Origin of the sequence: Ochrobactrum sp. CGA5 (assembly GCF_006345815.1) — a bacterium.
In the GTDB taxonomy this organism is placed as follows: Bacteria; Pseudomonadota; Alphaproteobacteria; order Rhizobiales; family Rhizobiaceae; genus Brucella.
Genome location: NZ_VCIG01000002.1, coordinates 57,672 through 113,381 on the forward strand (window position 1 = coordinate 57,672; position 55,710 = coordinate 113,381).

The window sequence follows — 55,710 nt, forward strand, 5'->3', positions numbered from 1 at the left end:
TTTCTGCCCTTCGAAGCCAGCACGCACGATGCGGTAACGGCCGATATCCTCAATCTTGTCGATGCGGATGGGCAGACCTTCGCGACCGAGCCTTACAAATTCCGGTCGGATGCCAAGTTCAATGCTTTTAGCATCGCCAATCTGTGGTTTGCCGGCCAGTGGAATGGTCTGCGTGCCTACCGTCGCAGTGCTCCCATCTATTCGGGCTGGCATTAGGTTCATACCCGGTGAGCCGATGAAATAGCCGACGAATGTGTGCTTCGGGCGCTCGAACAGTTCGGCGGGCGTACCGATCTGCACGATCTCTCCATTATGCATCACCACGACTTTGTCGGCGAACGTCAGCGCTTCCGTTTGGTCGTGCGTGACATAAACCAATGTGAACCCAGACTGGTGGTGCAGGCGCTTCAACTGCGAACGCAATACCCATTTCATGTGCGGATCGATAACCGTCAGCGGTTCGTCGAACAGGATCGCGTTCACGTTCGCGCGTACTAATCCGCGCCCCAGTGAAATCTTCTGCTTTTGATCTGCTGTCAGTCCGCGCGCGCGACGTTCGGCAATACTGCCGAGGTCCGTCATTTCCAGAATGTCCTTGACGCGACGTTCCACTTCCACTTCCGGCATACGTCGGTTTCGCAGAGGAAAGGCTAGATTATCGAAAACTGTCATTGTGTCGTAGACAACGGGAAACTGGAAGACCTGCGCAATATTGCGGTCCTCGGTCGCAAGGTTCGTCACATCCTGACCATCAAAAAGAATACGTCCCTCGGTTGGCTGTAAAAGGCCAGAGATAATGTTGAGCAGAGTTGTCTTGCCGCAACCGGAGGGGCCGAGCAATGCATAAGCGCTTCCGTCCTCCCACTCATAATTGACCATATTGAGCGCATACTCGCCTGCGGCTTGCGCTTTCGCATTGTAGGCGTGGCGGATATGGTCGAGAGTGATACGTGCCATCGCCGTTCTCCTAAGCCACCGAACCGACAGCGCGGCCGGTCTCATCGAATGCCATCAGATGTCGCGTGTCGAGGTAGACCTCGATTTCGCGGTCGGGTTCGATAATCTGGATGCCGTGCGCCAACATGACCCAGCGGTTACCTTCGTAATCGAGATGGATAAAGCTTTCCGATCCGGCGATTTCGGACACCAGCGTGCGTGCCCGAATGGGGACTGTGGCGTTCTCCACCGGGCGGACGAGCAGATGATGCGGCTGAAACGCGATAGTTAGCGGGCCGTCACTGATATCGACCAATTGGTTCGGCACGTCGATGGCTGGGCGATCCGCCCGCAGGAAACGGTCGCCTGACTTGATCATGTGCGCAGTGTTCAAGGGTGGATCGGCAAACGTGCGCGCTGTGATGAGGTCGATTGGTCGGCGATATACGTCGATTGTCCGGCCGAATTGCGTGACGCGACCTTCCGAAAGCGCAGCCGTATTGCCGCCGAGCAACAGTGCCTCCGAAGGTTCTGTCGTTGCGTAGACGAAGATGGCGCCGGATTCAGCGAAGATACGCGGCAGCTCTTCGCGTAATTCCTCTCTCAGTTTGTAGTCCAGATTGGCCAGCGGCTCGTCGAGCAGAACCAGGTTGGCCTTTTTCACGATGGCCCGGGCAATCGCCGTGCGCTGTTGCTGGCCGCCAGATAGGTTAAGGGGTGTTCTGTCTAGATAGGGCGTCAGCTTGAGGAGGTCTGCCGCCTTGCGAACTTCGCTGTCGATCTCCGACTGTTGCTTACCAGCGATGCGCATCGGTGAAGCTATGTTTTCATAGACCGTTAGGGCCGGGTAATTGATAAACTGCTGGTAAACCATCGCAACATTGCGCTTCTGCACGGGCATGCTGGTAACATCCTGTCCATCGAACAGGATCGAACCTTCACTTGGTTTATCCAAGCCAGCCATGAGACGCATAAGAGAGGTCTTGCCGGACAAGGTTGGTCCGAGCAGGACATTCAGGCTCCCGCGTGGCAGGACGAGATTTGTTGGATGGATGTGAGTGGTTCCACCAACTTTCTTCGAGATATTTCGCAATTCCAGCATATGTCCCGAGGCCTCCTCCAACCGTCGGAATTATTGCGCTTATTGGCAAACCCTCTCAATATGGACTTCAAGGGAATGTGCCGTACCCCTTATGAGCAATCTGTTTTCTACGCGCCGTCTCCGCATTCGTTCGGGAAACAAGCATGTCGCAACGAGCTGTTTTCCAACAAGCTTCATTCAGCTTACCACAACACTGACCCAAGCGCTCAACGAGCGCCATCCCGCAGATGCGGCAGAGTGACTGTGATCATTGACGCCTGAACAAACTCGGTTTGGATTAGTTGATTAAGCACATCGCTTATAGCTGTCACGGTAGTGCCGGCTAGCGTTGTTGCCACTATCCATGAAGAGGGTATGCACATTGGCAACTGATATGTTTTCCCATCTGTTCCCACATTCAGCCTTTGCGATTGTGAAAGTCAAACAATGAAAATCGAAAACAAAAGGAAAGTCAAATGAAGATAATTGCTGAACTGGCGAAGTGCGGCAAATTCTGGTCCCGCTTCGCTGGTAATGATCGGCCAAAACCTCGCAGAAAAGGCAGAAGCCGGTCAAAGCCGACCCGCACATAAAATCGTCATGCTGATTGTCTTGGAGGTAATTCCGTCAGTTTTTAGATAAAGCGGTAGAGGCACATGCCTGAAAGCAGCAGGAATATGACCATTGCCATAGCTTCCGGTCGCTGCCATGCGACATACGGCACCCGTACCGGATGGACTATTGATTATGAAGAAGCCTCTCCGCTAAGCCGGACAGAACCCGCGAACGGCTTGATGTTCTTCAGATTGCCTGATTGACTGTGATAGAAATCATGTGAAGCATGGAGCAGGGCAACCGCCCCGTATTGTTCAGTCTATGGAGATGAGCTCTCTTGAAAGAGTGTTCATCGTCTCGGCTCCGTTGGATGTAGTGAGGAGTTGTTCTTCGATCATCAGGGCTCCCAGTCCGTCTGCATAGAAGGGAGCTTCCACAGCCACTAAACCTGCAAAATCGGCTGCGGGCAAGGACTCAAGGGCAATGCCGAGGCTGGCTGCGCGGGGCCACGCTCGACCATCATATCGGCAAGCAGTCGAAAGGCTGCTTTCTGGTTGAAGGCTTCCGAGCGGGGGCCGACATTGCCGCTTTGAATCGACGTGATGATATCGACCGAACCGGTCAGCAAGGCATTGTTCAGCACACTTGCGTCGGCAAAATACTGGAAGACCATCTCGCCGTTTTCGGCTTGGCTTCCTAATATTTATCGAAGCGCTTCATTGACAGCGACGAACCGCGGCGCCAGTCTTCCAGTTTTTATAAGGTCCCGTTCCGTCTTCCTTCGACTGAAAGTCGTTTGCTTCGTCGTTTGCCACCTATAAGTAACTCAGATCGTACGATAGCGAGATTGAGCGTGAGGACAACTTGACGACAACGGTTCCGTCGTCAGGAGTTTCAACAGATGGAATGGTTCCGGCAAGTCGCGCATGTTAAAACTGCTGCTCGGATTGCAGCGCGCATCCTCTGGGAATCTTTCGTTTCGTGGCGAACTTCTGGATACTCGCAGTAGCAGTTTTATGCGCGACTTCCACCGCGCGGTGCAGGCGGTATTTCAGGATACTTATTCATCGCTCGATCCATGTCAGCGTGTTTTCGACATCATCGCTGACGAGGTGATCAGCGCCCTCGATCTGACAATGCGCGCCCGCATTATCGATCTTATGCGCTGTCTTTCCAAACAAACAACTTTTGAGGTGGTGTTGCACGACATCGCATTGGTTGCGTTGTTGCGTGAACAGTTGATTGTTCTGGAGAAGGGGCGGATCGTTGGGCAGGGCGAAACGCGGGACATTCTGGATCATCCGCCCCATGCTTTTACGAGGAAGTTGCTGACCAGTTTGCTGAGGGCATCTCTACCTGCTTGAGGACCGAAGCCGGTAGAGATGTCGTATTTGAAGATAGCCCAAGAAAAATGATTCTAAGGGGGCTATTTGCGCAGTTCGGCTTCGATCTGATCGAGAACCTGATCCTTGCCGATGCCTGTCAGGAACGGCAAGCCCTTGATGACGGGCTTGGTCACTGAAGCCGAAATAGGTGTTGTGGAAACGATGAAATCCACATTATCGGCCAGCGACGCAACTTCAGTTGCTTTTGCCTGCTGGGCATTGAAGGTGAGCCCGCGCTTTTTCATTTCTTCGGTCACAGTTGCGTTGACTGCTGTAGATGTCGCCACGCCTGTGCCGCAAGCGAAGAGAATTGTTTTTAATCTAGCCATGGGCTCCTCCAGTGTTCATGCGCTTATGAGCGCCCTTAGGTCTGATTGAATCAGATCATTTTAGTGCAGCGCTGATCGAATATCCTCAAGCGTACGTGCGGCTTTGAGCCTATCGAGCGCATCGGCGTCCTGAATGGTCGTCATAATCTGCTGTAAGGTTTCAATCTGTTTGTCCTTGTCATCAATGGCGAGCAGAAAGACATATCCGACTGGAACCGTTTCTTCTGGATCTTCCATGTTGGCAAAAGCAATCGGCGTTTTGAGCGTTGCAAATGCAACGCCGGCCTTGATCACGTGTTCTGGATCGGTATGTGGTACCGCAACATTATCGGTGCGCTCAAGCGGCAATCCGGTTGGCATCGTTAACTCGCGGGTGACAACGGCGTCTGCGTAACTCGGCTTTACATAACCCAGTTTTTCCAGTTTACCTGCCAGAATTCGGATGATCTCCTCGTTGGTTTTTGCATCACTTTGAAGCTCAATCGCTTGTGGGTCGAGATAATCAATCAGACCAGCAGCCATTCCATTCTCCATTTGGAAACGACCGCACGTCTGCTTCCACGTGCGGCTTTGATTATATTGCAAAATTGACAGCTATGATCAGGCTGTCGTTTCTTCTGCGGGTTCGTCTTCCGCACCCGCCGCACGTTCCCATGCGAGTGTGTTGCGACGATAGAGCATAAACAACACAGCAATAACAACGGCAATTAGCGCGACGCCTAGCGTACCGCCAAGCCAGCTGATTGTTTTAATGATAATGTCTGGAACCCATAGGAACCCATCCACCACGGATGTGATCTGCAACGCATTTTCAGGCAGCTTGAAACCTGACGAGACTGCAGCACTGGTAAAGAGTGGCGCAAGCGCATTTGCAACATAGAACCCGATGGTCAGGGTCACCGTCCCCACCACGACCATGCGGAACACATTTCCTTTCAGAAGCGGAGCCGTCATTGCAACGATGAACGGAATAACTGCAAGATCGGCGAAAAGAATCACGCGATTGCCCGGCAGAATGATCGACAGGATAATCGCAATCGGTACCAGAATAAGCGCCGACGAGATAGCTGCCGGATGCCCGATCAGGATTGCCGAGTCGAGGCCAACGAGAAGTTCGCGGTCGCCCGTCCGCTTACGCACAAATTCCTGCGCAGCATCGGAAACCGGCAACAAGCCTTCCATCAGGATTTTGACCATACGCGGCAAAAGCAGCATCACCGCTGCCAGCGTCATGCCGGTGCCCAGAACCTTGGCAAGCACTGTGCCGAAATCTCCCGCATTGTAAAATGCGATAAGACCGAGCACGAGACCGATGATCAGCCCCATAACGACGGGCTCTCCAAAAACACCAAAGCGGCGCTCGATGGTTTCCGTGTTAATGTTGATTTTATTGATGCCGGGAACACGATCCATGATCCAGTTGAGCACAATAGCAATCGGCAATATCTGTGCGGAAGCCAAATGCGGCACAGAAACACCCGGAATGCCGTAGAACTGTTGTACAGCGCGTGCCGACCAATCGGCAAACAGCAAGGACAAGGCGGCAACAAGCGCTGCAACAATAATGCCATAAGCGATGTTATCAGTTGCAGCGACAACCAACGAGCCTACGAAAGCAAAGTGCCAGAAATTCCAAACATCGACATTGAGCGTGCGCGTCCAACGCATCAGCAGCAGGGCGATGTTGACCAGAATGCCAACTGGAATTACCCACAAACCCACGGATGAACCAAAGGCGATGGCCGCAGCGGACGGCCAGCCCACATCGACGATGTCACGTTTGATGCCTGTGTTGGTGACGATGGCCTGAGCTACTTCACCGATAGAAGTGAACATCAGGCCCAGAACCAGATTGATGCCAATGAAAGCAACACCGATGGTGACTGCCGCACGGAAGGCTTTGCCGACTTTCGCACCCAGTACCACCGCAATAATGAAGATGACGATAGGCAACAGAACTGTTGCCCCAAGCGTATCGACTGCCGTCTTTAGTCCGCTCAGAAACGCGTCCATTTAATTCTCCTCCCCCCGGAGCACTCCCAAAGTGCGCCGAGCTACCAGAACGCCATTATTAGCTTGCACGTATCGACGTTTCAAAATCTGAATTGCGCGAAACGGCAGAACTTTTGTATTCTATAACAAACTAAAGTCTAATAACAAGCTGCCAATCATGCGCGCATTCCGACATGTGATAATGAACACTGGTATTGACTTAGAAACAAATGTTCATTAATTGATTGCACATCAGAGGAGACTGCGAGAATTTTGCAGAGACGTTCAGGAGGAAACGATGGCAACCAATGTGGCGTTGACAGGTTTGGCGCGTGACATGCAGGCGCGCGCGGATAGCGGGCGACCAATCCGCATCGGACTGATTGGCTCTGGCGAAATGGGAACGGATATCGTAACCCGCGTTGCGCATATGCCGGGTATCGAAGTTGGCGCAATCTCCGAGCTGCGCATCCCCAATGCATTGAAAGCTGTCGATATTGCCTTTCAGGAAGAAGGCCATGGCCGTGAGGTTTCGACCACTTCCGATCTGACTGCTGCGATGGAAGCGCATAAGGTTGCCGTAACCGACAATGCCAATCTGATCCTTGAGAATGATCTTATCGATGTTGTGATCGATGCAACCGGTGTTCCGGCTGTCGGTGCTGAAATCGGCCTGCGTGCCATGGAACATGGCAAGCATCTGGTCATGATGAATGTTGAAGCCGACGTTACCATTGGCGCTTATCTGAAAGCAGAAGCCGAGCGTCTCGGCGTGACCTATTCGCTTGGCGCGGGTGATGAGCCATCGTCCTGCATGGAACTGATCGAGTTCGTAACCGCGATGGGCCACCCGATTGTGGCTGCAGGCAAGGGAAAGAATAATCCGCTCAATATCGATGCCGTGCCAGACCAATACATGGAAGAAGCCACGCGCCGTAACATGAACGTACGCATGTTGGTGGAATTCGTTGATGGTTCAAAAACCATGGTCGAAATGGCCGCTATTGCCAATGCTACCGGTCTTGTCCCGGATAAAGCCGGTATGCATGGACCTGCCGCAACGCTTGACCAGCTCAATAAGACGCTGATCCCCGAAAAGGACGGTGGCGTGTTGTCCAAGGTCGGTGTGGTTGATTATTCCATCGGCAAGGGCGTAGCGCCGGGCGTCTTCGTTGTCGCCGACATGTCGCATCCGCGCATTTCAGAACGTATGGAAGATTTGAAGATGGGCAAAGGACCATATTTCACCTTCCATCGCCCTTATCATCTGACATCGCTGGAAGTGCCGCTTACCTGCGCCCGGGTTGTTCTTTATGGCAAGCCGGACATGGTTCCGCTCTCGACGCCAGTCGCTGAAGTGGCAGCGGTGGCGAAGAAAGACATGCAGCCAGGTGAAAAACTCGATGCCATTGGCGAATATTGCTACCGCGCATGGATCATGACTTCGGGCGAAGCACGAAGCGCGCACGCCATTCCATGTGGGCTTCTGCAGGGCGGCAGTGTGACGAAGCCGATCAAAAAGGGTGAATTGATCACCTACGACAATGCGGCTGTGGCACCCGGATCCAAAATTGCCGAACTGCGCGCGCGTCAAGACAAGCTCGTTTACGGAGCGTGAGGACAAACATCATGGTTCAAGCCAAGAAAGTCGAACCGCAGGATACGGGTGACCGTCATAACTTGCCTTACGCTTTTCGCACCTATTCACCGGAAAAGCTGAAAGAAGCGCTGCACAAGATGTATTTGATCCGCCGCTTTGAAGAGGGCGCGGAAGAAAGTTACACGCGTGGGCTCATTCATGGAACGATGCATCTTTCCATCGGGCAGGAGGCAAGCGCGGTTGCGTCGTGCCTGCCGCTCAACGACGATGACATGATCACATCAACCCATCGCGGTCATGGCCACTGCATCGCCAAGGGGGCGGACGTGAAGCGCATGTTTGCCGAATTCTTCGGTAAGGAAACCGGCTATTGCAAAGGCCGTGGCGGCTCGATGCATATCGCGGATGTTTCCAAGGGAAATCTCGGTGCAAATGGTATTGTCGGGGGTGGCATTCCGATTGCGGTTGGTGCTGCGCTTTCGGCCAAGAAGCAGAAAAACGGCAAGGTTGTCGTGTCGTTCTTCGGGGACGGAGCGAACAATGAGGGTGCTTTCCACGAAGCGCTCAATATGGCCTCTGTCTGGAAGCTCCCCGTTGTTTTCATCTGCGAAAACAACGGCTACGGCATGTCTACCTCCACCAAGCGTTCGACGGCAGTTGACAATATTGCTGATCGCGCCTCGGCCTATAACATGCCGGGTGTGATTGTGGATGGCAACAATCTCTCGGAGGTTGCGCAAGCCGTCAATGAAGCCACGGAACGCGCGCGGCGTGGCGAAGGTCCGACGCTCATTGAAAACAAAACATACCGTATCCGTGGTCATTCCAAGAGCGATCGCAACCGCTATCGCACCAAGGAAGAAATCGAGCATTGGCAAAATGATCGCGATCCAATCGCGCATTTTGAGGCTGATATGAAAGCCTATGGCTTCATCGATGATGCCCAGATCGAGGAAATCCGCGCTGAAGTGGAGAAGGAAATCGCTGACGCGATCGAGTTCGCTAAGAACAGCCCGGCACCCGATCTGACCAACCTGACCCGCGACGTTTACACGGACGATATTTGAACATGGACACAACAATCCGCGAGTTGAGCTATTCGCAAGCCATTCAGGAAGCCATGGCAATTGCCATGGAACGCGACGACCGCGTGTTCTTGATGGGTGAAGATATTGGCGTCTATGGCGGCGCATTTCAGGTAACGGGTGATCTGGTGCATCGCTTCGGCGAGGACCGGGTTATGGATACGCCTATTTCGGAACTGGGCGGTGCAGGTGTTGCAGTCGGTGCAGCACTCACCGGGATGCGTCCGATTTTCGAGTTTCAGTTCTCCGACTTTGCCGCGCTGGCAATGGAGCAGATTGTTAATCAGGCTGCCAAAATCCGCTACATGCTTGGCGGTGCGGTTTCTGTGCCGCTGGTCATGCGCTTTCCGGCGGGCTCGGGAACAGGTGCTGCAGCCCAGCACAGCCAGAGCCTTGAAGCATGGCTTGGCCATGTTCCGGGTCTCAAAGTCTTACAACCTTCGACACCCTATGATGCCAAGGGTATGCTGCTTGCCGCGGTAGAAGATCCTGATCCGGTGATGATTTTCGAGCACAAGCTGCTCTACAAGACCAAAGGTCCGGTTCCGGAAGGCTTTTACACCGTGCCAATCGGCAAGGCGGAAGTGGTTCGCGAAGGCAGCGATCTGACCATCGTTGCGACTGCGATCATGGTGCACAAAGCGCTAGACGCGGCTGCTCAACTTGCCAAGGAAGGCATCGACGTAGAGGTGATTGATCTGCGCACGGTGCGTCCGATTGATCGTGAAACGATCATTAAGAGCGTCAAGAAGACGTCAAAGCTTCTCTGCGTCTATGAAGCCGTAAAAACGCTTGGCATTGGTGCTGAAATTTCGGCAATTGTCGCGGAAAGCGATGCCTTCGACTATCTCGACGCGCCAATCGTGCGCCTTGGCGGGGCGGAAACGCCAATTCCCTATAATCCTGATCTTGAACGCGCGACCGTTCCGCAGGTGCCAGACATCCTGAAAAGCGCTCGTGATCTGGCCAAAGGAGTACGCTGAACATGGCTGTGGAAGTCATTCTCCCCAAGGTCGATATGGATATGGAGACAGGGCAGATATCGCGATGGTATGCCAAGGACGGCGATACCGTCACAAAAGGTCAGCTTCTCTTTGAAATCGAGACTGACAAGGCAGCGATGGAAGTCGATGCACCGGCATCGGGCATCATTGCAAATATCAGTGCTGCCGAAGGCAGTGTTGTACCAGTCGGTCAGGCCGTCGCATGGATCTACGACGAAGGCGAAGAACGCAACGGCAAGTCGGTGCCTGTCGTCGAAGACCCGATTGTTGTTGCGCCAGTTGAAGCGCCTGTTGAACCAGTAGCTTCGATGCAGGTTACCCCCACATCCTCCCAAGACGATGAACCGGGTTCACCGAAAGATATGCGGGCCACGCCGCTTGCACGTCGGCTTGCACGCGAAGCAGGGATTGATCTCGCCACCATTCAAGGCTCCGGTCCGAAAGGCCGCGTGCAGAAGAAGGATGTTGAAGGCGATAGAGGTATTTTGAGGCCTGCGATCCCAACAAACTCGCCTGCACGCAACAATGCCGAACCGTCTGTGCCTGGATTGCTCAACGCAGTCTGGCTGCGCGAAGGGGAGGCAGGCCGTCTGCCGATTGTTCTGATCCATGGCTTTGCGGCTGATCTCAATTCGTGGCGTGGATTGTTTGCCGGCGCATCGCTTGGTCATCCAATCCTGGCTCTCGATCTTCCGGGACATGGCAATTCACCACGCGTCGTTCCTGAAAGCATTGATGACATTGCTGCTGGCGTTGAAGCGACACTCGCATCCCTTAACGTGACGTCCTGCCTTATGGTCGGACATTCGCTCGGAGGAGCAGTTGCGACTGTTACGGCAGCGCGCAGTGTTGTCGATGTGCGTTCATTGGTGCTGATTTCGTCGGGTGGCCTCGGACCGCAGGTCAATGGCCCATTCGTAAAGGGGCTTATCGGCGCGAAAAGCGAAGCCAGCATCGTTCCCTGGCTAAAAGTGCTCGTCGCCGACGAGAGCCATCTGACGAAACCCTTCATCAATGCAACCGTCGCTCAGGCGACTGACACTGAACTGCGCAATACGCAGGAAGCAATTGGCGCGCGGTTTTTTGCAGATGGTACACAGACCTTTGAAGTTCGCTCAAGCATTGCCACGCTTGCGATGCCGGTACGGCTTATATTCGGTGCAGAGGATCGCGTGATCCCGGTCGCACACGCTCATGGTTTGCCGGGGAAAGTGGGCATCCATATTTTCGCAGGGTGTGGACATATGCCACAGATCGAAGAACGGGCTGCAGTGTTGCAAATCCTTAAAGAGTGCACAGCGGCTGTTGATTGATGCGGTATTCAGAAGGAAGCACATCGCTTTGCGACGATGTGCTTCCTTTTATTCGGATTACGTTTTGTCTTTAAGCATCTGCGCGGCGCTTTCTTCATCAGTGATGAGGACCGTTGGTTTCAGAAGTTTGACTGCGCCAAGCAGGGCTGCGATTTTCTCTTTGCCGCCTGACGTAAGGATACGCTGTGGCGCTTTCTGAAGACTTTCAATTTTGGCTGACATGACGCGATCATGCACTGGATCATCGACGATCTTGCCGTTCCTGTCATAGAAATGGAACAGAACGTCGCCCACGGCTCCGTTCTCGACAAGCGATAGTTTTTGCTGCTCATCAATCAAACCGACACGATACGATGTGCTGCTGGCTGTCTGAATGTCACCGACGCTGAGCAAAACCATGTCGAGCTGCTCGGCCATATCAAGCACGGTATGGAGCCCACAGCGTTCAATAAGTGCAGTTCGGGTTTCCCTGCTATCAACCAGCGCCGGGGCTGGGATCAGATAGCCCTCACCCTGAAAAATCTGTGCAAATTGCCAGGCAAATTCAGGTGGGTTTGACCGGCGTGGCTGCACGATGCCTCCCAGCAGAGAGATTACCTTCAAATCATTGAGGGGGCGTGCGCCGATATGCTGCAAGGTGCTGGATAACGTTCGCCCCCAGCCTACGCCGATCGTCATACCGTGCTGCACTTTTTCTGAGAGATAAGCGCCCGTGGCCGCACTGATCGGCGGTATCGGATCAACGTCGGGCGACGAGAGCGGCGCAACGATGGCGCGTTCAAGGCCGAAAGTCTTCTCCAGGTCGACTTCCAAGGATGTCAGACTTGCAAGCTTGCCTTCAATTGTAATCTTTACTTCATTGCGAGCACGGGCATCAGCTAGAAGGCGTACGATTGTGACACGGCCAACACCGAGTGCTTCGGCAATGTCATTCTGGGTCATTTGTTCGACGTAATACATCCACGCAGCGCGTGTCCGCAGCCGGCTTGTCCGGTTTTCGGCAGCAACACCTTCCGACCCGATGATCAGGTTCGCTGTTTCCGAATTTTTCTGTGTCTTCTTGCCGGCCTTTTTCAAAACTATCCCTCAAATTAATGGCATAATACTACGCTATGCAAGTCGTGTTCTTACAACGAAACTATTGCTTTTCGACGTGAAGGCAAACAATAATTCATGAGCTTGATCCGTCCTGTTACAACGGCGTTGCAGTTAAGGAAAATGAACATGTTACGCTTTCTTTCGGAAGAGGTTGCGGTCAATCTGAAGGATCGCCTGCGCGAGGTCCGATACGTGATTCGTCGCAATCGCCACGACAGCTTGCAGGATGAGCACTCATTTGCGCGTCCCGGCGAAATCATGTCGCCGGAACTGTTGTTGGGACATGCTGCCAGCATAGTGGATAAGGCTCTGACTACGGCTGAAACGATTTCGATTTCGCTGATTTCGTCGAACCCCAATATGCATCACAGCGCGCCGCATCTAAAAAGCTTGTTGGTCTATTTCGGCGCCGGCGCCGAGGGTATACGCGCATTTCGTAAGGATATGTATTATCTCACGAAAGAAGTACTCCGTCGCCATCAGTTGCAAAACGTGCTGATCCATGAAGCCGCATTTGTGACGGTTCATGCCAGAATGCTGCGAAAACATGGCTTGTTGTTGAAGAACGTGTTTGCTGCAGAGGCAGGTGATACAAAAATTGCGGCAACCTCAAAGGCTGTAACGGCTATTTTTCTGGAACTGCTTGACGAAAGACCGGTACGATATACTTCGATGGATGGCCATTGTGACCCGCAGGCTCTGCGCGGTTTTGAAACGACCTGTTTTGCTGCAGCCGCTATTGCCTGTGGTCTAGCAACCGCAAAGGCGGTCGACCTGGCAGGCGTTGATCCTTTGGAAAGCGCTAGTCTGGCACTGGATGCGCGGCATGATCGTCTTATGCAGGCTGCAGAAGATCGCGATCAGGCACAGCTCGAAAGATTGTTCCACACCCTAGTTGCTCATCTTCCATAAGGAAAAGCCCGACTGTACAAAGCCGGGCTTAGAGCGCACGAGGTTTAATTACCAAACATATCTGCAATCAGCTTTTTCGCACGCGGAATGGAAGCCGGGCTCATACTGAGTTCAGTCAATCCCATACGCAGGAACTCGCCGATGAGTTCCGGCTTTCCTGCCGCTTCGCCGCACATGCCAACCATGATGCCTGCTTCGGTTCCCGCCTCTGCGGTCATCTCGATTGCAGCCATAACTGCTGGATGACTGACATCATTGAGCTTTGCGACGGTTGGATTAAGCCGATCCGCAGCCATCACATACTGCGTCAGGTCATTGGTGCCGATCGAAAAGAAGGCTGCTTCTTTTGCGAGTTCCCGGGCTGAGAAAACGGCCGCTGGAGTCTCGATCATCACACCAAGGTCAAACTCTGCAAAGCCCTTGCCTTCGCTTTTGAGTTCAGTAATGCACTCCGCGATAAGGCGTTTGGTTGCGCGTATTTCTTCAACATCCGAAACCATAGGTAGCATGACCTTGAGATTGCCGTTGATCGCCGCGCGCAAAAGCGCACGCAATTGCGGCTTGAAAACATCTGGACGATCCAGACACATGCGAATGCCGCGCCAACCAAGAAATGGGTTTTCCTCATCCGGAAATTCAATCCCGGCAATGGGCTTATCACCACCAATATCGAGCGTGCGGACAATAACCGGGTTCGGTGCGAAAGCTCTCAGAAGAGCCGCATAGGTTTCCGTCTGCATATCTTCGGAAGGCAGATGAATGTGCTTCATGAAAAGAAGCTCGGTGCGGAAAAGTCCGACACCCATTGCACCGGCTTCAAGTGCCACATCGATTTCTTCCAGCGCACCCAAATTGGCCGCAATTTCGATGATCTTCCCGTCGGCACGGCGCGGCGTGATAGAACGGTAAGCGTTCAGTGCCTTCTTTTCCTGCAATGCACTGGAGATGCGCGCTTCGATTTCGCTGCGCGTGGCTTCGTCAGGATCGCAAAAAGCGATGCCGTTGCTCCCATCCACCGCTACGGTTTTAGCATTCTTGAGCTTTTGAACTGCATTTCCAAGGCCCAGAACCGCCGGGATGCCGTGTGTGCGCGCAATGATGGCAACATGCGATGTGGCCCCGCCATGACCGCAGACAACGCCTTTGATCTTCTTGAGCGGTGCGCGTGCCAGATCCCATGCGCCTATGTCTTCAGCAATGAGTATGGAACCTTCCGGGAGACCTTCCAGACTAATGTCTTCCTTGCCAAGCAGGGCAAGACATATCTGGCGGCTGACCGAATGCACATCGTCAGCGCGTGCATTGAGGTACGGATCATCGAGTGCCGCAAATTGCCCGGCCACAGTTGAAGCGGCAGCGAGCATAGCAGAAATAGCATCGAGACCGCCGCGAATAAGACCGAGCGCTTCGTCGGATAGACTCTCATCCGCAGCGATATCTTTCAATGCTGCAATGATGCCCCTGTCAGCATCAGCGAGATTACCGCCAGAGAGAGAGGCATCCATGCGTTGCTGCACTGTTGCGATGGCAGATTTGAAATGAGCAATCTCCACGTCTATTTCAGATGGTGCAAGCTTCCGGCCCAATGGTTTGATTTCTTCAGGAAAAAACGGAAACGCTGTTCCCAAAGAAATACCTTCGCTTGCCCCGACGCCTTTGATCTGCCCGGCAGGCAATTCTACCAAATTGGTGGATTGAGCGACGGGCATCGGTGCCGTTTCTGTTTGCGGCGCGGGAGTGACCGTTGTGGTTTCTTCAAGGCCAGCCAACGGGTTTTCCAGATAGCCGATCAGGGCTTCGATGGCCTCGATGGCATCGGCACCATCCGCACGAACGGTGACTTCATCAAGCTCCTTGACGCCAAGCAGCATCAGCTTGACGGAGCTTTTGGCACTTACGCTTTTCCCGGCCTTGGCGATTTCAATATCACTCTCAAAACCCTTGGCCAATTTGACGAAGCGAGTTGCGGGGCGCGCATGCAATCCTTCATGCACTCGGACGATTGTCGAGCGTTCCATCTCTGTAAGCCTCAAGTCTATATCTGAAACGCTTCAACATCGCGGGCGTTGAAACCTGTTCCAATTATCTGTTTTGACATGCAATTCCACATTATAGCGCATTTCAATCTAACCAGATCGGATTGGCGCTCTAAGGATTGGCCAGTTTCAGTCACCGATGGTGATAATCTGCCCTTCTTTCAGCACCGCGACGAGCTCTTCGCCTGCTATTTCACTAGCGCAGATTTCACCTGGGCGATCTGTCGAAACTGCGCCTGTAAATGAAATGACGACATGTCCGATTTCGCGCACCTTTTGCCAGGCGCTTTCTCCAACGGCAGTAATTTCAGCATTGAGCGAACCGATTGCGATGTTCGTTCCAACTTCCGGAGACGATGCTTCCGGACCTTCCTCCACAACGTGAAGAACAGATACTTCTGCGAGTTCCGGCGGGGAGCCGTCCGCAAACAGGATGAGAACGCCGCCTTCGGCAAGATCCGCAACTTCAGGGCCGATAGCGGTGATCCGCGTTTTCAAATGTATCGACATAGATGCGGTCCTTTCTGGATATTTCTTTGAAGCTGATTGAAAACGCCTGCCGCTTTTTTGCGGCAGGCATCGTGATTTCAGAGCACTGCCAGACTGACAACCCATGCGATCAGTACCGAAAGAGGTCCCATGATCTGACGACTGATCAGAACTGCCGGAACACCAATTTCGATGGTCTTGGGTTTGGCTTCTCCGAGCGCCAGACCAACCGGCACGAAATCGCACCCAACCTGTGTGTTGTAGGCGAAGAGGGCAGGCAGGGCCATCGCCGGAGCGATTGTACCGTTTGCGATCTGCGGTCCGATAATAGCCACACCGACAACCTGCGCGATAACTGCACCGGGTCCAAGAATTGGCGATAGGAAGGGCAAGCCGCAAATTGCGGAAAGCACGAGCAAACCAACAATATTATTGGCAAGTGGTCCAAGCGGTTGGGCGAGAATGTCGCCGATCCCGGTATAGAGGATCAGGCCGATCAACATCGTTACGAATGCCATGAACGGCAAGACGTTACGAATAACCTGATCGATTGTACGGCGTCCGGCCTGGAAGAAGATACCAACCACACGACCCATGACGCGGCCGATGCTGCTGATAAGTCCGACAAGGCCGCCTTCACTCGGTTGTTCTACCGGCGCAGGCTTTTCTTCTTCAACGGCAGCAGTCGGGGTTGCTGGGGCTGAACCATCAGCGGGAACGATATTTTCTGGCTTTACGCCCGAGACATAGATGTCTTCGGTAATGAACTGTGCCAACGGCCCTGCTTGCCCAACCGGCGTGATGTTGACGGTCGGAATGCGCTTACGCGGGTAAACACCGCAACGAGCCGTACCACCGCAATCGACAACCACGACGGCCATTTCGCTTTCGATTGGTGGCGAGCGAAAGCCGTCAACGGCTTCTGCTCCGGTCAATTCGGCAATCTGGCGCGCGAGTGGATGAATGCCGCCACCGGTAACCGAAACCACCTTGTTGCGCTGCTCGGTCGGTTGAATGACGAGCGGGCCGCCCCAGCCGTTTGAGCCGCGGGAAATCCTGACTGCTTTGTAGGCTTTCATCATGTTTTCCTCCCCAAGTCCCGCTTAAAGCTCAACGCCCTGACGTCGCGCCATGATGGCGGTGATGCGTTCTGTAAGCATGCCTTTAAGAAGGATCACAATGAGACCCACGATGGCGTACCAGATGGCAACATTGATGTGATAACCGGTTGGAACCGCGCCCTTCTTCTCCAGCTCGAGAAGTGCAACAAGCACGCCACCCCAGACAAAGTATTCGCCGGGATTGATATGCGGGAAGAGTCCCAGCGGCGGATGAACATAGGAGACCGCCGCGTCATAAAAGGCAGGCTTATATTTCTCGTCCAGAAACGAACCGAATGTATAGGCCATTGGGTTGGTCAGGAAGAATACCGACAACACCGGCAAAACTGTGTAGCGGGTGAGCGCGATGCGCCCGGCGCTGCGTGCAATACCATGAACACGCTTTTCTCCGACCAGCTCTGTAACAGCATAGAATGCGGTCATCAACACAACAAGTGTCGGGATAATGCCTGTTACAAATCCAGCAAAAACTTCCCCGCCCTTCTGGAAGACACCGATGAAGTGTTTGCCTATTGACGCAAGCCAGCCGAGCTGTTCTTCCTGCTGAACATTTTGAAGGCGTTCCTTGAACTGATCTACGGTAATCCCGCCACTGCTGGCGTCGCCTGGCGCGGTAGTTGTTGCTTGCGCTAGCTGCAGAAGATCATTTCCCGCGTGCTCTACAGCATGCTTTCCGTGCAGGGCTGCATCAGAGATCATGCCGCCGGCCATATGTATAGATTGCATTGTTACGTCGGCATGCTGCGCCAACATCGTCACTATCGACATTGCTCCTCCTCCATTGCTTGATTCAGGCAAGCAACCCCTATGCTTCCACTGCCCTCAGACCTTCGAGACCAATTCCATTGGATTGGATTCGTATGCGACCGATCTGCTCCATCGCCTGTTGGGCAGCAGCTAGTACCTCAGGCGTTCCTTCTCCGATCGCGGGATTGTCCTGCAACTCGCTGAGATGCATTCCCTCGAAGCCTTCGCGGCGAATGAACTTTGCGAAAACTGTCCGTCCACTCATCTGTAGAAAGCGCCGTACCATCAGGCCACGGTCCACGACGATTAATACAATGACGCCTTTGCCGAGGTGGCCTCGTATATGTCCAGCACCAACAAAACCGTCAGAGTACTTTGAAGTGATGCCCTTCATCACATCGGAATAGTGGCGCATCTGGAACCAGACGCCTAGCGATTGGAAGCCCCATAGCAGGGCGAGCGCCAGCAAAGCCCACTGCCAGATAGCCATTTTGTTCTCCTCCCACGAAGGGCAAACCCGAGTTCGCCCTTTACCAGTTAGAGAACATTTGTCTTTCGTAATGTCAATATGTATAATTTTAATCGAAAACTGAAGGTGAATGGCAACTGACATTTGAATCGGTTTCGCCTAATGTCATCTGCAAATGGGAGATCGCTCGCAACATGGACTTGCTACTTAGAGAACAAATGGCATCGATGCCCGATTTGCGGCATCGATTGCGTCAGTTGCGTTGGTTCAGAGCGACGTTCCGCAAGCATGCCAGCCTGCTGCATGAGCTCTATGGTGTTGAATATGACATTGATGAGAAGAAGCTTACCGAGGCTTTTCTGAACTGGGTGGAACTGGTCAATCAGAACAAGCGTTTTGCCAAGGTGGACCGCAAGGACTTCATTACTTTTGCTGCAGGTCTTGTGCTGCGCGAATTGATCCGCGTGTCTCCTGCCAAGGTCATTTCACCACCGAAACATGGCACGGGCGATGCTGCTCGTTTGTATGAAATTGTAAGCTTCTGGCCGGAGGGGTTTCTATATACCAACTACTGTATCTGCGCGATCGCCGCTGTGCAGGAACAGGAGTTCGGCACGGTTCCTGATATTGATCAATGTGCGGACGAATTGCGAACATGGTGGTCCTATAAGGAGAATATCGCTGAAATGCCCGGCTATGCCATTGCATTTCTCGATAAATTTCTTGGAGGAGAGCCCAACTGGGTCATGCCGGATTTGGCGTCGGCCCGCGCAGCGGTGAAGCGTGCTTTGGGCGCAAATAATAGCAGTGTTGGGCAATTACACGAAAAGAAGCCGGGGTTGGACTGATACGCTTGTCGGTGCGATTGAATACGCATCGGACATGATGTTTGATGCGATTGAATCGGGTTGAATCGCGACGGCGGCGATCACATGCGTCTGATCAACTTATACAGAGGGTTGCCAAAAAAACATAATTGCTGAACAAGGGTTGGAATTAGGCGCTTAATGTCGGAATTGGAACATAGCTTGAAACGCATCAAAATTGGTCTGGTCTGTCTTTTTCTGGCAGGCATTTCATCAGCACATGCTCTTGAAGTCAGTTCACCTGCCGTTTTAAAGCCATCGACGCAGCAAGTTGAAGCCGCTCATCTAACGGCGGAGTTTCTTACGCGTTTTCATTACCGGCCCGTCGCTTTGGATGATGCATTGTCGGTCCGGATTATGAACCGGTTTATCGACTCGCTAGACCCGGATCGGCTCATTTTTCTTCAAGCGGATGTCGAGAAATTCTTGACGGGCAGCAAGGAAATAGATGACGCCATCGCACGTCAGGATCTGACTATCCCATTTTCGATCTTCAATACCTACCAGATGCGCATCATTGAGCGCATGACGTTTGCGCGCAGCCTGCTCAAGCAGGGCTTCGATTTCAGCAAGCAGGAAGATTTCGTCATCGCGCGCGACAAGGAGCCTTGGCCACGATCGAATGAGGAAAGCAATGATCTGTGGCGCAAGCGGGTCAAGAATGACTGGCTGCGCCTAAAGCTGGCTGGCAAGGACGACGCGGCCATTCGCAAAACGCTCGATAAGCGGTATGAGAATTCGATCGAACGAACGTTCAAATATAACAGAGACGATGCCTTCCAGTCATTCATGGCTGCCTATACGACCTCAATCGATCCTCATACCGATTATTTCGGCGCAAAGGCCTCAGCTGAATTCGATATCTCAATGAAGTTGTCTCTGGTCGGTATCGGTGCCGTTCTCCAGGAAAGAGACGACTATACGACGATCCGCGAACTGGTTGCGGGTGGCCCGGCACAGTCATCGGGTAAGCTCGCTGTGGGTGACCGCATTGTGGGCGTTGGGCAAGGCGAGGAAGGTCCCATCAAGGAAGTGATCGGCATGCGTCTCGATGAGGTGGTGCAGATGATCCGTGGGGATAAAGGATCAACTGTGCGGCTCGATATTCTTCCGGTCGATGCTGGCCCTGATGGCAAGCATCATGTCATCACGCTGGTTCGCGACAAGATCAGTCTAGATAAGCAGGCTGCGCAGAAGAAGGTTCTTTCAGTGAAGGACGGGGATGCTTCGCGCAAGATTGGAGTGATTACTCTGCCCGCATTCTATGAAGATATCGAAGCGCGCCGCAAGGGTGACAAGAATTTCAGGAGCGCCAGCCGCGATGTTGCAAAGCTCATTGCGGAGTTGAAGCAGGACAAGGTCGACGGCATCTTGATCGATCTCCGCAACAACGGCGGCGGCTCGCTCAGCGAGGCGATTGATCTGACAGGCCTGTTTGTTGGAAAAGGGCCTGTGGTCCAGCAGCGCAATGCAAGCGGTGAAGTTAAGGTCGAAAGCGACAATTTCCCGACACCTGCATGGAAGGGTCCGCTGGGCGTGCTGATCAATCGCGGGTCCGCGTCGGCTTCGGAAATTTTTGCTGCAGCGATACAGGATTATGGGCGCGGCGTGGTTATCGGCGAAACGAGTTTCGGTAAGGGCACCGTACAGACCTTGGTGAATCTTGACGAAGTGGCCAAAAATCCTAAACCGGAATATGGCGAGCTTAAATTTACAGTCGCCCAGTTCTTTCGCGTTGACGGTGGGACGACGCAATTGCGTGGTGTGACCCCCGATATCAGTCTGCCCGGGCTTTTTGATCACAAGCTTGTAGGTGAATCAAGCTTCGACAATGCTTTGCCCTGGTCGCAGGTCAATGCAGCAACATACAAGTCTTCAGATGCTATAAAGGCGCTGTTGCCAAAGTTGCAAAGCCTTCACGATGAACGGGTGCAGAAAACCCCGGATTTCCAGGACTTTGTGCAGGACGTGGCGACACTCAAGGTTCAGCGTGACAAGAAGGTCATCTCCCTCAACGAGAAAGAACGCCGCAACGAGATGCTCGCTCAGGAAAAGCGGGCGAAAGCACGCGGAAAAGTCAATGATGGGATCCAGACGCAGATTGACGATGGTCTGCAATCGAATGAGCGAAGCTTGAGCGCCGATCTTGCTATTGAGAAAAACCGCAAAAGCGCGAAAGATGTTTTGCAGGATGAGGCCGCTGCTATTGTGGGCGATTTGGTTGATTTACAAGGCAATGCACCTCGGGCCGGAACTCATTGAAAAGAGCCAGAAACTGAATGCACTTGTTTCGCATAAGTGGAGGGCTTTTGGGCGGTGTTTGGTCATTCGTTCGGACTGGGCATGAAATCCATTAATGTATCGGGGCTATGCACATGGGAAGCTCTGTGGTCAGAACAAGTTTCGGAAGAAAACCACTTCATTCCGATTGTTTTTGCTTCGCAAACAAGCCAGTTTCGGCGCGAAATGAAGTTTGTTAGTCGCAGAACAACTCGTTGAATTTCCCGCCACACCTTCGCGAGCTTTGTAGGGTTTCCCTTTGATCGTTTTGGAACTCCGCCTTTTGGACGCGATATTGTAGGGGCAAGCCCATGGCCATTTTGTTCCAAGCGGTCGGACTGGATACAAATAGCCGGGTCCAACAGAGGAGGCTCAGTTTGTTTGAACAGTTTCGGGCGTTTCGCTAAGTGGATTTCCGCCTCGATTATACCGCCACCAACTATCGCGTATCGGTGTCGGAACGACTGCTATTCTATGACGGCGGTTGCGTCAGGACTAGTCCACTCGACTATGGTTATTGTGCACACAAGACATAAAAAGACCGGTGCTCTGAGTAAGTCAAGCGCCGGCTGGAAGTCTACGCGACCAACAGAGGTCAAAATATGAATTAAATTATCAAGTTTAATTTGTCAATCCAGTGCCAGATTGCGAGCAACGTCGTCCGGTCCCTGATTGAGGTTGGCTTGCCGGAAAACACGTGAACCTTCGACCTATCAGTCTATCCAAGCGTTGGCGGCGTCCTTTTGCCAAGTTGCCGTTCACGGAAGACCGAGAACAGTCCAGCGCTGACGACGATTATCGCTCCGGCGATGGTGTTCCATGTCAACTCCTCGTGGAACACCGTAACTGCGATACATGCGCCGATAACGAGCTGCAGATAGGTGAGGGGCTGTACTTCTCCGGCCTCAAGAATATTGTATGCGCGGATGAGAAAATAATGGCTCGCAATACCGCACGCACAAAGTGCTGCCATCCAGAACCAGTCAGTTCTGGCAATCGGCATGAGATAGAAGCTGCCTACGAATGTGAGGGCAACGGCGCCCGCCACGCCGGTGTAGAAGAAACTGGTCATGGCATCGTCGCTTTTGCTGACGGCCCGCGTGGCAACTGCATAGATAGCAAACATGATCATTGCCGCCACGGGCAAAAGTAGGCTGGCATCGAATGTCGCATTCACTGGATTGATGATTAGTAGCACGCCGATCAATCCCACGGTGATTGCTGTCCAACGTCTCCAACCCACCTTTTCACCAAGGAATGGTACGGAGAGCATCGTTACCAATAGCGGTGCACCTTGAAAGATAGATTGTGCCGTTGCCATGCCCGCGCGACTAAGGGCGAATATGAATGTAACGATTTCAGCAGCGAGCAGGATTCCGCGGAAAATCTGCAAAAATGGGCGCTTCGTTGTAGCGGCCTTGGCAATGCCGCCGGAGCGGATTGCAAGCAGGAGAACGAACGCTGCAAAAACCCAATAGCGGATCATCGTTATGAGGATCGGTGAATAGTGGGTGCCAAGGTATTTCGAGATACCATCTTGCGTTGCAAAAATGGTAACCGCGAGGAGTGTGAAGAGATAACCTTGGCCTTTGCGTGTCATGGCGCACTCTTATCGACACAACCTTGGCGCTGCCAACCACAAAATTTAAATGCGCACATAAGTGTGAGCATTCCATCTTCAACGACGGGAAGATTTAAACACTGATCTTGCGCTTCATGCGTGCGTCGACGGTGGGGATCTTTGAATTGCCTTATGCTGAAGCGGGCCATCGCTTGGACACTGGCGCGAAAAAGGTCGGCACTTATGGCCGACCCTTCCGCATTTGAAACTGCTTTCAATCAGCTGTCTATATGTTGCTTCTTGGCGACGTCTTCGAGACTCATGTCGGGTTCATTCCGGGTTTTATACAGTGAATAAACTACTCCGCTTGCGAGGATAGCCAGCGTTGCAATAAGCGACAGCAGCGTACTGATGTGAACGCCTAGCGGTACTAGGAAAATCTTGATGCCGATCAGCACTAGTATGATCGCCAGTGACACCTGCAGGTAACGGAACCGGTTCATCGCCGCAGCCAGCGCGAAATAAAGCGCGCGCAAGCCCAGAACGGCAAAGATGTTTGACGTGTAAACGATGAACGTGTCCTGAGTGACAGCGAAAACAGCAGGGACGGAGTCGACGGCAAAGATCAGGTCCACCGTTTCCACCATGATAAGTGCGACCGCCAGCGGCGTCAGCCAGGTGACCATCTTGCCAGTTTTAGGGTTTGGCTGCTTGACCGTGAAGTTGCGGCCATGCAGTTCGGGGGTGATATTGAACCGGCGGCGCAGAAACCTGAAAATGGCGTTCTGTTCGATGTCGGGCGTCTCGTCCTGATGGCCGAACATTTTGAAGCCGGTGAAAACAAGGAACGCGCCGAAGAAGAAAAGAATCCAGTTGAACTCGTGCACAAGTGCAGCACCAAGCCCAATCAGGACTGCTCTGAAGGCGATAACACCGATAATGCCCCAGAATAAAACACGGTGCTGATAAAGACGGGGAATACCAAGGAAACCAAAAATCGTTGCGATAACAAACATGTTGTCCATCGCAAGGCTCTGCTCGATCAGATAGCCAGTATAAAACTCTAGACCGGCTTCCGCTCCGCGCTGCCACCACACCCAGCCACCGAAGGCGAGAGCGATCAGGACATAGAAGCCGTAGAGCAAAAGGCTTTCCTTGGCTTCGATCTCGTGCTCATCGCGATGCAAAATACCAAGATCGAAAACAAGCAAGCCAATGACGACGATGACAAAAGCCGCCCAGAAATAAACAGGTGTGCCCAGAAAATCGCCCGAAAGGGCTACAATAAGCGAATCCATCGCCGGACCATCTCCATTTGAACAAGTGGAGCAGCCCCGACATCGCCATAGCGGTAGCCATGACCAGAGGGGCCCGGCGCTGCATTTCTTCAAATGTGTATGGATTTGCCTAGTTCAAGAGTGGAGCCTGAATTTTTTGTAATGTTCGGTTCCAGATCAATCTTTTCCCAGACTATTCCGGCACGTTAACTGACCATTGGCGATGAGTGCCAGGTCGCGGCAGACATATCGAAACGGGGAGCGGCCTTTGGACCAAATCGGTCAGTCATCCCCCGATGTCGGCTATCGGCGCACAGGCGACGTGACGCCGCTGCCAAGACGATTTCTGCCTTCGGGCAGGCGTGATGACAGCCTCTACAACTGACATAAGCGCAAGGCTGACCCACAATTTTTGGCATCAGACCGAGCACGCCGGCGGAAGTGGTGGATCTACCCGCCCAGAACCTCGAAGGCTAGACCGCCTGACGAAGGAAGGAATAAGACTCCCTTTGAATGGGAGATCTTTGTCACAGAGCCTTGTAAAAGTCGTCGATCTCCAAACTTGACATGAGATAATTTGGGCATGAGATTTCACGGAAAAGCTTCGATTGGCGGCGGCGACCACCGTGCTTCCAAAGCTTCCGTCTTGGGCAAATACAGCCTCATGACGACATAAAAGATTTCGGCCGGAGCTGGCAACCAGTTCGATTCCAGCTCAGGTCCTGGGCTATCATTCTGCAGATAGATGACGGTCTCCCCCTTGCCGTTCTTCTTGAGGTCCGCAAGCATCGCTGAGTTGATCAGGTAACGGTTGATTGAGTTGGCGACAAGGAGTTGTTCGGCTCTGTCATACATGGTCAGTGACCAGAAGGCATCGACCGGCGGAAATGTCTCCGGCCGGAATGTCAGTGTGTATTTTCCGGACTTACCATCAAGTATGGCCTTTTGCGCATCGACAGCATATATGACATAGAGCGCTTCCTGCACGGAATTACCATAGATGCCGCCCTGCGCCGCCGCGGCTCGTGTCAAGTATCTACCCTTCATGAATTCAGGCGTTCCGAAGATCTTTGAAGAATCTGTCAACCGTCCAGCCTCGTCGCGTATTTCTTTTTCCGTTGCGACCGCGACCTCTTTCATCAGAGCCACAGTTTCGGATGAAAGATCATTCCCGGGCCATGTCCCCCCTTCGCTGATCCCGAGTTTGTCAAGATTTGCCCGTTGCGGCTGATCGCCCGGATAAGGGGGAGCAAACTGAAGCAGGAATGCAGCGAGCTGCCAGTAGTTCGTGACCATCAGATCATCCGAGATGGGCATCCAGTCGACGAGCGAAGGAGCAGCTAGAGCCGGCGTTCCTGCATAGGCCGAAAGAAGTGTGGCCTTATAGCCAGCCTGGATTTCCTTCACCTTGTCGAGGTCGGTCGGCGAGAATAACTGTGTTCTAATGATGCCGATGGCGAGTGTAGTCGGCATTTCGATCACACGCTTTATGCCCTTCGGCACGTCGCCCTTCCAGCCCGGGCCGGTAATCAGAAAATCGCCGCCGCCATTGCCGTCAACTCGCGTTCCCGGATAGTCGACATTGTTGGTGTAGAGGTCGATGAGTTGCAGCGAATAGTAACGGTTCTTCTCAATCTGCGGCATCGTTACTACGACGGGTTCCGCCCTTAGATCGAAGACGATGAAGGAATAGGGAGTGTCCGAATTCGGCGTGATGATTGCCGTATCTTCAGGCGTGTAGACCCTGGCGATGCTGACCAGAGTATTGAGTGGCCCTTTATATTGGCTGCCGCCCGCTTCCAGTGCGTATTGATACATTGTGAGGTAGTTCTTAACCATCGGATAGGTGTAGATGTAAGCCTCACGGGCGACAGCCTTGATGTCTTCCCGTGCGAAAGCCGGAAGTGACGGCAGCACCATCAATGCGGTGGTGCCTGCAAGAAAAGTGCGACGCTTCATTTCACTTCCTCCAAAACGGGGAATTTCCAGCTTCCGTCGAGAATTTGCGTCTCGGGCCGATACAGGCGGACCATGTAGTTCCAGCTCTCGGGCGTCGGCAAACAGTTGGCGATCTTTCCGTCGCAGCCCCCGAACTGGATCGTGATCGAACCATCCGCGCTCTTCTGTGCGGTCACATTGTTCAGCGAATAGGCATTCAACTCGTTCGGCGTGAAGAAGCCGTCCTTGTTGTAGACCGTGACCGACCAGAAATCTTTTACGGGAACATCCTTGACAGTCAGCCGATAGATGCTTCTGCCATCGTTCTTTTCCGGCGTTACGTTGAGATAGAGCGCTTCCTTGTCCGGGTTTCCTCCCCATCCTAGCGCTGCTCCAATTAGATGCCGGACCGGATCCACCTCGTCGCGCGATCCGAACATCTTCGCTGTGTCCGGGAGCAGCGCGCCGAGATCCAGGAGCGCGCGGCGGGTCTTGTCCCGGCTTTTACCGTCCCACTGTGGGATCTCAAAACTGCCTTCTGCTTCCTGCTTGACCGTCACCGCATCCTGGAGCGCATGAACCTTCTTCATGTCTTCGGCGTCGTCGGGATTAGCAAAAAAGCGGAAGGCTGCCACGACATAACGGGTCCCTATATCCTTGCGCGTCAAGGTATGCGAACCAGCACCGTAATATACACCGTGGGCGTAGTGGTCCTCATCGATTACAAGGAGCGACACAAACCGGCTGCCGGTATCGGGTACATTAATAGTCACCGGCCCCGCGTCCAGATCGAAGACGGCTGAAGAATAAAGAGTATCCCGGTTCAGACGAATGACCGTCTGCTTGTCAAGCGGCGCCATTTCCCGCGTGTGGTCAAATTTGCCAAAACCACCATTTGCGGCGATGCCGGAAAAGTAAAGGTCGCTCTCTGCTCGGACAAAGTTGTCGCTATTGACGAGGATTGGATCGGCAGCAGCAGGCAGGGCAGAAAGCAGCACCGCCGCTGCTATTGTCGAGAAGTATAACTTGGCAAGGTGCATGGGATGTCCTCCAAAGGTGAATTATAAAGAGGTAGGATCGCCGACGCATGGTCAGAAGCTTAGAACAAGACCAAGGATGGGCCCCTGTTGCACGGCGTCGAAAACAAAGCCCTCGTTGCTATAGTCGACGCCGAGTGCGCGATAGCCAGCCACGGACGAAATCCTGTCGCTAACACTATAGCCGAGGCCGGCCGCGAGATCCCAGTCGATATCCGCCTGTCCGGCACCGACGAGCCCCCAGGCGCTAAGATAGAAGTTGTCCGCCAGGAAATACCGCCCGCGAAAGCCTGCCATCGCGTCCACCCACGTGGCGCCATCGCTACCTGAAACCCCATCCAGAAGGCCGCCGGAAAAGGAGATTTCTGTACTTGTGTGCCAGACGCGAGCGCCACCCACCAGATCGATATTGCTCCGTCCGTTCTGGATAAGGGCATATCCCGCACCAACAAGCCCGGCAAATGTCTCCGACGTGACTTCGACTTGTCCCGCGACAAGGCCCAGTGGCGTCGAAGCTCCGGATGACACCTTGGTGTACATGACATCGCCGAAAATACTGAACCGATCCAAACGCGCTTCGCCGATTGCCATGAACCCGAAGTCGAGATCTTTCAGAATGTCGCCGAAATCGGATTCTAGGTGAACCGCTGGCAGACCAAACTGACCAACATCGCCGGAGATGCCGGCGCCCCAGAAATAAGGGCTCGCTGCAAAGGTCCAGCTATCAATCTCGGACGGTTTGACCTCAGGGACGATGAATGGCTGCTGAAGGTCGGCAGCATTGACCGATGCTCCCGCGGCAACGCTGAATAGTAATACTGCCAACGCTAAACAAGGCTTCATTGGCTTCTCCCGGTGTCAGAAAATATCGCGCAAAGTAGAATGTGAGCAAGGTTCGCAGTCGCATTTGTGGCAGGCTCGCCGCATCGATTGCCGAGTGAAAGCCCAAAATCTCAAAGACTTAGCCCATGCAGAGCTCTGCTACTGGACCAGATTACATATTCACAAACATCAGATTGTACGGATCCCGACAATCTAGCAATTTTTTGAGAATGTATCATCAGTCTGAATCTCAGGTAATTTAGTTTGCTAAAGAGATGCAGGTGTGGGGCTGTCAGCTTTTTGCCCAATCGGCTTCTAAAGTGTGGAGAGAAACATGCCGGTTATGACGCGAAAGAAAGCGGAAGAAGTCATGAGCAGGGGGCCATGGCTTGCAAGTATGAGTGAGACATTTCGGACAGAACTGCTGCGAAACGCGCATCTACAAAAATTTCGCCCTAACGAAATCATCTACCGCCACGGGGACCTGGGAGGAGGGATGTACGGACTTGTCGCCGGATCCCTTACCATAAATTCGGCACCTAGGGACGCAACACCCCGTCTGATCCACCTGGGGATGCCCGGCGCGTGGACGGGCGAAGGTCCCTTTTTATCCGGCCAACCACGACGAATTGAAATGAGGGCGCTTGGTGGCGCCTGGATGATGCATGTACCGCTCGAAGTTCTCGAAAAGATGGCAGCACGCGATCCCGGCGTCTTTCGCGCGGTTGGTATGAACACTGTAATTACTGTTGATGTCCTTCTTCGCATCGTACACGATTTGCAAAAACGTGATGTTTTGCGCCGGATTGCTGCCGTGCTTCAACGGGCAGGCTGGTTGGGCGACATGCCTATTGGTTTGTCGCAAAGTGACCTCGGTGTCATGGCCAACGCCTCCCGGCAACAGGTCAACTCGGCAATGCAACGCTTTGTTGCATCCGGTTGGATTAACTACACCTATCGATCTATAGTTGTCGTTAACCCACGGGCTTTGCAACGATTTTCCGAGAATGAAGAATCCGAATAGAAACTATTAGGTAGGTTCCCGGTCTGTTTGCGTCTACGACAGTTTCCGGCCCCATTCCAGTCGTTAGAATCCCGTAACTTGACTGGCAATCAATCAGCGTAGACCGCTTTTTTGGGGCTTGCTTTGCGGCTAACAGTCTTCTGTCGATGCACGTCCTGGCGCGCTTCGCGCCTGATAGCTGCTGCACTCGTCATCAGCTTCTTGATAGTCGCATCTTCAATTCCGTTGGGTAAATATGGAGATTATGTGGAGTTTGCGTGGGGACCCGCCGTTTGTGGGTTGACGCGGCCCCTGTCAATGTTTTCCCTAGCAGGAATCTTGTCAGGAACAACCCTATGGACAACCCGTTAGTACTTATTATCGAGGACGACCCCGAGATCGCCGAAATACTGGAAACCTACTTTATGCGGGAAGGCTTCCGTACGATTAGTGCTGGCGACGGACCAATGGGGCTTGCACATCACCTGCGCCTCAAGCCCGACCTGATCGTCTTGGATGTCAAGCTGCCTGGACAGGACGGCTATGAAGTGCTGGCTGCTATTCGCCGACGTGACGATACACCGGTCATAATGGTGACTGCCCTTGCCGAAGACCTGGACAAATTACAAGCCTTACGAATTGGCGCAGACGACTACGTCGTCAAACCGTTTAATCCCCTGGAGGTCGTTGCGCGTGCAAAGGCGGTACTGCGTCGCACCACCGGACGTAAGGGAAGACAGCCCTTGCGAGTCGGACCCCTCACTATCGATCCTGACGCGTATACGGCGGCGGTTGAACAGGCCAGGGGCGAGATAATGCTCGAACTGACCCGCACGGAATTTCGGCTGCTTGCCTTTTTGGCAACTTCTCCCAACCGCGTCTTTGAGCGCTCCGAACTGGTAGATGCCTGTCTTCCGGAAGGAGACGCCCTGGATCGAACGGTGGACAGCCATATCAGCAATCTGCGGCGCAAATTGATAGCCGCCAACGCCGACAGTTTGCTTGTCGGGGTTCGAGGGGTAGGTTACCGTTTGGCGGTACGTCATGGCTAGAAGCCTGAATGCACAGATCGTTCGCGTTATGAGCGCATTAACGGTCGCCGCATTTGCCCTGATGGTTCTTGGTACGATGGGATATTATACTTTCATCGACGGACTGTTTTATCCGGAGCCGGAAAGCGAAAGATGGACCCTCGGAGACTTTGTTGTACTGGGTTTAATCCTTGCAATCAGTCTGGCGGCAGCAGCGGTTGTCGCGTGGTACCTGGCGCAGAGCATTGTACGACCGTTGAAATCGGTCGCAGCCGCTGTTCATTCAATCGCTCGTGGTGACTTTTCAGCGCGCGCAGAGACGTTCGGGCCAGCATATCACGAAGCGGAGGGCCTGATTGCGGACTTTAACGCTATGGCTGCTCGCCTGGAAAGCGCGGAAGCCGAACTGAATTATTCAAACTCGGCTATAGCGCATGAACTGCGTACACCGCTAACTATTCTGCGGGGGCGACTTCAGGGACTTTCGGACGGTGCGTTCACCCCGAGTCCGGAATTATATGACCGCTTGATAGCTCATGTCGATGACTTGTCCCGTGTTGTTGAAGACCTGCGGATACTCGGCCTATCGAATGCTGGCAAGCTCGAGCTCCAGCTGGATCAAATCGATCTCGGCCAAGAGGTCGAGTCCGTCATGGCTTCCGTGGAACAGGACCTTGCAAAAGCAGACATCGCCATTGATGCCAAACTCGAGGGCGTGCGCATCCGAGCGGATCGCGCACGGATACGACAGGCGGTGTTTGCGCTTCTTGAGAACGTCCGACGCTACGCCCCAGGTTGCACTGTAACGATGCAGACTTGTTACACCGGGGATGGTGCGATAATTCGATGCTCCGACAATGGACCTGGGCTGCCGGCTGGCACTGAACATCGCGCCTTCGAGCGCTTCTGGCGCGCGGAAGAGTCCCGCGGACGCACAAGTGGTGGTTCGGGATTGGGCCTGCCAGTGATTCAGGCCATCGCTCGTGCGCACGGCGGCGAGGCGATGATCGTCAGCAATGGTGGCATGGGACTTTCAATGGAGATACGGTTGTCTTCCAGGTAGGTACCCTCACTGCCGGATAATTGATCGTAGACGAGCGCGGGCTTCGTTCACCGCAAAACAAGCTCGTGTGCTGTGAGTTGGATTTGATAGCACTGACGATTATCCTCTTGCGCAACCTGCCTTTGCGTTCGAGCCCAAGGGGCGGCTAAACGTTCACGTTGAAGCCAATCTCAAACCTCCAGACGTAGAGTTCGTCGTATCAGACGAGTGTGACAGCGAAACAATCGGGCTCAAAGCATAACGATCACCAGGACAGTTCATGCCAGTGATTGGCCTGCTGCCGGTTTTTCCGACACCGAGTTAGGCTAATCCCACCTTGTTTTCAAATTCCATCGGGCTGAGATAGCCCAGTGTCGAATGCCGACGCTTGGGATTGTAGAAGCGCTCGATGTAATCGAACACGCCCGCCTTTGCATTGTCTCTGGTTCTTTAGACCTTGCGAGCTATCCTTTCCGTTTTGAGTGACGAGAAGAAGCTTTCCATCGCGGCATTGTCCCAGACATCGCCGGATCGGCTCATAGAACAGGTGATGCCTTGGTCAGCCATGAGACGCTGGAACTGCTGGCTCGTGTATTGGCTACCCTGGTCCGAATGGTGGAGAAGCGCATCCGGCTTGCCTATGCGCCAGATGGCCATGATTAGCGCATCTGTGACGAGCTGGGCCGTCATGTTTGCGTTCATCGACCAGCCAACGACACGGCGCGAGAACAGGTCGATGACGGCAGCCACATAGAGCCAGCCCTCAGCCGTCCAAAGATAGGTAAAATCGGCTACCCACTTCTGGTTCGGTCTTGCTGCCGCGAACTGCCGATCCAGCACATTCGGCATGATGACTGGGCGCTCACCGTCGTCTTTCGGCAAGCCCCGCCTTCTCGGTCTTGCTCTCAATGCATTGTCGCGCATGAGACGCTCGACGCGATGGAGACCACAGGAGAAGCCCTCCGCGAGAAGCTCATGCCAGACACGCCGCGCGCCGTAGGTGCGGTCGCTGTCCTTAAAGCTGATCTTGATCTTGTCGAGCAGAGCCTCGTCATACCGGGCATGCTAGCTCGAAGACCGATGTAGCCAGGCATGAAAGCCGGAACGCGATACACCCAGCGCTTCGCAGAGCCATGCCACCGGCCAGATCGAACGGTGCTTTGCAATGAACGCGAACTTCATATCACATCCTTCGCAAAGTAGGCGGCGGCTGTTTTAAGATGTCGCGCTCCGCCTTCAGCTTGGCGACGTCTTTCCGAAGCCTCTCGATCTCAAGCTGCTCGGGCTTCATCTGCCCGGGACTGGGAAACGCCTGCGCCGGGTCTGAACCGTATTCCCTGACCCACTTGCGCAGGACATTCTCATGAACATCGAGGTCGCGGGCGGCTTGCGCAACACTGACCCCGCGTTCTCGCACCAACTTCACTGCCTCAAGCTTGTACTCGCGGCTGAATTTCCTTCGTTGCATTCATGCGCTCCAGTTTCATCGGAAACACCTTAACTCGGTGTCCGCGAAACCGGCAGCAGTCCAGATCGCCTGACCGTCAGTTGTGCTGCCCCGCGTCGTCCACAAAATCTGCATGTAGCTTCCACGGAAACTTTTGTGATCATTTTTAACAAAGGAGGTCCCGTCAAATCTAGCGAGGCTACACAAGTTGACAAGACGATCGCTGAAAGCGCCCCTGACCGTTCCTGACCGGCTGGTATCACCCGTTTCCATGCGGTTGAAAACGGTTGTCTCAACGCTTGTTTATCTGGCTGTTTTGATCTCATTTCTCTTCGGGCCGTTAATGTTGCTGACCCTAGCCAACAATCCTCACGACGCACCCGTGAGCGACATTCGACTGACCTGCCTGTTCAGTTCGTCAAATGCCGCCCTCCCGCGATGCGCGTATTGAGATGAGGTTGTAGTCGTTTCAACGAATGGCGGAGCACGGCAATTCCAATCCGATGATCAACTTATGTACTCGATAGGTGGGTTCCAGTCCATGCAATGTGACGACAATCTCAACCATTCCTCGACGGAACCGGTGCACTCGCTTCCGCAGTGGTAGCTACGGAACGACCTTCTGTTGTTGATCAAGCATCTGCGTGTCGCAGCTTCCATCTGATGCATTCGCGAGAAACAACCGTCATCGACCCGATGGTCGTCGACACAGTTTCCCAATGATTTCTGAAGCTTCGATAGGGTTATTCTTGCTGGTTAAAGGGATTCATTAGACGTGCAAGCTTCATCTCAAGTTACTATCTTGACCTATCATTCAATAGCGTCAATTCCGTCGTGTAGTCCCTATCGCGGCTTGTTCGTGTCTCCAAAAAACTTTCAACGGCAGATGAGCTGGCTTTCACGGTTGGGTTATATGGGGCTGTCTCTGCGCGAACTACAACCCTACATACTGGGCCAAAAAAGGGGAAAAGTATTCGGTATCACCTTTGATGATGGCTTTTGCAATGTGTTTGAAAACGCTCTTCCCGTCTTGAGGTCACTGGGATTCAGTTCCACATGCTTTTTCGTCAGCGGACAGATAGGCGGCTCCAACAAGTGGGACGAAACCAAGGGAATCCGTTTCGAGCAATGCATGTCCGCCGAGCAAATTCGCGGCTGGGCGAACGCGGGCAATGAAATTGGAGCGCATACTGTTGATCATGTGAACCTGACTGATTTCGGTCTCGATGAGGCATTTGATCAGGTTTATCGCTCCAGAATGCACCTTGAAGAAATTTTAAAAGAGAGGGTTACATCCTTCAGCTACCCTTACGGAGGTGTTTCCGCCGAGGTCAGAAATGTTGTGGCCAGGGCCGGCTTTAAACGCGCGGTGACACTGGAAAAGGCGCAGGCAACTTCCCACAACGACCCGCTTCTTCTGCCCCGCAGAAACGTCCGCCATAGCGATGGCTGGATTGCCGTATGCCGCAAGACGGTTTTTGGCTGATTGCACGTACAAGAGTTAAAGCGATGACTCCTACTATCCGGAAAATAGCAGTAGCCACTGTCACGCGTGGCCGCCCGTTGATGTTAAGCCGTCTGTTGGCTTCGTATGAGCGGATAAAAGTTCCTGAAGGCATTCAATTATGCTTTCTCATTGTCGAGAATAATGACGAAAAAACCTTGCTGCCCGTCATACGGAACTTTCGCAATCGAGTGCGCCATCAAGCCAGTTACATTCTTGAACCTGTTTTGGGAATTGCCGCTGCCCGCAATCGCGCGATTGAGCAAGCGATAAGCGATGGATTCGATCTGCTGACCTTCGCAGATGACGATGAAGAAGTTGACAGCGATTGGCTGTGTGAACTGCTCAAAGAGCGGGACGCCGGGGACCTGGATATCGTTGGCTCTCCGGTACGTCTGGCGCCAGTCGATGATGAATGCTCACACTGGAATAAAACAGTATGGAAAGCCGTAAACGACATAAATCTGAGGGCTGAGCAGCGCTGTATAAAGAGGAAGGCCCAGGGGCGGGCGGGCAGCATCCGTCTGGCAACCGGCAGCTGGATGGGTAAACTGGAGTTTTTCAAACGGACCGGCTTAAGATTCAATGAGGAACTGGCCCTGGGAGGGGGGGAAGACTGGCAAATGTACGACGTGGCGAAACGCCTGGGAGCGAGAACCGGTTGGACACCTTATGCTGTAGCATATGAAAGCTTACCCCGAACGAGACTGTGTTTGAGCTATTATTACAGAAGGAACCGCGACCATGCGCGGACAGTTTTTCGCGAGCGCTATAAAGAGGATCCCGTCGGTTCATTACTCCGACTGTCCGGATCGCTTGCAAGCCGCTTCTACAAATTTGTACTGGCTACTCTGAGGTTTCCCTTCAGGCCAGGAAATTCAATGCTCGCGTGTACCTACTATATAGGGAGTTCAGTTGGTTTGATTCAGGGCATGGTCGGAAAAAAATCCGATCACTATGCATCCATAGACGGAAGCTAGCTGTACTTTTGCGCACTACGACCATCTCATGGACCCGGACGACTGTGGTAAAGTAACAGAACAGGATATCTCATTGACTGAGATGGCGATTGCCGGCACGGTGGACGCGCAACCGACTGACGTCATCGTCGAGCACTCACCCAGCAAAGACTTACTTTGTGCATTGTTTGCATCATTTCAGTAGAACTCCCGCCAGAAGCTTCGTGCATCTTGGAAATCGGAACCGCCACATCCTTGTTGACACAAGAAAGGTCGCTTATCTGGAAAGCAAGGACGTTCGTTATCCAGTCAATATTCGGCTCGCTGCGGAGAACAGGGCTGGCAAAGTTTTGATTACCAAAAAGCTGGGTCAGCGAGAACAATTCATGGTCCTTTCAGCTCCATCCAATCTCCACAAATCCTGCACTGAGACCGAACCAAACTAGGACATTGGGTTCAACCCAATAAGCTCGCGCTTTGCCACGCATTAAATGTCCGGAAAAATGAATGCACCTTAAAGACGCAATGATCACCCTTCTGGCTGGGCTGGCCTTGATTGGCTGCAGTGATGATGGCTCGTCGGGAACGAATGTTTCGCAAAGTGTTCCTCCTGCGCTGGTTGCCATCGTTTCAGTCAAGCCGGAAACCGTCACCATCATTGACGAACTGCCCGGCCGAGTAGCCGCCTATCGTACTGCGGAAATCAGGCCACAGGTTGGTGGCATCGTTGAAAAAAGACTTTTCCAGGAAGGCTCTGAAGTTCACTCCGGCCAAGAGCTGTATCAAATAAGTGCGGCGCCGTTCAAGGCCGAGGTGGACAGCGCCGCTGCGGTGCTTCAACGAGCCGATGCCGCACTTATTCGGTCACAGGCGAAATACGACAGAGCCAAACAGCTCATCGAAACCAAGGCAATCAGTCGCGACAACTTCGAGGAAGCCGTCGCGAACCTGGCTCAGGCCAAGGCCAACGTTGCCGAGGCCCGCGCTTCGTTGCAACGGCGTAAGCTTGACCTCGAATTCGCGACTGTTCGTGCTCCGATCTCGGGACGTATCGGGCATTCCATGGTCAGCGAAGGCGCTCTGGTATCTGTGTCCAGCACTGGCGCCATGGGAATCATTCAGCAGATCGACAAGGTCTTTGTTGATCTGCGACAACCCGCTTCACAGCTTGACGTGATCCGCGAGGCGGCAGATTCGGGGCAGCTTCACGACCCTTCGAGTATTCCAGTTGAGATCCTTGGCGCAAGCGGCAAGCGTTATCCTGTCGCAGGCAAGGCGCTCTTTTCAGAAATCAGTGTTGATCCCGGTACCGGCAACGTTACGGTACGCGTGGAAGTGAACAATCCGGATGATGTATTACTTCCGGGAATGTTTGTCCGCGCACGTCTGCCACGCGGCGTACGAAGCGACGCGCTCCTTGTCCCGCAGCAAGCGATTATTCGCGATCCGCTCGGGCATCCGCAACTTCTTGTCTTGAGCAATGACAAGACAGCGGTGCGCAGGCCAATTGAGATCGGGGAAACTGTCGACGGACGCACCATTGTGACAACTGGTCTCCGGGCGGGCGACGTCGTCGTGGTGCAAGGCCAGGATCGCGTACAGGAAGGTGTTCCGGTGCAAACAATTGATTTCGTCGCCCCACTGGTGCCAGGAAAGAACTGAGAGGGCTATCGATAATGCCACAGTTTTTCATTAATCGCCCCATTTTTGCCTGGGTGATCGCCATCTTCATCGTGCTTGTGGGAATCATCGCGATCCCGCAGCTGCCGGTATCGCGGTTCCCAACGATTGCGCCGCCTAGTGTTAGTATCTACGCAGCGTACACCGGTGCAACACCGCAGACTGTCAACGACAGTGTCGTCAGCCTGATCGAGCGCGAATTGTCGAGCGTCAAGAACCTTCTTTATTTCGAGTCGACTGCGGACACATCAGGTAGTGCAAATATAACGGTGACATTTAAGCCGGGCACCAATGCGGAGATGGCGCAAGTTGATGTCCAAAACCGCTTGAAGGCTGTGGAGCCGCGTCTTCCGGAACCTGTGCGACGAGCCGGGTTAACAGTCGAATCCGCGTCGTCGAATTTTTTGATGATCGTTACGCTGACCTCGAAGGATGGCCGATTCAACGCCCTTGCGCTCGGCGACTATCTAACCAGAAACGTCGCGGAGGAATTGAAACGCATCCCGGGCGTTGGCCGCGTACAGTCGTTCGGCTCGGAAAAGGCAATGCGCGTCTGGGTAGATCCGGCGAAACTGGTTTCCTATTCGCTTTCGCTGGCGCAGGTCATCCAGGCCATCCAGGCTCAGAACACCCAGATCGCTCCTGGCCGCATTGGCGATGCTCCCACGGAGCCGAGCCAAAAGGTGAGCGTTCCTCTTACAGTGCAAGGACAGTTGGGAACCCCTGAAGAATTCGCCGCGATCGTCTTGCGGTCGGAGCCGGATGGGTCAAAACTTCTCCTCGGCGACGTCGCGCGTGTTGAACTAGGTGCGCAGAGCTATGGCTTTTCGATCGTTAGTAATGGCCAGGAGGCAACAGCAGCTGCGATTCAGCTCACACCAGGGGCGAATGCCGTACGTACGGCCGATGCAATACGAAGCCGACTTTCCGAGCTTGCGACTGCAATGCCTGATGGAATGGATTATGACATCTCGTATGACACGGCGCCGTTCGTCAAGATCTCGATAGAAAAGGTGATCCATACATTGCTCGAGGCAATGGTATTGGTCTTCCTTGTGATGCTGCTCTTTCTTCAAAAGATCCGTTACACCCTGATCCCGGCGATTGTCGCGCCTATCGCCCTGCTTGGCACCTTTGCCGTCATGCTGATGGCGGGTTTTTCGATCAACGTTCTAACAATGTTCGGCATGGTGCTGGCGATCGGCATTATCGTGGACGATGCGATCGTTGTGATAGAGAACGTGGAGCGCATCATGGCCAGCGAGGGGCTGGGACCCAGGCAAGCCACGCAAAAGGCAATGAAGGAAATCACTGGCGCTGTGATCGGTATCACGCTGGTGCTGGCGGCGGTCTTTATTCCAATGGGCCTGTCGAGTGGCTCCGTCGGCGCCATCTATCGGCAATTCACGCTCTCAATGGCTGTTTCCATCCTCTTTTCTGCCTTTCTGGCGCTAAGTTTGACGCCGGCGCTTTGCGCAACGTTGCTGAAACCAGTTGATCCTTCGCACCATGAGAAAAAGGGCTTCTTCGGTTGGTTCAACCGTGGATTTGACCGGTTGACGACCGGTTATGCCAGCTGGGTATCCGTATTAATCCGTCGTGCCGGACGCATGATGATAATATATGCGTTTTTGCTTTCGGCGCTCGCCTACGGCTACACGCGAATACCGTCCGCCTTCGTGCCCCAGGAAGACCAGGGCAGCATTATGACCTCTTTCTCTCTTCCAGCAGACGCCACAGAAGAGCGTACTCGCAGCATCGTGAGCATCTATGATCGTCATGTTGCTTCCCGGCCAGACGTCGTCAACAATCTGTCAATTCTTGGCTTTGGCTTTTCCGGTTCTGGGCCGAACGCGGCGATGTCATTCACCACGCTGAAGAACTGGTCCGAGCGAACAACTACAGTTGACGAGGAAATTGAGGCGGCCGCGGCGGCGATGGAGAGGATTCCAGAGGGAACTGTCATGACGTTAAAGCCGCCGTCGATCGAAGAACTGGGGACCACTTCGGGCTTTTCCCTACGCCTTGAGGACCGTGCCAACCGAGGTAAGGATGCCCTTCAGGGCGCACAGGATCAACTGCTCAATCTTGCGGCAAAGAGCAAACTCGTTACCAGTGTTTACCCTGAGGGCTTGCCGGCAGGGCCGAGCGTATCGCTCAGGATCGATCGTCAGAAAGCGGAGGTGCTGGGTGTGCCGTTTAGCATGATCAGCGACACTCTTTCGTCTGCCATAGGATCCACCTATGTCAACGATTTCCCCAACGCTGGACGTCTGCAGCAGGTGATCGTTCAGGCAGAAGCTGCAAACCGCATGCAAGTCGAGGACGTCTTGAAACTTTACGTGCGCAACAATGCCGGCGGGATGGTTGCTCTCTCGGAAATGGTCACGCCGGTATGGGAAGCGAGCCCGCTGCAACTCGTGCGCTATAATGGCTATCCTGCTGTGCGTATTGCGGGAAATGCGGCGCCCGGGGTTTCCAGCGGTACGGCCATGGCCGAAATGGAGCGGCTTGCCTCGCAACTGCCGCAAGGTTTCGTGGTCGAGTGGACAGGGCAATCCTTCCAGGAGAAGCAGTCAGCTTCGCAGGCACCAATGCTGCTAGCAATTTCGATGCTAGTCGTCTTCCTCGTTCTGGCTGCACTTTACGAGAGCTGGTCTATACCACTTTCGGTAATGCTAGTCGTGCCGCTCGGAATCATCGGTGCTGTTCTGGCAGTGTCACTGCGTGGCCTTGAGAACGATGTTTTCTTCAAGGTCGGTCTGATCACCATTATTGGTCTGTCGGCCAAAAACGCTATCCTTATCGTGGAGTTTGCCAATAACCTGCGAGGTGCCGGGAAGAGCCTTAATCAATCGGTGATCGAGGCGGCCCGGATGCGTTTGCGGCCTATCATTATGACGTCGCTTGCTTTCGCGCTTGGTGTGGTTCCCTTGATGATTGCCCGTGGAGCAAGTGCTGAAACCCAGCACGCGATTGGCACTGGTGTCTTTGGTGGAATGGTGTCGGCCACTGTACTGGCAATTCTGTTTGTTCCCGTCTTCTACGTTGTGGTCATGAGGCTGTTCGGTTGTCGTGCTGCCGTTACTGAAGCTTTTGCAGATCCGTCGCCCCCGGAGCTCCATCCGAAACCGATTTCGAAGAGCGTTGATGTAGCGGACCATTCGCTTTCCCCGCCGGCAAAATAACGTTGATGCAAAGCCATCGTGAGAAAATTGATTGTCGATGATGGGCCGGCGAGCGCTGCTGCCAGAAGGAAAAAAACATGTTTGATCAGTTCGATAAGGTCAAAGACACTTCGTATGACGAGCTGGCGCAGCACGTTTCGCTCAACAGGGTACTCGGACTTTTCAGATCGTATTTCAGACAGCTGGCCTTGGTGCTTGCTCTCATCTTATTGTCTTCGGTAGCTGGCATTGCGGCGCCTTTCCTAGTGCGTGCGATCATCGACCAGGCACTCCCAACCGGCAATCTCAATCAGTTGATGCTTCTAACAGGAGGACTGGTTGTCCTCGCTTGTCTGGGCACTGCGATAGGTGTGCTTCAGGTGCTAATTACTTCGAAAATCGGGCAGGCGATCATGCATGATCTGAGGGTCCGGGTCTATGCGCACCTTCAGTCCCTATCGCTACGCTTTTTCACAACTACTCGGACTGGTGAAGTTCAATCGCGGATAGCCAGCGATATCGGTGGCCTTCAGGCGCTCGTCACCCACACAGTCAGCCAACTCACTCGAAATATAAGTGTTGTGGTTATGACCATGATCGCCATGCTGGCGCTCGAATGGCGCCTGGCACTTTTCTCATTTCTCGTCCTTCCGATTGCAATCTGGATCAGCCAGTGGGTCGGGCAACTACGCGAAGAACTTACCTATGAACAGCAGCAGCGGATTGCGGACATGTCCTCGTCCGTACAGGAACAGCTTTCGGTTTCAGGTATCATTCTCGCTCGTTCGATGGGTCGTACTGATCATCTGACACGGCGGTTTATCCGCACCTCCGAAAATGTTGCAGCACTCGAAGTGCGCTCCCATACTGCGGGCCAGTGGCAATGGGGCGTGATTGACATGGTACTTCAGACCTTGCCAGCCTTGACCTTGCTGCTAGGTGGCCTTCTTATGGATCAGAGCTTGGGTACCGTTACCATAGGTACGCTCGTCGCCATGATTGCGCTGCAAGAACAGTTGCTTTGGCCGCTTGAAGAGGTGCTCGAGTCCGGTGTCCAGATGCGAACGACGCGAGCATTGTTCGCCCGAATATTCGAGTACCTTGACCAGCCAGTCGAAATCAAAGAGCATCCCTATCCAGTTATCCTTGATCGTGAACGTATCCGGGGGGCGGTCAAGCTTGACGGGGTGCGCTTCGCCTATGACAAGGAGCAGGCAGCCACAATTGACGGTGTTTCTATAGACATTCCCGCTGGCTCTCACACAGCGGTCGTCGGCGCCACCGGGTCGGGGAAAACCACGCTCGGGTATCTATTGGCACGACTCTACGACGTGGACGCAGGATCCATCTGCTACGATGGCATCGACGTTCGTAACCTCAGTTTCCAGTCCCTGACAGATATACTGGGGATTGTCACACAGGACCCCTATCTTTTCAATGCAAGTGTAGCCGAAAACCTGCCCTTTGCAAGGGCTGACGCCACGGATACAGACTTGATAACAGCTGCCAAAATTGCACAGATACATGATATGATAACGGCACTGCCGGCCGGGTACGAGACATTGGTGGGGGAGCGGGGCTACCGATTTTCCGGCGGGGAAAAACAGCGTCTAACACTAGCGCGAACAATTTTGCGAAATCCCCGCGTTTTGCTCCTTGATGAGGCAACAAGCGCACTGGATGCTGCTACGGAGCGCGCAATGTCGGATGCGCTTTCGTCGTTAGGAAGGGACCGCACAATCATCACTATCGCTCACCGGCTCTCCACAGTCCGGCACGCGGATCAAATCGTTGTTATGGACAAAGGGCGGGTAGTGGAACGCGGGAGCCATGCACAATTGATCGCCCTGGGCGGAGTTTACGCCAAACTGGTGCGCTCCACCACTTGAAAACACGACTGTGAAATAGAACAGGGGACTAGACAATAGCATCGCCGCCTTTGACTATGTGTCATACAGAATCTTTTGTTTGTCATCTGTCGAACGCGTGAGAACAACACTCCCTCGCAATCAAAGCATCTCTCAAGGGGCGCGGGTTTGTGATACCGATGGCGGAGGGAGCCTGACGTCGAGTGGTACTTACTCAGATCTCAGACGCTTATGTCTGCTTTCCGATTCTGATAGGTAAAATCGGCCATTCCTCTGGCGGCCCCATTGCGGCCATTCAATTAGTCATTGCATTTTCAGATAATAGAATCTGCTTCACTTCTGACTCGTGTTTTCTCTCTTTTGTAAATCAATAAACGCTAACAGATCGCCATATTTATAACGAATAGCTTTGCCCACTTTTCGATAAGGTAAGTTCTCAATGCCCTGGACCCGCCAGTTAGCAAGGGTCTTTGGACTTAAACCTAAAACACCAGCGGCTTGCTCAGACGTCAGTAGATGGTCGAGCTCATAGTTTGTTGAGGGCAGGGGATGTTCTCTAGCACTGTCAGTCTGCATCGTGAGAAAGCTTAATGACATATTGTATTTTTCGAACAAGGTGCTCGCTGAGGCTGAGATAGAGCTGCTCAAGGCTAGGCTGCTCATTTTTGCTATCAGGCTTTTTCGCCATTTATATGAGCTCACCTAACTTGGATGGTGTCCGATTACGAAACGCGATGGAAGTTGCTGTTAACATAACAACAAGAATAGTCGAGTTCAACAATACAGAAATTGGGAAGCATCAATTGTAACGACGTGCGGCTCAGGCGGGTTCTGTATGTTTCCGAACGTTTTTCCACAGGGAGTTTATGCTGCTTAACAAGGCAGTTTTGCAGTGCAAATTACGAGTACCGAAGGTGATTGCTATTTGATTGCTAGCATCAATATGGTGAAAACGAAAACTGGCTAAGTCATTGATTTTTTGGTGCCGCTTGCGTGACTCGAACACGCGACCCCATCATTACGAAATTTAGGATATATCGTTTGTTCGAGTTTGTCACACTTTTATTCCGCTTGTTAAAGTAAGCAAAATCAATAAGTTAATGTTTGTTGCTCTTTGTTGGAGATTGACAGACCTCATTTGAATTTGCTTTCAGTTGGTTCCGCCGTGGTTCCGCGGAAGTTGATGATGGGGTCAAATTGCCAAAGCTGACGAAGCGTATAATTGATGCTCTTGAGCCGTCCGAAATGGGCGAACAGTATCTATGGGATAGCGAGTTAAAAGGCTTCGGCGTCCGCATGATGCCGTCTGGCGTTGGCTCCTATATCATCAAGTACCGCAATTCTGAAGGCCGACAGAGAAAAATGGTTCTCGGTCGCGTCGGCACTTTGACGCCGGATGAAGCTCGCCAGTTAGCCCGCGAGAAAATGGGCGAAGTATTCAAGGGCAACGATCCGTCAGCGGAAAGGGCTCGGCTTCGCCAATCTATTACAGTAGCGGAACTGTGCGACCTATACCTTGAAGATGCCAAGCCCAGGCTGAAGCCGAACACATATTCCGTCAACGAAGGCCAGCTTCGTACCCATATAAAGCCGCTGATAGGCAATCGTACAGTTGCGGGCCTGACCCGTGCGGACATTATGAAGCTGCAAGCCGATATTGTAGCTGGGAAGACGGCAAAGGAACGTCAGGGAAGGGGCGGCGTGACGACTGGCGGGAAGGCAGCAGCGGCGCGGGCAATAACAATCTTCGGCACGGTACTGGAGTTCGCCAAGAATGGGCTTGTGGTGACAGAAAACGTTGTTCGTGGGGTCAAAAAGCCTAAGGCGGGAAAAAAGGGTCGCTTTCTATCGAACGAAGAAATTTCCCGGCTCGGCAAAGCGATGCGCGAGGCAGATGACGAGTCCGAAGTGGCGTTGGCCGCGGTACGCTTTTTAATGCTTTCAGGATGCCGCCGAATGGAAGTCCTCGCATTGCCTGAAAAGTGGCTCGATCCTGAGAAAGGTTCGATACGATTTGGGGACACAAAAACAGGCGCGCAGATACGACCTATCGGGAAAAAAGCATTTGATGCAATCTCCGGTATCGAAAGTAAGAACGGTTGGGTTTTCCCATCAGAGCGCGGAGAAGGGCATTTCGTGGGGTTGCCGCGTGTGCTTGAAAGACTTTGCGCCAAGGCAAAAATTGAAGATGTGAGCCTTCACGTGATGCGCCATACTTTCGCTTCGGTCGCCGCCGAAATGGGCTATTCAGAACTGACCATTGCTGGGTTGCTCGGGCATTCGGTTCCGGGTGTGACTGCAAGGTATGCACATGTAGCGGATAAGGCGCTGGTTTCCGCAGCTGATCAAGTGTCGGCAAAAATAGCCGATCTGCTTGACGGCAAACCGGCTACTTCGGGACAAGATTAACGCTCGGACGTTGAGCGGACGGGCTTGGATAATCGATCATTTGCCCATTGGTCCAAGTCTGATTTCAGGTATAGGGGGCGTCGGCCATCGTATTGCATGGCTGGCCCGCCGCCGCGTGTCGCCATTGTGTTGAGTGTGGCTAACGATACGTCTATCCCATGTGTCGTGCGCAGATATTCCGGAACGTCCTTCCGGCGAAGGCGAGGGCGGTCATTCATTGGTCGCCTCCTGATCGAACTGGACTTCCTCAACGGCGTTAAGTGCCTCAGCGAGCCGTTTTTTAGCGCTACCAAGCAGCCAGCCCATATTACCGGCGGTTACACCATCAAAATCATTTCCCATGAGCATGTCGCTGGCCAATTCCATTACGGCCAATGCATCATAAATGGCGTCAGTATGTTCGCTTGTGATACTCATGCTGCGCCACCCTCCGGGTCAGTATCATTCCAGCCCGTGATTTTTTCGAGATAAATCAAAGCTGCGCGCAGCGGCTCTTTGACCATATCGCTAATGATTGCGTCTTCTGGGTTAAAAGCCAGGCGCAGTGCTTCACGAACCTCCACAAGGTTCTCCAGCGGCCTATCCCAGTTTTCCAGCTCTAACGCAGGTGGCCCGTAAGTGGCTGCTATCGCTGCCTCTTCGTTCGGGTAGCCCCGCGCCTCCCAACCCCGAAAAGCGGCGTCTCCCTCGCGATACTGGGCGATCACTTCAAGCAGGCTTCCGGGCGCGGGCTGACTTGGTGGCTCAGCGCGATTGGCTCTATTCAGAACATCGCGCACCGGTTCCAGCATTTCGAATGCGGTGAACATTGTGCCGCTCAGCGCGGTCAGAACTCCGCTATCGATAAAGCTATGGTCCTGCAAAGCAGCGTGAACGACGCGCAGCAAATCCAAACCCATTTCCATCTGATCGATAGGCATGCGGGATTTTGCCGGAACAATGATATCTGGAAGGGAAATCATGCGCGTTCCCTTTCCTCGATAATGACACGCTCCAAAACCTCGGCCATATCCAGCACCATCTCATTTACAGTCTCCAGAACTTTCGAGAGGTTGGTGGGGACATGCTTAGCCAAGAGGTAGCCGTCCTGATCATCGGCAAATTCTGCCGCTGCACGGCAAATACCGATCATGGCGTATATCGTGCTTGCGGTTTCATTGGCCTTCTTTGCCTGCTCAAGCAGGGTTTCTTTTTTCTGCTTGCTGTTGGACAAGCCTTCGGCGTTTGCCGGAATATTCTGTTCCGTCATTGGATTTCTCCAGAGAATTGAGAAAGGGTGGAGCGCGGTTGATCGCGCTCGCTTTTCAAGCTTTCAGGTGTTACGGGCGCTGGTCGGCTAGGATTTCCGCCGTATCGGCGCGATTATCGTGTTCCACCGGGGGTAAGCCTGCGCTATTTGCGCGGTCGGCGTCCGCTATCCGATGGTACTTGTAGATCGCGCTGCGCAGCCGCTTATCGGCATTGCGCTCCAATCGTTTGGCATCTTCGACCGCTTCATAGTCGCGGTTCGTCGCTGCCAACATTGCAGTCCATTCGGGCGAACCTGCTTCGATGTGATCATGAATGCCATTCTTCTGTTTCCAATCAGCATATGCGGCATTCAATGCATCTTGCGAATAGCGGCGGGCGAATTTGCAGCGCTCGGCTTCTATTGCGCGGTCAGCAATCGCCAGCAGGAGGGAAAGCTTCTGAGCCTCGGTCATTATGCGGTCCTCCCGGAAGTGGTGGGAATTTCGAGGGCGTAGGCCTCCTGCCAAACATCAGCGTGGTAAGCCTTGACCGTCCCGTAATTCGCATCGAATACGTCGATTGGCGGAATTCCCATTTCGGCGGCAGTGGCTTTCAGTTCGCGCCAATTGAACTTTTGCCCATGCCAGAGCATTTCCATGCGCTTTACAGTGGCGTATTCCTGCGAGCGGTCGAGTTCCACCTCCAGTTTGTTCGCCTTTTTGACGGCTTGGCTGGCTGTATTCATGGCCGTAGCTTCGCGGCGGGTGCCGATCTCGGCCTTTGTCTGTTCGGCCAGCCGGCGGGCCTCGTACTGTTCAGCCCATGCACGGGCGGCAGCGGCGGGATCGGAGAAGTTCGGAACAGCAATGTTACAGCTCTCCAGTTCGGCTAGTTTGTCGATCACGCGCTTGCGCAGTTTCACGTCATAGCCGGTGGCCAGCGTCATTGCATGTTCACGGTCGAGGATGATTTCAGCGACATATTCGCCGCGACCGTCCATAACTATTTGAAATCCTTGATGGTCCAGATTTGGGCCATGTCCGTGACGCAAATTTGCGTCATCAGCAATGAATTCCTCAAAGGTCTCACCTTCGCGTGCATACAAATCTACCAGCATCTTGCGGGTGTCACGCAAGACGTGCTTGTGCAGCTTGCCTGTCACCTCGGCAATCTGCTTGGTGGACAAGCGGACGCTGTTCCCGCTATGTGCGCCTAGATTTCCGGGCAAGCCGGTGCTATATGATTGTTCAGTCACTTTATGGCTCCTAAACCTTGTGACAATCGGGAACCGTGCTGCGAACACGGTGACTACTTTGAAAACGGCGATTGGATGAGAGCTGCGAACTCTTATTCGGTTGCCGTTTTCGTTTGCTGCGATAGCGCTTCCTTTATCAATCGTCTGATCGCTTCGGCTCTTGTCGCTATTCGCTGCGCGAACCTGTACGTATCGATTTCATCACAAAGGGATTGCTCCATCATCAGCGGTATGCGCAGGTCCTTCCTCTCTTGCATAAATGCCCTTTCTATTATGTTGGGCAACTTGTGCAACTTAATATTAACCGTGTTTCGAACAGGGTCAACAGAAAAGTTGTGCAAGTTACGCCATCTGTGTATAACTTCGCCATGACTGACGATAAAGAACTCAAAGATCAACGCATTCCGATCATGATGACGCCCTCCGAGGTGGAGGCCATCGATGACTGGGCGTTCAAAAATCGTATCCGCTCACGCGGAGAAGCAATTCGCCGTCTCTGCCAGATGGGTCTAATTTTTGATCGCGAATTGACGCCAGCTGTAGAGATGGTGGTCAATCATCTTCGAGACTCCATTGCTGGAAAAAAACCAAAGCTTACTCCTGCGCAACATCAACAAATGTTTCAGGATATGGCTATATCCCTATTTAATGCCGGAACCATCTTCGCCAAATTGGATAACGATATACCAACAGAGGAGGCGATTGATGCGGTCATAAAACTCTACGAATACTATAAGCGGGCTGAGAAGAGTTAGCCTCATAGCAACTCCTATCGCTCGTTAATCTATCTATCCTTGCAGATCGGCGTGCCACGGCGGCGGACTTCTTCTTGGGTCCATCGCCGAACGAGAAGGTCTATCAATTTGCGTGAACGGCAGATTGCTTTGCTGTGCGGACGTTTGGACTCGCGTGGTTCTTGGCCTCTATGATATCGATAGCGGTGCTAACCGCTTTGTACGTCAGCTTTAAACGACGAGCGATTTCAGTAAGTGGAAACCCCTGCGCCCGAAGAAACTCGATTTCAGCGATATCGTTGCTTCCGACTGAACCTCTGGAGCGGCGACTTTCCTCAAACCTGTTTTTACGCAAAACTTCCGATTTGATATCGTCGGCAAGCTCTAATCGATACCCGGTTCCCCAAACTGTTGAGATTGCCAGACCAAGCTTGTCTGCCTTCTTCCGAATTCTACAGACCTGTACGTCAACAATCTTGATTTCGCGGTCAATGTCAGTGTCGCCGGTAAGCGCATTGAGACATTGCTCTTTGGTCAAGGTGCGTGGATAGCTTTCTATAAGCGCCTTCAAAAGGCGGAAGGGCGAGGGCTCAAACCGGGCGACCTCTCCGCGATAAGAGACGACACCTGCGGGTTCATCTAAGATCAGATCAAGGCTTGAAACCTTGGCTCCGCAGCACGGGCATTCACTGGCTGCAATACTCTCTACATTTGATTTCATTTTGGATGGTTCCTAACATGTTTGTAGAAGATCGGTGCGTCAAGCGACGCGCTTCTTCGTGCTCATTAATGTGCATGTAAGGTGAATGTATTTCACATCACAGTCAAGCGCAAAAGTGAATAGTGTTCACTTTTTGGAAAAGCTGAGCTTGGCGACCGGCGCGTACGCCGTGCGAAAGTTGGATCGCGACACATGAGGTAGCCGTAACCCGCCCATTAACTATTCATTAAATTCCAGCCGAATTGTTCTTGATATGTTCCAGTCGCTGAGTCATCCTGTCGCACATAACGAGCGTACAGGGAGTAATGAGTTTGAGCATGCAAACGCAGTATGTGGTGCAGGCGTATAGCAAGGCACCCAAGGGCAAAATCAATGCCGATGTGCCATTTCTGGCCAAGGATGTAAGCCATGCGCGCCGGGTCGCGGAAAAGCTGGCATCAATCAAACCCGCAGTAATTGCCTTTGTGAACAAGGGTGACGCGGATACCGGCGATTACGAAGAACCGAAGCTCATCTTCGCACATGGTGACCGGTTACCGCCAGAAGTGGCGGAAATGGAAAAGATATAGCGGCGGGGAGGAGTGAATGATTAAATTCGTGACCATTCAGCCGGGTAAGGAAGGTGATAGGCTGGAATTATTGCGCGTTGCCACGCTGAATGGTGGCCTTCTCACAGCAATGCGAAAGGCTGATTTCCAAGCAAAAGAACTCGCAGAAACTATGGCTTTGGCTCATGGTGGGCAGTGGCAGGCGCGAATTGATCATCAGCGGATGACTGTTCTGGTGTGGAAGGCTGACGCTTAATCACGGTGTCTATCACCGAAAAAGCAACTTCTACCCCACGCTGATCCAACCCTTCAATGCGGTTTAACACGTCCAGTATCTGCTTATCGCCCCGAATAGGGGCGAGAGGCATACTGGGATGCCGGTCTAATAGATCGCCTGGCATGCAATCGTATAGTTTCGCCAGCCCTTCAATCTGAGGCTGGAGATATGGGCTATTACCATTCTCGATTTTTGAAAGCAGTGTTCGAGAAACGCCGATCGCTTCGGCAGCGTCAAGCTGACCGATCCGTCGATGTTCCCGCCATTCTTTGAGGAAGGTTTTCCCCAAGACGGGCCGTGGTTTTGAAACTGGTGCCATTTCTCAATTCTCGCAGCTTTCGTCTGTGCAGTCCATGCAATGTCATTCACAAATGTTCTTGACATTCACGTGTACAACATTCACACATTAGGCATGACTGCGCTAGCTGAATATATGAACATGGTTAACACAAGCTGCACGAGCCTCGCAAAGAGGGTCGGCTGTGACCGGTCGATGATCTCCAAACTTAAGACCGGAACGGCCACCCCTTCTTTGAAGCTGGCTTTGAAACTCGCACAAGAGACGGGTCTGTCCGTGGAAAGCTTGTTCAAGCAAACGGGGGACGTCGATCAATGACCTACCCCGCATCTCACGCGCATGCACGCGAGAAGCTTCTTTCGGGCGTGGCAAGATTTCCGTGCACTGCTGCCGGTCGCGCCATGATGAGCGAGGCCTATGAGCTTGCGTTTATGCGCAATCCAGAGGAACCGATGCAAATTGCGGACCTCAACTGGGACATTCTAGCCGGGAAGCTTAGCTTGGCACTCGCGAGGTCGCGATGACGCTGGAGCCTGCGACCATTCTAAAGCTTGGAAAGCTGATACCTCGCCTTGCCAGCGAGCACGATGGCGAAGTTGTGGCAACCGTTCGGGCTATTCGCAGGGTTCTGGAAAGCGCGGGTGCTTCACTGCACGACCTTTCTTCGGCGTTCGGATCGACTGAAGATCGGAGCAACACTCTGCCAGTTTCGCATGAGGATGTTCTGCGGGTCGGCCCATATCTGCTTGAGCATTGTGAACTCAACGACAGGGAACGCGAATTCGTTCTCTCGTTGGTTATCTGGGCGCGGCGAAAGCGCAGAAAATTCACCGTCACCGAAAAGCAAGCTGCTTGGTGGGCGGTCATCCTTTCATCGCATATGCAGAGCGAGGTTTAACCGTGGCTCGTATTCGTTCAATACCTATCGCCTTCTTTACTGATGAAGACTTTGTTTCTGTCAGTGCATTTGCACGACTTCTGTTTATCGGGCTTGGCTCTATTGCTGATGGCCGGGGAACGTTTTCTTGGAGGCCGCTTTCCATAAAAATAAAAATATTTCCCGCCGATGACGTTGATGTGTCCGCACTGCTTGCAGAGTTGGAAACCGCCAATCTGATTTTCCGCTTCGATAGCGGGGCTGAGTGTTGGGGCGGGATACGAGATTTTCACCATTTCAGAGGGGGGCGGAAAAATGGCGCGAATTAGGTCCGTTCATCCCGGCCTCACATCAGACGAGTCCTACATGTCCATGAGTATGACGTGCAAAGCCGCATGGCCTATTCTGTGGACTGAGTGCGACGATCATGGAATTTTCGAGTGGAAGCCGATTGTTCTTAAGGCGCGGATTTTCCCTGCCGACAATGTCGATTTTTCCGAGGTTTTGGCCGAGCTCGTAGAGCTTGATTGCGTTCGACAGTTCGAGGTCGGAGGCAAGTCCTTCGGTATTGTCAGGAATTTTGGCAAGTTTCAGAGACCGAAAAACCCATCATACAGGTATAGCCTTCCCATAGAGCTACAGGAATATGCATGTTTCAAGGCTGCTAATTCTAGCAGTCCTAGCCCAGTCCTAACCCAGCCCTACCCCACCACTGCCGAAAAGTCTCCGCAGATGAAGGAGGAAGGAGGTAGTAGGAAGGTAAGAGATAAATCTCTCGGTCAAACGCCACGCGACAAGCGCATGGCGGAGATAGATTTGGAATTCTCAGAAACCTTCTGGAAGGCCTATCCTCGCAAGGCAGCAAAAGGGGCGGCAGAAAAGGCGTTCCGGTCGGCCCGCAAGGTAGCCTCGCTTGATGAAATCATGGCGGGCGTTGAACGCTATGCCAAGGAACGTGCCGGGAAGGACAAGCAATTTACCGCGCACCCTGCGACGTGGCTCAATGCAAAAAGCTGGATGGATGAGCCGGAAAGCAGCCGTGACCGGCAGGCGAATGGTGAGCCCTCCCACGCATTCCTGTTCGGGCGAGGCTGATCATGAGCGATATTCAGGACGCCCTCTCGCAGCATGGCATCCAGCTGCGCGACAGCCGACCGGGTAGCCACAAGGTTGTTTGCCCGCAGTGTTCAGCCTCACGCCGCAAGAAAAATGACCCGTGCCTGTCGGTGACGGTCGAGGCGGATGGCCGCGCTGTGTGGAAGTGCCACCATTGCGATTTCTCCGGGTCGACCGGTGGCGAAGGATATAGGCCACATCGAGAAAAGCGCATCTATCGAAAGCCGCAGCGCGTTCAGGACCCGCAACGGCCTGACAGCTTGTTCGCTTGGTTCAAGAACCGTGGCATATCCCCGGAAACTGTTCTCCGGATGGGGATATACAAAACCCGTGCATGGTTTCCGCAGACCAATCAGGAAGAGGATTGCATCGCGTTTCCTTACGATTGGCAAGGCGAACTCCGAAATGTGAAGTATCGCACAGTCAGGAAGGAATTCCGGCAGGAGAAAGACCCGGAACCAGTTTTCTATAACGCGGACAGCATAGCCGAAGGCGAAGACCTGATTATCTGCGAGGGCGAAATAGACGTTCTCGCCTTCATCGAAGCGGGCTTCAAACACGTGGTTTCGTTGCCGAATGGCGCGCCGTCTGGGCCAGAGACAAGCGACAAGCGATACGAACCGTTCGGAACCCATTGGGATGCGCTGATGAAAGTTCGCCGGTTCCTGATCGCCAGCGATATGGACACACCGGGGGAAACACTGGCGCAGGAGATTGCCAAACGTGTCGGGCGCGACCGGTCTTTCCGGGTACGCATGCCGAACCTCAATGATGTTCAAGTGAAGGACGCCGACGAATGCTTGGTCGAGCATGGTGCGGACGTGCTTCGCGAATGTGTCCATCTGGCGGAACCGTGGCCGATTGACGGACTGCACGCGGTCGATGATTTTTACGACGAGGTGATGGACCTTTACCACGGCAGAGGGCCGCAACCGCTCTCGACCGGCTTCAGCGAACTGGACAAGGCGTTCAAGTATATCCCCGGCCAGTTTATCGCGGTGACGGGCATCCCGAACCATGGGAAATCCCGCGTGCTCGATCAGATCGCCGTACAAACCGCGAGCAGTCGTGGGGAGAAATGGGCGATGTTTTCGCCGGAGACAGGAAACAGCAATCACATCGCGGATTTGTGCGAGATATGGGCAAGAGGTCCCTTTTTCGACGGCCCTAATCCTCGCTTATCGGAAGCCGATGTGAAAGCCGCACTGGAATGGGTGCGTCAGCATTTCTTCATGATGGGTGCAGTCGAGCATACTCCGTCGATAGATTGGTTGCTGGAACGGGCGCGTGCTGCTGTGCTTCGATATGGCGTCAAAAACATCGTGATCGATCCCTATAACGAGCTTGAAGCATCCCGGCCCGACAAGCTGACCGAAACGGAATTCGTTTCGCAGCTGATTTCGAAGTGCAAGCGCTTTTCAAAACATCACGAATGCACGGTCTGGATGGTGATCCATCCGACCAAACTCAAATCAAATTCGGAAGAAGGAAAAGAGCCTGTGCCGGGTCTTTATGACCTCGCCGGGAGTGCGCACTGGCGCAACAAAGCAGATGCGGGGCTGGTCGTGTACCGCGACTATGCCGCTGATGCGACCTACGTCATCGCCAAAAAAATCAGACGCCAGCCCATGTGCGGCAGACCGGGTTCCGTCAAGCTCGAATTCATCGGCGCAGATCGTCGGTTCCGTGACATTCCAGATAGCTACGCAATGCTTGGAAAGGAAAGCATATGAGCCCTTCAGCCATCCCAACCCATGACGGCAACTGGATTGCCCGTTGCCCTGCCAGTGGAAAGACCGCCAGCGGTCAGAGCCGGGACGCCTCGCTGGTCAATCTTCGCACCCTGATTGAAAGGGACGCTGCATGAGCACGCTGCGCCCGATATATGCTTTCAGCCTGTCAGGGATAGAACCGAACACGCCGCCGACCGGTCAGCCGATCTTTGAGAATGTCGATCCGTCTTCGCTGTTTGTCGACGGTGCCTATCAGCGCGACGTGGGCGAGCGCGGGGTGCGCCAAATCCGCCGCATGATCGAGCATTGGGACTGGAGCAAGTACCAGCCGCCGGTTTGCACCTATGCGGAAAACGACGAAGGGAAAACCATTCTCAAGATATTGGACGGCCAACATACTGCGATAGCAGCCGCCAGCCACCCACGCATCGATACAATCCCGGTGATGATCGTAGAGGCGTCGGGACTTGAAGCCCAGGCGAAAGCCTTTATCGGTCAGAACACCGACCGTTTGCAGGTGACAAAGCTCCAACTGCATCAGGCCGCGCTTATCGCTGGGGATGAAGACGCACTCGATATCCAAAAGGTCTGTGATCGGGCAGGAGTCCGGCTCTTGTTGGCGAACAATGGGAAGTACGAAGCGGGCGACACGGTGGCTATCAGCGCTGTCTCAGCGGTCGTGAAAAAATACACCGCCATCAATGCCCGCAAAATTCTCGAAGTGCTGGCAAAGGCAGAACTCGCGCCGATCAGCACGCCGCATATTCGGGCGGCTGAACATCTGATGACGGCGCCAGACTATGCCGACAGTTTCGAGCCGGAAGATTTGACCGCGGCAATCGTCGCGCTCGGACCCAAAGCCGATGCGGAGGCGAAGCTTCTCGCGATTTCGCACAAGATACCGCACTGGAAGGCGCTGGCTGTCACTTGGTTCAAGAACACGAAGAAACGCAGGAAGGTGGCCTGATGACTACACTTGGTTACTTTCTGTTCGGCGTTGCCGTGGTGTGGTGGTGGAGTCCCAGAAGGCTTGGTCAATGGCTCCGCTCGGTAGCTGATGGGTTCGGCCCGATCAACATCAACATCAATCGAAATATCTATTTGCAACCGAAACAAGGGGATGAAGATGCGCATTCCTGAAATCCAGACTCGTCTCAAGCAAATCGCCGTCGAAACGGGCAACGCTGAAATTGAGCGGCTAGCAGGCCAGTTATCGCGTCGTCGCCCGCGCAAGGTCGCAGAGAAAGTGAGCCGACCGATAACGCCAGAACTTCGCGAAGAAATTCGAGCATATGCTCGCGAAAACCCTGAATTGGCGCAAACCCAGATCGGTAAGACGTTCAACGTCAATCAAGGCCGAGTGTCCGAAGCCTTGCGAGGCTTCCGCCGATGAATGTTTTTTCGCGCATCCGTGGTTGGTGGTGGCTTTATCGGATCAAGCGCCACATCGCCAAGTCCAAGAAGGCACCGGGCCGCGCTCATCGTGTGTGGCTGGAGAAAAGGACAGCGCTATGAGTGAACAGCAATACTTAAAAACGTCCTACGACGATAACCCAATCATGTACGGCGCGTTTGTTGGCTGTGTGAGTTGGGCGCTTGGGAACCCAGAAATCATCGCTTCATATCGCGAGGAAACTGGCGACCAGTTCCAACCGCCCAAGAATGCGATTGAAGCAAGCATCGATAAAGCCACCGGCAACGATTTGGCGTTTTTGCAGCGTTTCTCGGACTGGGTAGAGGTCAATTTGTTCGGTACGCCAGCACAGGTATTCGGAAGCGATGACCACGGCGCGATGAGGTAAAAGACATGGCAGCAACATCGATCAGCAAACACAAAGATTGGTACGTGATCCGCACAAACATCAAGTGCGAGGAAAAGGCTGCGACCAATCTTCGCCTCGCGGGATATGAAGCTTATCTGCCGCGCCAGCGCGTCGAGTTCATCCATAAAAGAACGCGGGCGAGGGTGGAGAAGGAGCGTCCACTTATGCAGCGCTACCTATTCGTTGCCCAAGAAAGGAATAACCCAGATTGGTTCAGGTTGCGCCGCTGTGAGGGCGTGGAGCGGGTTCTTGAATGCGGCGGTTCATATGTCCGCGTATCTGCCGACGCCGTTGAAGCCTTGTTTTTGGCTGAACGCGATATGCAATTCGATGATACGAAAGCGGCTCGCATCTATCGGGAAGAAGAAGCCAGAACAAAGAAGGCGACAGCAAAGCTGAAGTTCAGCAAAGGGCAGAGCGTTTCAATGGTGCGCGGGCCTTTTATCGACATAACCGGCGTCGTGGAAGAAGTCACCAGTTCCGGCAAAATCAAGGTACTGCTGAACGCCCTGAACAGCTTTGTACCTATCGAAGTAGGATTTGATGACATATCCCCAGCAGCGTAAAAAAGCGCTTTGCGCTTTACCACGAAATCAGGTATACACGCAATCGGATGATTTGATGTTCAGATGCGGACCTCGCTAGAGGGAATACTCGCCGGTCAAACCCAGCCGAGCCATAAGCGCATCGGTGCAGTATGGATTTTCATGTCCATAGTTCAGCGGCCTTGAGCCGCTTTTTCCTTTTCAGCAGTGTGGAGCACCGGTAGCTCATCTGGTTCATACCCAGAAGGAAGCGGGTTCAATTCCCGCCACTGCAACCAGTTACTAACCTGTCGCGCGTCGGCAGGCTCAAGGCAGGAATGCCTTGCTTATTTGCCTACGGTTTCGGGATGGCACTGCAACAATCCTTGAATAGCCCCGAGTTTTGTAGACACCCTCGGGTTAGGTTCTCTGCTGCTTCTCGAACTCGACGGGCGACAGCATCCCGTTTCTGACGTGCTTGCGTTTCGGGTTGTAGAACATTTCGATGTAGTCGAACACGTCCTGGCGAGC

Annotated in this window: 58 protein-coding genes, 1 tRNA gene and 1 pseudogene (1 of these 60 cut by a window edge); 33 read left to right on the plus strand and 27 right to left on the minus strand. The window is 53.4% G+C overall.

The features are described from left to right. From FJQ48_RS02520 to FJQ48_RS22630, 3 genes are all read right to left on the minus strand, one after another. Positions 1-957 carry the 5' portion of an ABC transporter ATP-binding protein gene (locus FJQ48_RS02520; protein ID WP_139973648.1) on the minus strand. Its footprint begins 114 nt before the window's first position, so the window shows 957 of its 1,071 coding nt (coding positions 1-957); the start codon lies at positions 955-957; the stop codon falls past the left edge of the window. Between the two features lie 10 nt (positions 958-967). Next, positions 968-2,038, minus strand: a complete 1,071-nt coding sequence (locus FJQ48_RS02525) for an ABC transporter ATP-binding protein (RefSeq protein WP_139973649.1) — start codon at positions 2,036-2,038, stop codon at positions 968-970. A 976-nt stretch (positions 2,039-3,014) separates the two neighbouring features. Continuing rightward, positions 3,015-3,245: a hypothetical protein gene (locus FJQ48_RS22630; protein ID WP_247870281.1), complete on the minus strand. Its 231-nt coding sequence runs from the start codon at positions 3,243-3,245 to the stop codon at positions 3,015-3,017. 253 nt (positions 3,246-3,498) lie between these two features. Between FJQ48_RS22630 and FJQ48_RS02540 the strand changes: the two genes are divergently transcribed. After that, complete coding sequence (locus tag FJQ48_RS02540) at positions 3,499-3,936, plus strand: hypothetical protein (protein WP_139973650.1); 438 nt, start codon at positions 3,499-3,501, stop codon at positions 3,934-3,936. A 62-nt stretch (positions 3,937-3,998) separates the two neighbouring features. Here FJQ48_RS02540 and FJQ48_RS02545 read toward each other — a convergent pair whose 3' ends face one another. The 3 genes from FJQ48_RS02545 to FJQ48_RS02555 all read right to left on the minus strand — a co-directional run bounded on the left by FJQ48_RS02545 (position 3,999) and on the right by FJQ48_RS02555 (position 6,299). After that, positions 3,999-4,286 carry a PTS sugar transporter subunit IIB gene (locus tag FJQ48_RS02545; RefSeq protein ID WP_139973651.1) on the minus strand — a complete coding sequence of 96 codons (288 nt, stop codon included), beginning with the start codon at positions 4,284-4,286 and terminating at the stop codon, positions 3,999-4,001. 60 nt (positions 4,287-4,346) lie between these two features. Beyond that, on the minus strand, positions 4,347-4,808 hold the full coding sequence (locus FJQ48_RS02550; protein WP_139973652.1) for a PTS sugar transporter subunit IIA: 462 nt from the start codon (positions 4,806-4,808) through the stop codon (positions 4,347-4,349). Positions 4,809-4,886: 78 nt separating this feature from the next. After that, positions 4,887-6,299, minus strand: coding sequence for a PTS transporter subunit IIC (locus FJQ48_RS02555; protein WP_139973653.1), 1,413 nt, complete (start codon positions 6,297-6,299; stop codon positions 4,887-4,889). A gap of 277 nt (positions 6,300-6,576) precedes the next feature. Here FJQ48_RS02555 and FJQ48_RS02560 point away from each other — a divergent pair, with 277 nt between their 5' ends. From FJQ48_RS02560 to FJQ48_RS02575, 4 genes are read left to right on the plus strand one after another with little or no spacing between them, the layout of a single operon-like run. Continuing rightward, positions 6,577-7,896: an NAD(P)H-dependent oxidoreductase gene (locus tag FJQ48_RS02560; RefSeq protein ID WP_139973654.1), complete on the plus strand. Its 1,320-nt coding sequence runs from the start codon at positions 6,577-6,579 to the stop codon at positions 7,894-7,896. A gap of 11 nt (positions 7,897-7,907) precedes the next feature. Further along, the gene (locus tag FJQ48_RS02565) at positions 7,908-8,945 is read left to right on the plus strand and encodes a thiamine pyrophosphate-dependent dehydrogenase E1 component subunit alpha (RefSeq protein ID WP_139973655.1); all 1,038 of its coding nucleotides are present in this window, start codon (positions 7,908-7,910) and stop codon (positions 8,943-8,945) included. A gap of 2 nt (positions 8,946-8,947) precedes the next feature. Then, a complete protein-coding gene (locus tag FJQ48_RS02570) occupies positions 8,948-9,946 on the plus strand; it encodes an alpha-ketoacid dehydrogenase subunit beta (protein WP_139973656.1) in 999 nt (332 codons plus the stop codon). A 2-nt stretch (positions 9,947-9,948) separates the two neighbouring features. After that, the gene (locus FJQ48_RS02575) at positions 9,949-11,280 is read left to right on the plus strand and encodes an acetoin dehydrogenase dihydrolipoyllysine-residue acetyltransferase subunit (RefSeq protein WP_139973657.1); all 1,332 of its coding nucleotides are present in this window, start codon (positions 9,949-9,951) and stop codon (positions 11,278-11,280) included. A gap of 57 nt (positions 11,281-11,337) precedes the next feature. On the opposite strand, the gene FJQ48_RS02580 is transcribed toward FJQ48_RS02575, so the two are convergent. Continuing rightward, the gene (locus FJQ48_RS02580) at positions 11,338-12,357 is read right to left on the minus strand and encodes a sugar-binding transcriptional regulator (protein ID WP_139973658.1); all 1,020 of its coding nucleotides are present in this window, start codon (positions 12,355-12,357) and stop codon (positions 11,338-11,340) included. A 147-nt stretch (positions 12,358-12,504) separates the two neighbouring features. Between FJQ48_RS02580 and FJQ48_RS02585 the strand changes: the two genes are divergently transcribed. Beyond that, on the plus strand, positions 12,505-13,290 hold the full coding sequence (locus FJQ48_RS02585; RefSeq protein WP_139973659.1) for a hypothetical protein: 786 nt from the start codon (positions 12,505-12,507) through the stop codon (positions 13,288-13,290). 44 nt (positions 13,291-13,334) lie between these two features. Here the strand turns inward: FJQ48_RS02585 and ptsP are convergent, their stop codons facing one another. The 5 genes from ptsP to FJQ48_RS02610 all read right to left on the minus strand — a co-directional run bounded on the left by ptsP (position 13,335) and on the right by FJQ48_RS02610 (position 18,173). Further along, on the minus strand, positions 13,335-15,308 hold the full coding sequence (gene ptsP / locus FJQ48_RS02590; protein WP_139973660.1) for a phosphoenolpyruvate--protein phosphotransferase: 1,974 nt from the start codon (positions 15,306-15,308) through the stop codon (positions 13,335-13,337). A 147-nt stretch (positions 15,309-15,455) separates the two neighbouring features. Further along, positions 15,456-15,836: a PTS glucitol/sorbitol transporter subunit IIA gene (locus FJQ48_RS02595; RefSeq protein ID WP_139973661.1), complete on the minus strand. Its 381-nt coding sequence runs from the start codon at positions 15,834-15,836 to the stop codon at positions 15,456-15,458. 77 nt (positions 15,837-15,913) lie between these two features. Further along, positions 15,914-16,897: a PTS glucitol/sorbitol transporter subunit IIB gene (locus tag FJQ48_RS02600; RefSeq protein WP_139973662.1), complete on the minus strand. Its 984-nt coding sequence runs from the start codon at positions 16,895-16,897 to the stop codon at positions 15,914-15,916. Between the two features lie 21 nt (positions 16,898-16,918). Then, on the minus strand, positions 16,919-17,704 hold the full coding sequence (locus FJQ48_RS02605; RefSeq protein WP_139973663.1) for a PTS glucitol/sorbitol transporter subunit IIC: 786 nt from the start codon (positions 17,702-17,704) through the stop codon (positions 16,919-16,921). A 37-nt stretch (positions 17,705-17,741) separates the two neighbouring features. Continuing rightward, the gene (locus tag FJQ48_RS02610; RefSeq protein ID WP_139973664.1) at positions 17,742-18,173 is read right to left on the minus strand and encodes a transcriptional regulator GutM; all 432 of its coding nucleotides are present in this window, start codon (positions 18,171-18,173) and stop codon (positions 17,742-17,744) included. 173 nt (positions 18,174-18,346) lie between these two features. Between FJQ48_RS02610 and FJQ48_RS02615 the strand changes: the two genes are divergently transcribed. Together FJQ48_RS02615 and FJQ48_RS02620 are read left to right on the plus strand one after the other, a co-directional pair. Then, positions 18,347-19,000, plus strand: a complete 654-nt coding sequence (locus FJQ48_RS02615) for a hypothetical protein (RefSeq protein WP_139973665.1) — start codon at positions 18,347-18,349, stop codon at positions 18,998-19,000. Positions 19,001-19,159: 159 nt separating this feature from the next. Continuing rightward, positions 19,160-21,280 carry a carboxy terminal-processing peptidase gene (locus FJQ48_RS02620; RefSeq protein ID WP_139973666.1) on the plus strand — a complete coding sequence of 707 codons (2,121 nt, stop codon included), beginning with the start codon at positions 19,160-19,162 and terminating at the stop codon, positions 21,278-21,280. Between the two features lie 736 nt (positions 21,281-22,016). Here the strand turns inward: FJQ48_RS02620 and FJQ48_RS02625 are convergent. The 5 genes from FJQ48_RS02625 to FJQ48_RS02645 form a co-directional block, all read right to left on the minus strand. Further along, a complete protein-coding gene (locus FJQ48_RS02625) occupies positions 22,017-22,898 on the minus strand; it encodes a DMT family transporter (protein ID WP_139973667.1) in 882 nt (293 codons plus the stop codon). Positions 22,899-23,137: 239 nt separating this feature from the next. Further along, positions 23,138-24,157: a TerC family protein gene (locus FJQ48_RS02630; protein ID WP_139973668.1), complete on the minus strand. Its 1,020-nt coding sequence runs from the start codon at positions 24,155-24,157 to the stop codon at positions 23,138-23,140. A 570-nt stretch (positions 24,158-24,727) separates the two neighbouring features. After that, a complete protein-coding gene (locus FJQ48_RS02635; protein ID WP_139973669.1) occupies positions 24,728-26,095 on the minus strand; it encodes a DUF1254 domain-containing protein in 1,368 nt (455 codons plus the stop codon). Continuing rightward, positions 26,092-27,114 carry a DUF1214 domain-containing protein gene (locus FJQ48_RS02640; RefSeq protein ID WP_139973670.1) on the minus strand — a complete coding sequence of 341 codons (1,023 nt, stop codon included), beginning with the start codon at positions 27,112-27,114 and terminating at the stop codon, positions 26,092-26,094. The genes FJQ48_RS02635 and FJQ48_RS02640 overlap by 4 nt, the downstream gene beginning before the upstream one ends. Before the next feature lie 51 nt (positions 27,115-27,165). Next, entirely contained in the window at positions 27,166-27,954 is a 789-nt protein-coding gene (locus tag FJQ48_RS02645; protein ID WP_139973671.1) for a hypothetical protein, read from the minus strand. A gap of 313 nt (positions 27,955-28,267) precedes the next feature. Between FJQ48_RS02645 and FJQ48_RS02650 the strand changes: the two genes are divergently transcribed. The 3 genes from FJQ48_RS02650 (at position 28,268) to FJQ48_RS02660 (ending at position 31,030) form a co-directional block, all read left to right on the plus strand. Beyond that, entirely contained in the window at positions 28,268-28,957 is a 690-nt protein-coding gene (locus FJQ48_RS02650) for a Crp/Fnr family transcriptional regulator (RefSeq protein ID WP_139973672.1), read from the plus strand. 335 nt (positions 28,958-29,292) lie between these two features. Beyond that, the gene (locus FJQ48_RS02655; protein ID WP_139973673.1) at positions 29,293-29,988 is read left to right on the plus strand and encodes a response regulator; all 696 of its coding nucleotides are present in this window, start codon (positions 29,293-29,295) and stop codon (positions 29,986-29,988) included. Next, entirely contained in the window at positions 29,981-31,030 is a 1,050-nt protein-coding gene (locus FJQ48_RS02660; RefSeq protein ID WP_247870282.1) for an ATP-binding protein, read from the plus strand. The genes FJQ48_RS02655 and FJQ48_RS02660 overlap by 8 nt, the downstream gene beginning before the upstream one ends. Positions 31,031-31,330: 300 nt before the next feature. Here the strand turns inward: FJQ48_RS02660 and FJQ48_RS02665 are convergent. Beyond that, positions 31,331-32,477, minus strand: a pseudogene (locus FJQ48_RS02665) (IS3 family transposase). 892 nt (positions 32,478-33,369) lie between these two features. Between FJQ48_RS02665 and FJQ48_RS02670 the strand changes: the two are divergent. Together FJQ48_RS02670 and FJQ48_RS02675 are read left to right on the plus strand one after the other, a co-directional pair. Continuing rightward, on the plus strand, positions 33,370-33,942 hold the full coding sequence (locus FJQ48_RS02670; protein WP_247870283.1) for a polysaccharide deacetylase family protein: 573 nt from the start codon (positions 33,370-33,372) through the stop codon (positions 33,940-33,942). After that, positions 33,918-34,940: a glycosyltransferase family 2 protein gene (locus tag FJQ48_RS02675; protein WP_247870284.1), complete on the plus strand. Its 1,023-nt coding sequence runs from the start codon at positions 33,918-33,920 to the stop codon at positions 34,938-34,940. The genes FJQ48_RS02670 and FJQ48_RS02675 overlap by 25 nt, the downstream gene beginning before the upstream one ends. Before the next feature lie 122 nt (positions 34,941-35,062). Here FJQ48_RS02675 and FJQ48_RS02680 read toward each other — a convergent pair whose 3' ends face one another. Then, complete coding sequence (locus tag FJQ48_RS02680) at positions 35,063-35,302, minus strand: hypothetical protein (RefSeq protein ID WP_139973675.1); 240 nt, start codon at positions 35,300-35,302, stop codon at positions 35,063-35,065. A 124-nt stretch (positions 35,303-35,426) separates the two neighbouring features. Between FJQ48_RS02680 and FJQ48_RS02685 the strand changes: the two genes are divergently transcribed. The 3 genes from FJQ48_RS02685 (at position 35,427) to FJQ48_RS02695 (ending at position 41,655) form a co-directional block, all read left to right on the plus strand. Continuing rightward, complete coding sequence (locus FJQ48_RS02685; protein ID WP_139973676.1) at positions 35,427-36,581, plus strand: efflux RND transporter periplasmic adaptor subunit; 1,155 nt, start codon at positions 35,427-35,429, stop codon at positions 36,579-36,581. A 14-nt stretch (positions 36,582-36,595) separates the two neighbouring features. Continuing rightward, the gene (locus FJQ48_RS02690; RefSeq protein ID WP_139973677.1) at positions 36,596-39,787 is read left to right on the plus strand and encodes an efflux RND transporter permease subunit; all 3,192 of its coding nucleotides are present in this window, start codon (positions 36,596-36,598) and stop codon (positions 39,785-39,787) included. Between the two features lie 77 nt (positions 39,788-39,864). Then, the gene (locus FJQ48_RS02695) at positions 39,865-41,655 is read left to right on the plus strand and encodes an ABC transporter ATP-binding protein (protein ID WP_139973678.1); all 1,791 of its coding nucleotides are present in this window, start codon (positions 39,865-39,867) and stop codon (positions 41,653-41,655) included. A 312-nt stretch (positions 41,656-41,967) separates the two neighbouring features. On the opposite strand, the gene FJQ48_RS02700 is transcribed toward FJQ48_RS02695, so the two are convergent. Further along, positions 41,968-42,297, minus strand: coding sequence for a helix-turn-helix domain-containing protein (locus tag FJQ48_RS02700; RefSeq protein ID WP_247870285.1), 330 nt, complete (start codon positions 42,295-42,297; stop codon positions 41,968-41,970). 534 nt (positions 42,298-42,831) lie between these two features. Here FJQ48_RS02700 and FJQ48_RS02705 point away from each other — a divergent pair. Further along, positions 42,832-44,043 carry a site-specific integrase gene (locus FJQ48_RS02705; protein WP_139973679.1) on the plus strand — a complete coding sequence of 404 codons (1,212 nt, stop codon included), beginning with the start codon at positions 42,832-42,834 and terminating at the stop codon, positions 44,041-44,043. A gap of 210 nt (positions 44,044-44,253) precedes the next feature. Here FJQ48_RS02705 and FJQ48_RS02715 read toward each other — a convergent pair whose 3' ends face one another. From FJQ48_RS02715 to FJQ48_RS02735, 5 genes are all read right to left on the minus strand, one after another. Then, complete coding sequence (locus tag FJQ48_RS02715) at positions 44,254-44,460, minus strand: hypothetical protein (protein WP_139973681.1); 207 nt, start codon at positions 44,458-44,460, stop codon at positions 44,254-44,256. After that, entirely contained in the window at positions 44,457-45,005 is a 549-nt protein-coding gene (locus tag FJQ48_RS02720) for a hypothetical protein (protein WP_139973682.1), read from the minus strand. Before FJQ48_RS02720 ends, FJQ48_RS02715 begins: the two co-directional genes overlap by 4 nt. Next, positions 45,002-45,292 carry a hypothetical protein gene (locus tag FJQ48_RS02725; RefSeq protein WP_139973683.1) on the minus strand — a complete coding sequence of 97 codons (291 nt, stop codon included), beginning with the start codon at positions 45,290-45,292 and terminating at the stop codon, positions 45,002-45,004. The genes FJQ48_RS02720 and FJQ48_RS02725 overlap by 4 nt, the downstream gene beginning before the upstream one ends. A gap of 70 nt (positions 45,293-45,362) precedes the next feature. Then, positions 45,363-45,746, minus strand: coding sequence for a hypothetical protein (locus FJQ48_RS02730; protein WP_139973684.1), 384 nt, complete (start codon positions 45,744-45,746; stop codon positions 45,363-45,365). Continuing rightward, positions 45,746-46,459, minus strand: coding sequence for a Rha family transcriptional regulator (locus FJQ48_RS02735; protein ID WP_180350095.1), 714 nt, complete (start codon positions 46,457-46,459; stop codon positions 45,746-45,748). The genes FJQ48_RS02730 and FJQ48_RS02735 overlap by 1 nt, the downstream gene beginning before the upstream one ends. A 437-nt stretch (positions 46,460-46,896) precedes the next feature. On the opposite strand from FJQ48_RS02735, the gene FJQ48_RS02740 reads away from it, so the two are divergent. Further along, positions 46,897-47,283, plus strand: coding sequence for a hypothetical protein (locus FJQ48_RS02740; RefSeq protein WP_139973686.1), 387 nt, complete (start codon positions 46,897-46,899; stop codon positions 47,281-47,283). 103 nt (positions 47,284-47,386) lie between these two features. Here FJQ48_RS02740 and FJQ48_RS02745 read toward each other — a convergent pair whose 3' ends face one another. Then, complete coding sequence (locus FJQ48_RS02745; protein WP_139973687.1) at positions 47,387-47,983, minus strand: winged helix-turn-helix domain-containing protein; 597 nt, start codon at positions 47,981-47,983, stop codon at positions 47,387-47,389. A 317-nt stretch (positions 47,984-48,300) separates the two neighbouring features. Between FJQ48_RS02745 and FJQ48_RS02750 the strand changes: the two genes are divergently transcribed. From FJQ48_RS02750 to FJQ48_RS02810, 15 genes are all read left to right on the plus strand, one after another. Next, entirely contained in the window at positions 48,301-48,552 is a 252-nt protein-coding gene (locus FJQ48_RS02750) for a hypothetical protein (protein ID WP_247870286.1), read from the plus strand. Positions 48,553-48,568: 16 nt separating this feature from the next. Beyond that, complete coding sequence (locus FJQ48_RS22260; RefSeq protein WP_162792687.1) at positions 48,569-48,787, plus strand: hypothetical protein; 219 nt, start codon at positions 48,569-48,571, stop codon at positions 48,785-48,787. A gap of 633 nt (positions 48,788-49,420) precedes the next feature. Beyond that, positions 49,421-49,630, plus strand: a complete 210-nt coding sequence (locus FJQ48_RS02765) for a hypothetical protein (RefSeq protein ID WP_139973690.1) — start codon at positions 49,421-49,423, stop codon at positions 49,628-49,630. Next, positions 49,627-50,004 carry a hypothetical protein gene (locus FJQ48_RS02770; protein WP_139973691.1) on the plus strand — a complete coding sequence of 126 codons (378 nt, stop codon included), beginning with the start codon at positions 49,627-49,629 and terminating at the stop codon, positions 50,002-50,004. Before FJQ48_RS02765 ends, FJQ48_RS02770 begins: the two co-directional genes overlap by 4 nt. A 2-nt stretch (positions 50,005-50,006) precedes the next feature. Next, complete coding sequence (locus tag FJQ48_RS02775; RefSeq protein ID WP_139973692.1) at positions 50,007-50,312, plus strand: hypothetical protein; 306 nt, start codon at positions 50,007-50,009, stop codon at positions 50,310-50,312. Between the two features lie 487 nt (positions 50,313-50,799). Further along, entirely contained in the window at positions 50,800-51,078 is a 279-nt protein-coding gene (locus FJQ48_RS02780) for a hypothetical protein (protein ID WP_139973693.1), read from the plus strand. Positions 51,079-51,080: 2 nt separating this feature from the next. Then, the gene (locus FJQ48_RS02785) at positions 51,081-52,832 is read left to right on the plus strand and encodes a bifunctional DNA primase/helicase (protein WP_139973694.1); all 1,752 of its coding nucleotides are present in this window, start codon (positions 51,081-51,083) and stop codon (positions 52,830-52,832) included. Next, a complete protein-coding gene (locus FJQ48_RS22265; RefSeq protein WP_180350096.1) occupies positions 52,829-52,966 on the plus strand; it encodes a hypothetical protein in 138 nt (45 codons plus the stop codon). The genes FJQ48_RS02785 and FJQ48_RS22265 overlap by 4 nt, the downstream gene beginning before the upstream one ends. Then, positions 52,963-53,799 (plus strand): DUF6551 family protein, encoded by an 837-nt coding sequence (locus tag FJQ48_RS02790; RefSeq protein WP_139973695.1) that lies wholly within the window; start codon positions 52,963-52,965, stop codon positions 53,797-53,799. The genes FJQ48_RS22265 and FJQ48_RS02790 overlap by 4 nt, the downstream gene beginning before the upstream one ends. Further along, positions 53,799-53,972 carry a hypothetical protein gene (locus FJQ48_RS22270; protein ID WP_180350097.1) on the plus strand — a complete coding sequence of 58 codons (174 nt, stop codon included), beginning with the start codon at positions 53,799-53,801 and terminating at the stop codon, positions 53,970-53,972. Before FJQ48_RS02790 ends, FJQ48_RS22270 begins: the two co-directional genes overlap by 1 nt. Next, the gene (locus FJQ48_RS02795) at positions 53,959-54,225 is read left to right on the plus strand and encodes a hypothetical protein (protein ID WP_139973696.1); all 267 of its coding nucleotides are present in this window, start codon (positions 53,959-53,961) and stop codon (positions 54,223-54,225) included. Before FJQ48_RS22270 ends, FJQ48_RS02795 begins: the two co-directional genes overlap by 14 nt. After that, positions 54,222-54,347 (plus strand): hypothetical protein, encoded by a 126-nt coding sequence (locus FJQ48_RS22820; protein WP_282183521.1) that lies wholly within the window; start codon positions 54,222-54,224, stop codon positions 54,345-54,347. The genes FJQ48_RS02795 and FJQ48_RS22820 overlap by 4 nt, the downstream gene beginning before the upstream one ends. Then, positions 54,344-54,634: a hypothetical protein gene (locus tag FJQ48_RS02800; RefSeq protein WP_139973697.1), complete on the plus strand. Its 291-nt coding sequence runs from the start codon at positions 54,344-54,346 to the stop codon at positions 54,632-54,634. The genes FJQ48_RS22820 and FJQ48_RS02800 overlap by 4 nt, the downstream gene beginning before the upstream one ends. A gap of 5 nt (positions 54,635-54,639) precedes the next feature. After that, on the plus strand, positions 54,640-55,221 hold the full coding sequence (locus tag FJQ48_RS02805; protein WP_139973698.1) for a transcription termination/antitermination NusG family protein: 582 nt from the start codon (positions 54,640-54,642) through the stop codon (positions 55,219-55,221). 182 nt (positions 55,222-55,403) lie between these two features. After that, positions 55,404-55,478 (plus strand) — tRNA-Met (locus FJQ48_RS02810). Positions 55,479-55,599: 121 nt separating this feature from the next. Here the strand turns inward: FJQ48_RS02810 and FJQ48_RS02815 are convergent. Then, positions 55,600-55,710 (minus strand): IS3 family transposase (locus tag FJQ48_RS02815; RefSeq protein ID WP_139973699.1); only part of this gene is annotated, 111 nt, incomplete at its 5' end.

Coding starts and splice junctions, on each gene's coding strand:
- FJQ48_RS02715 (WP_139973681.1), bottom strand. CDS start 44,460: ATGAGTATCACAAGCGAACATACTGACGCCATTTATGATGCATTGGCC.
- FJQ48_RS02785 (WP_139973694.1), top strand. CDS start 51,081: ATGAGCGATATTCAGGACGCCCTCTCGCAGCATGGCATCCAGCTGCGC.
- FJQ48_RS02790 (WP_139973695.1), top strand. CDS start 52,963: ATGAGCACGCTGCGCCCGATATATGCTTTCAGCCTGTCAGGGATAGAA.
- FJQ48_RS02725 (WP_139973683.1), bottom strand. CDS start 45,292: ATGACGGAACAGAATATTCCGGCAAACGCCGAAGGCTTGTCCAACAGC.
- FJQ48_RS02620 (WP_139973666.1), top strand. CDS start 19,160: ATGTCGGAATTGGAACATAGCTTGAAACGCATCAAAATTGGTCTGGTC.
- FJQ48_RS02570 (WP_139973656.1), top strand. CDS start 8,948: ATGGACACAACAATCCGCGAGTTGAGCTATTCGCAAGCCATTCAGGAA.
- FJQ48_RS02630 (WP_139973668.1), bottom strand. CDS start 24,157: ATGGATTCGCTTATTGTAGCCCTTTCGGGCGATTTTCTGGGCACACCT.
- FJQ48_RS02560 (WP_139973654.1), top strand. CDS start 6,577: ATGGCAACCAATGTGGCGTTGACAGGTTTGGCGCGTGACATGCAGGCG.
- FJQ48_RS02565 (WP_139973655.1), top strand. CDS start 7,908: ATGGTTCAAGCCAAGAAAGTCGAACCGCAGGATACGGGTGACCGTCAT.
- FJQ48_RS02675 (WP_247870284.1), top strand. CDS start 33,918: ATGCCGCAAGACGGTTTTTGGCTGATTGCACGTACAAGAGTTAAAGCG.
- FJQ48_RS22265 (WP_180350096.1), top strand. CDS start 52,829: ATGAGCCCTTCAGCCATCCCAACCCATGACGGCAACTGGATTGCCCGT.
- ptsP (WP_139973660.1), bottom strand. CDS start 15,308: ATGGAACGCTCGACAATCGTCCGAGTGCATGAAGGATTGCATGCGCGC.
- FJQ48_RS02770 (WP_139973691.1), top strand. CDS start 49,627: ATGACGCTGGAGCCTGCGACCATTCTAAAGCTTGGAAAGCTGATACCT.
- FJQ48_RS02595 (WP_139973661.1), bottom strand. CDS start 15,836: ATGTCGATACATTTGAAAACGCGGATCACCGCTATCGGCCCTGAAGTT.
- FJQ48_RS02635 (WP_139973669.1), bottom strand. CDS start 26,095: ATGAAGCGTCGCACTTTTCTTGCAGGCACCACCGCATTGATGGTGCTG.
- FJQ48_RS02640 (WP_139973670.1), bottom strand. CDS start 27,114: ATGCACCTTGCCAAGTTATACTTCTCGACAATAGCAGCGGCGGTGCTG.
- FJQ48_RS22260 (WP_162792687.1), top strand. CDS start 48,569: ATGATTAAATTCGTGACCATTCAGCCGGGTAAGGAAGGTGATAGGCTG.
- FJQ48_RS02720 (WP_139973682.1), bottom strand. CDS start 45,005: ATGATTTCCCTTCCAGATATCATTGTTCCGGCAAAATCCCGCATGCCT.
- FJQ48_RS02700 (WP_247870285.1), bottom strand. CDS start 42,297: ATGAGCAGCCTAGCCTTGAGCAGCTCTATCTCAGCCTCAGCGAGCACC.
- FJQ48_RS02575 (WP_139973657.1), top strand. CDS start 9,949: ATGGCTGTGGAAGTCATTCTCCCCAAGGTCGATATGGATATGGAGACA.
- FJQ48_RS02745 (WP_139973687.1), bottom strand. CDS start 47,983: ATGAAATCAAATGTAGAGAGTATTGCAGCCAGTGAATGCCCGTGCTGC.
- FJQ48_RS02645 (WP_139973671.1), bottom strand. CDS start 27,954: ATGAAGCCTTGTTTAGCGTTGGCAGTATTACTATTCAGCGTTGCCGCG.
- FJQ48_RS02690 (WP_139973677.1), top strand. CDS start 36,596: ATGCCACAGTTTTTCATTAATCGCCCCATTTTTGCCTGGGTGATCGCC.
- FJQ48_RS22820 (WP_282183521.1), top strand. CDS start 54,222: ATGAATGTTTTTTCGCGCATCCGTGGTTGGTGGTGGCTTTATCGGATC.
- FJQ48_RS02750 (WP_247870286.1), top strand. CDS start 48,301: ATGCAAACGCAGTATGTGGTGCAGGCGTATAGCAAGGCACCCAAGGGC.
- FJQ48_RS22630 (WP_247870281.1), bottom strand. CDS start 3,245: ATGGTCTTCCAGTATTTTGCCGACGCAAGTGTGCTGAACAATGCCTTG.
- FJQ48_RS02585 (WP_139973659.1), top strand. CDS start 12,505: ATGTTACGCTTTCTTTCGGAAGAGGTTGCGGTCAATCTGAAGGATCGC.
- FJQ48_RS02600 (WP_139973662.1), bottom strand. CDS start 16,897: ATGATGAAAGCCTACAAAGCAGTCAGGATTTCCCGCGGCTCAAACGGC.
- FJQ48_RS02540 (WP_139973650.1), top strand. CDS start 3,499: ATGTTAAAACTGCTGCTCGGATTGCAGCGCGCATCCTCTGGGAATCTT.
- FJQ48_RS02795 (WP_139973696.1), top strand. CDS start 53,959: ATGCGCATTCCTGAAATCCAGACTCGTCTCAAGCAAATCGCCGTCGAA.
- FJQ48_RS02605 (WP_139973663.1), bottom strand. CDS start 17,704: ATGTCGATAGTGACGATGTTGGCGCAGCATGCCGACGTAACAATGCAA.
- FJQ48_RS02610 (WP_139973664.1), bottom strand. CDS start 18,173: ATGGCTATCTGGCAGTGGGCTTTGCTGGCGCTCGCCCTGCTATGGGGC.
- FJQ48_RS02670 (WP_247870283.1), top strand. CDS start 33,370: ATGGGGCTGTCTCTGCGCGAACTACAACCCTACATACTGGGCCAAAAA.
- FJQ48_RS02555 (WP_139973653.1), bottom strand. CDS start 6,299: ATGGACGCGTTTCTGAGCGGACTAAAGACGGCAGTCGATACGCTTGGG.
- FJQ48_RS02525 (WP_139973649.1), bottom strand. CDS start 2,038: ATGCTGGAATTGCGAAATATCTCGAAGAAAGTTGGTGGAACCACTCAC.
- FJQ48_RS02800 (WP_139973697.1), top strand. CDS start 54,344: ATGAGTGAACAGCAATACTTAAAAACGTCCTACGACGATAACCCAATC.
- FJQ48_RS02695 (WP_139973678.1), top strand. CDS start 39,865: ATGTTTGATCAGTTCGATAAGGTCAAAGACACTTCGTATGACGAGCTG.
- FJQ48_RS02655 (WP_139973673.1), top strand. CDS start 29,293: ATGGACAACCCGTTAGTACTTATTATCGAGGACGACCCCGAGATCGCC.
- FJQ48_RS02625 (WP_139973667.1), bottom strand. CDS start 22,898: ATGACACGCAAAGGCCAAGGTTATCTCTTCACACTCCTCGCGGTTACC.
- FJQ48_RS02685 (WP_139973676.1), top strand. CDS start 35,427: ATGCACCTTAAAGACGCAATGATCACCCTTCTGGCTGGGCTGGCCTTG.
- FJQ48_RS02550 (WP_139973652.1), bottom strand. CDS start 4,808: ATGGCTGCTGGTCTGATTGATTATCTCGACCCACAAGCGATTGAGCTT.
- FJQ48_RS02805 (WP_139973698.1), top strand. CDS start 54,640: ATGGCAGCAACATCGATCAGCAAACACAAAGATTGGTACGTGATCCGC.
- FJQ48_RS22270 (WP_180350097.1), top strand. CDS start 53,799: ATGACTACACTTGGTTACTTTCTGTTCGGCGTTGCCGTGGTGTGGTGG.
- FJQ48_RS02545 (WP_139973651.1), bottom strand. CDS start 4,286: ATGGCTAGATTAAAAACAATTCTCTTCGCTTGCGGCACAGGCGTGGCG.
- FJQ48_RS02765 (WP_139973690.1), top strand. CDS start 49,421: ATGACCTACCCCGCATCTCACGCGCATGCACGCGAGAAGCTTCTTTCG.
- FJQ48_RS02650 (WP_139973672.1), top strand. CDS start 28,268: ATGCCGGTTATGACGCGAAAGAAAGCGGAAGAAGTCATGAGCAGGGGG.
- FJQ48_RS02730 (WP_139973684.1), bottom strand. CDS start 45,746: ATGACCGAGGCTCAGAAGCTTTCCCTCCTGCTGGCGATTGCTGACCGC.
- FJQ48_RS02615 (WP_139973665.1), top strand. CDS start 18,347: ATGGACTTGCTACTTAGAGAACAAATGGCATCGATGCCCGATTTGCGG.
- FJQ48_RS02740 (WP_139973686.1), top strand. CDS start 46,897: ATGACTGACGATAAAGAACTCAAAGATCAACGCATTCCGATCATGATG.
- FJQ48_RS02660 (WP_247870282.1), top strand. CDS start 29,981: ATGGCTAGAAGCCTGAATGCACAGATCGTTCGCGTTATGAGCGCATTA.